Genomic DNA, 57,671 nt, shown 5'->3' on the forward strand with positions numbered 1-57,671 from the left:
ATCGACCTTCTTGATGCAGTCCTGCGCGAGGCGCGCCGCGGGGCCGCCGATCGAGCCGAGGTAGAAGCCGCCGTGCGCGGCGCACGCGTCGGTGACCTGCTGGGAGCGGTTGCCCTTGGCGAGCATCACGAAGGAGCCGCCCGCCGCCTGGAACTGCTGCACGTAGGCGTCCATGCGGCCGGCCGTGGTCGGGCCGAAGGAGCCGGAGGCGTAGCCCTCGGGGGTCTTGGCGGGACCGGCGTAGTAGACGGCGTGGTCGCGCAGGTACTGCGGCATCTCCTCGCCCGCGTCGAGCCGCTCCTTGATCTTGGCGTGCGCGATGTCGCGCGCGACGACGAGCGGGCCGGACAGCGACAGCCGGGTCTTGACCGGGTACTTGGTCAGCTCCGCGCGGATCTCGTCCATCGGCCGGTTGAGGTCGATGCGGACGACGTCCTCGTCGAGGTGCTCGTCGGTGGTCTCCGGCAGGAAGCGCGCCGGGTCGGTCTCCAGCTGCTCCAGGAAGACGCCCTCGGCGGTGATCTTGGCGAGCGCCTGCCGGTCGGCCGAGCAGGACACCGCGATCGCGACCGGGCAGGACGCGCCGTGCCGCGGCAGCCGCACCACACGCACGTCGTGGCAGAAGTACTTGCCGCCGAACTGCGCCCCGATGCCGATCTTCTGCGTCAGCTCGAAGACCTTCTGCTCCAGCTCCTTGTCGCGGAAGCCGTGCCCGGCCGGCGAGCCCTCGGCGGGCAGCTCGTCCAGGTAGTGCGCGGAGGCGTACTTGGCGGTCTTGAGCGCGAACTCCGCGCTGGTGCCGCCCACCACGATCGCCAGGTGGTACGGCGGGCAGGCCGCGGTGCCCAGCGAGCGGATCTTCTGCTCCAGGAAGCGCATCATCGACGCCTCGTTGAGGACGGCCTTGGTCTCCTGGTAGAGGAACGACTTGTTGGCGCTGCCGCCGCCCTTGGCCATGAAGAGGAACTTGTACGCGCCGCCGTCGGTCGCGTACAGCTCGACCTGGGCGGGGAGGTTGGAGCCGGTGTTCTTCTCCTCCCACATCGTCAGCGGCGCCATCTGCGAGTAGCGCAGGTTGAGCTTGGTGTAGGCGTCGTAGATGCCGCGCGAGAGGGCCTCCTCGTCGCCGCCCTCGGTGAGCACGTTCTGGCCGCGCTTGCCCATGACGATCGCCGTGCCGGTGTCCTGGCACATCGGGAGCACGCCGGCCGCCGCGATGTTGGCGTTCTTGAGCAGGTCGAGCGCCACGAAGCGGTCGTTGGGGCTGGCGTCGGGGTCGTCGAGGATGCGGCGCAGCTGGGCGAGGTGGGTGGGGCGCAGGTAGTGCGAGATGTCGTGCATCGCCTCGGCCGCGAGCCGGCGCAGCGCCTCGGGCTCGACCTGGAGGAAGGTGCGCCCGCCCGCCTCGACGGTGCTCACGCCCTCGCTGGTGATGAGGCGGTAAGGAGTGGTGTCCTCGCCGAGAGGGAGCAGGTCCGTGTATTCGAAGTCGGGCATATCGGGCATTCCTCACTCGGCTGCGTCGTCGCTGAAGCGCTTCCAGCATACGAGCGTCCCCGCGGCCCTCCGGCTGTGAGGTCCGGCTCACCCCGAGAGCCGAAGGGCCTTGCGGGGCCCGACCCCTAGGGGTCGGATGGGGGGCGGCTCCGGCTGTTCCCGGGGTGGTCGCGATCTATCGCGTCCTTGTACCGTGGACGCGTGGACGAATCGCAGCTCCAGAAGCCCGGACAGCAGCCGGCGGACGCCGCCGAGACCGCCGCGGCCCCGGCCGCCGCAGCACCCGCCGCGCCCGCACCCGCGGCCCCTGCCGCTCCGGCTCCGGCCGCTCCGGCTCCCGCCGCTTCCGCCCCCGCTCCGGCCGCCCCCGCCCCGGTCGCGACCGCGGCCCCCGGCGCCGGCGGCCTGCGGGCGTCCGACGCCGACCGGGACCGTGTCGCCGACATCCTGCGCGAGGCGCTCGCCGAGGGCCGGCTCGACTCGTCCGAGCACTCCGAGCGGCTGGACCACGTCTACGCCGCCAAGACCATGGGCGAACTGGAGCCGCTCGTCGCCGACCTGCCCGCGGGCGCCGCGTCCCACCCCGCCGCGGCCCCGGCGGCCGCCCCGCGCGGCTACGCCGACGGCGGCGGCGAGAACCCCAACCTGGTCGGCATCCTCGGCGGCGCCGAGCGCAAGGGCCGCTGGCGCGTCGGCAGCAAGATCACCGCGGTCGCCATCCTCGGCGGTGTCGAGATCGACCTGTCCGAGGCGACGTTCACCTCGCCCGAACTCGTCATCCACTGCACCGCCGTGATGGGTGGCGTCACCATCAAGCTGCCGGAGAACGTGACGCTGCGCGGCGGCGGCGTGATCGGCATCATGGGCGGTTCCGACATCAAGGCGTACGAGTCCCCCGATCCCGGCGCGCCCGTCGTGCGGGTGGACGGGGTGGCCTTCTGGGGCGGCGTCGAGGCGAAGGCCAAGCGCGGCAAGAAGGTCAAGGACTGGACGAAGAAGCAGCTCGCCGACTGACGCGGCCCAATCGCCCGGACAGCGCGGGCGGTTGGTGCGTAAGTACGCCAGCGGTGCTGCGTGTTCACGCCAACTCCAGGTCAGCGTGGGTGCCGTGGCCTGCGCACGGGCGAACACGGTGCGCATGAAGTCGCGTACAGCGGGTAGGGGAACGGGACACGCAGCCGCGCTGCCGCTGTCGTACGCCGCGCACGGGGAGCAGTCGGCGGGCGGCAGGCGTGGCACACCACGAGCCGTCGTCAGGAGTATCCCGTGCTTCAACCGATCGAGCCCGTCACGGAACCGACCACTCCACCAGGTCACCCGCGTGACCTTGGCGGGCCCTGGCACTCCGACGCGGCCTGCCGCAGCGACGAGGCCGGCCTGTTCTTCGCGCCCTCCAAGGAGCCGACCGCCGCCCGGCTGGCCAGGGAAGAGGCCGCGAAACGGGTCTGCGCCCGCTGCCCGGTCATGCTGGAGTGCCGCGAGCACGCCCTCGTCCAGCCCGAGCCGTACGGGGTGTGGGGCGGCATGACCGCGGCCGAGCGCCGGGTCGTCCTCGCCCGCAGACGCCGCCGTGAGGTCGAACTCCAGCGCCCGGCACCGCAGATAGCCGTGGCGGGCTGAACGCCGCGGCGCACGTCCTGCCCGGACGGCCGCGGGGCCGAAGCGGCCGGGTCCGGGCAGGAGGTGCGTGCGGCGGGCGTACGGCGCACGGACGCGCACGCGGGCCTGCGGGACAGGCTCAGCGCGCCCGGTCGAAGTCGATCGTGCTGTACGCGCGCAGCTTGGACAGCTGGTGCACGGAGTCGATCTGCCGGATCGTGCCGGACTTCGACCGCATCACCAGCGAGGACGTCGTCGCCGTCTCGCGCCGGTAGCGGACCCCGTTCAGCAGCTCGCCGTCCGTCACGCCGGTCGCCACGAAGAAGACGTTCTCGCCGCTCACCAGGTCCGTCGTCGTGAGCACCCGGTCCAGGTCGTGCCCGGCGTCCAGCGCCCGGCGCCGCTCCGCGTCGTCCTTGGGCCACAGCCTGCCCTGGATCGTGCCGCCCAGACACTTCACGGCGCAGGCCGCGATGATGCCCTCGGGGGTGCCGCCGATGCCCAGCAGTATGTCGACGCCGGTCCCTTCCCGGACGGCCATGATCGCGCCCGCCACGTCGCCGTCGGCGATGAACTTGATGCGGGCGCCGGTCTCGCGGATCTCCTTGACCAGGTCGTCGTGCCGCGGCCGGTCCAGCACCACCACCGTGACGTTCTCCACCGCGCTGCCCTTGGCCTTCGCCACCCGGCGGATGTTCACCGACGGCGGCGCGGTGATGTCGACGAACTCCGCCGCCTCCGGTCCGACGACCAGCTTGTCCATGTAGAAGACCGCCGACGGGTCGAACATGGTGCCGCGATCGGCCACCGCGAGCACCGCCACCGCGTTCGGCATGCCCTTGGCCGTCAGCGTCGTGCCGTCGACCGGGTCCACGGCGACGTCGCACTCCGCGCCGGTGCCGTCGCCGACCCGCTCGCCGTTGTAGAGCATCGGCGCCTCGTCCTTCTCGCCTTCGCCGATCACCACCACGCCGTTCATCGACACGGTGTGCACCAGGGTCCGCATGGCTCTGACGGCCGCGCCGTCCGCGCCGTTCTTGTCGCCGCGCCCGACCCACCGTCCGGCGGCCATCGCGGCGGCCTCGGTGACCCGGACGAGCTCCAGGGCCAGGTTGCGGTCGGGTGCCTCGGGTGCCACTTCCAAGGCGGGGGGCAGATTCTGTCCGTTGTGCTCGGTCATCGCAGCGCACCTTCCTGTACGAGGACGGCCGGTAGTTGAGGGTGCCGCCAACCTACCTGCTGCCCGCGAATCTGAGCAGGGCACGCGTCACATGAGCGGGTACGTGCCGTGGCCGTCCGGACGCCCTGCGCGCAGTGTGCGCCGCGCGGCCCACCCGGCGGTCCGGACGCGCCGGGGCATGGGGGACGATAGGGGCGTGGCAGCAGACAAGCGTGGCAACAAGACGGTGAAGGACCTCCTCCTGTCCCTGGCGGTCCTCGCCGTCGTCGTCGCCGTGATCTACCTCTTCATCCCGCACGACTCCAAGGCGTCGCCGGCCAAGTCGCTCAAGGTCGACTACACCGCCTCGCTGGAGCAGGCCCGGCGCTGGGCCCCCTATCCGGTGGCGGCCCCGGAGGGCCTCGGCAAGGAGTGGACGCCCACCGCGGACACCTTCGACGCCACCGACCCGCACAAGGTGACCTGGCACCTCGGGTTCGTCAGCACCGACAAGGAGTACGTCGGCGTCGACCAGAGCAACGCCACGCCCTCCGCCTTCATCGCCGAGGTCACGCTCGACGGCAAGCGGCAGGGCAGCGGCACCGTCAGCGCAGGCGGCGTGCAGTGGGAGCAGTGGAAGAGCAAGCGCTACACCGCGCTGGTGCACCAGGAGCAGGGCCACACCACGGTCGTGCTCGGCACCGGCCCGCTGTCCCAGATCACGTCGGTGGCCGCCCTCGTCAAGGAGAGCGGCGGCGCGCAGGCGCAGTAGGCACCGGGAACGACGAAGCGCCGCCCGCGCGGGGGAACGCGGGCGGCGCTTCGGTGCGGGGCCCGTACGGATACGGGGCCCCGCGGCACGTCGGACGGTGCGGTGCGTCGGACGGTGCGGTACGTCAGACGGTGGTGACGACCTGGTCGTACTCCAGGCGCGGGTTGCGCGGGAACCAGGCGTCCTCGCCCGGCTTGCCGATGTTGACCACGGCCAGCACCGTGTGCTCGCCGTCGGCGAAGAACTCCTTGTTGATGCCCTCGGCGTCGAAGCCGGTCATCGGGCCGGCCGCCAGGCCCGCCGCGCGCACGCCGATGATGAAGTAGCCCACCTGGAGCGACGCGTTCAGCGCGGCCGAGGCCTCGCGCACCGGGCGCTCGCTGAAGAAGACGTCCTTGGCCTGCGGGAAGTGCGGCAGGACGGTCGGCAGCTCCTCGTGGAACTCGTTGTCCGCGGCCAGGATCGCCACCAGCGGGGCGGTGGAGGTCTTCGGCTGGTTGCCCTCGGCCATGTGGCTCACCAGGCGCGCGCGGGCCTCGGTGGAGCGGACCAGGACGACACGCAGCGGCTGCTGGTTGAAGGCCGTCGGGGCGTACTTGACCAGGTCGTAGATGGCCTGGACCTGCTCGTCGGTCACCGGTTCGTCGGTGAAGGTGTTGGCGGTGCGGGCCTCACGGAAGAGCAGGTCCTGGGCGGCGGAGTCGAGTGCGAGCGTCATGGTTTACCTCTTGGGGGGAGAGTCGTTCTGAGCAGTCGGTACGCGGTGTCCCTGGGCGGGACACCGGATCCAACATGTGTGAACACTCAACCATTCCGCGTTCAACTGTGACGCCGGTCACGTCCCCCGCGGGTGTGACCAGGCCTTTTGCGGCTCAGCGGGCCCCCGAGCCGGCTGCGGCTCATCCCTCGCCGGACTCCGGGTCCTCCCCGCCGTCCCCGGCACCCCCGGCACCCCCGGCGTCCTCCGCCGCCTCGGCCGCGAGCGCCGCGTCCAGCCGCTCGCGGGCCCCCTCCAGCCAGCGCCGGCACACCCGCGCCAGCTCCTCGCCGCGCTCCCACAGGGCGAGCGACTCCTCCAGCGTGGCGCCGCCCGCCTCCAGCCGGCGTACGACGTCGATCAGCTCGTCCCGGGCCTGCTCGTAGCCCAGCGCGGCGGTGGTGGTGTCCTGGTCAGCTCCCATGCGCCCAGCCTAGGGGCGCCCACGGACAGCCCCGCCCCGCCCGGGGCCCGCGGCCCCGCCGTCCGGCCCCGCCTCAGCCGGCCGCCGCGTCCCCTGCCCCGTCCGGGCCCGTCACCCGTACCGCGAACTCGCCCTCCGCGACCCGCGCCCGCAGCGCGTCGCCCGCCGCGACCTCCGCCGGGTCACGGACCGCCGCGCCGTCCGGGCGCTGGAGCACCGCGTAGCCGCGGCGCAGCGTCGCGGCGGGGGAGAGGGCGACGACCCGGGCCAGGGTGTGCGAGAGGTCGGCGTCCGCGCGGTCCAGCGCGTGCCGCAGCGAGCGGCGGGCCCGCTCCAGCCGGTCGGCCACCTCGTCCGCCCGCTCGTCGATCATCCGCTCGGGCCGCGCCATCACCGGCCGGCTCAGCGCCGCCGCGAGCCCGCGCTCCTCGCGGTCCAGCAGCCCGCGCATCACCCGCAGCGCCCGGTCGCTCACCAGCCGCACCCGGGCCAGCTCCTCGCGCACGTCGGGCACGACCCGCTTGGCGGCGTCCGTCGGCGTCGAGGCCCGCACGTCCGCGACCAGGTCCAGCAGCGGGGAGTCCGGCTCGTGCCCGATCGCCGAAACGACGGGCGTGGCGCACTCCGCGACCGCGCGCACCAGCTGCTCGTCGGAGAAGGGCAGCAGGTCCTCGACGCTGCCGCCGCCGCGCGCCACGACGATGACGTCCACCTCCGGATGCGCGTCCAGCTCCCGTACCGCGGCGATGACGCGCGGCACCGCGGTGGCGCCCTGCACCGGCACGTTGCGCACCTCGAAGCGGACCGCGGGCCAGCGCAGCCGCGCGTTCTCCCGTACGTCCCGCTCGGCGGCCGAGGCGCGGCCGGTGACCAGGCCGACGAGCTGCGGCAGGAAGGGCAGCGGGCGCTTGCGGTCGGCGGCGAAGAGCCCCTCGCCGGCCAGCTGCCGCTTGAGCCGCTCCAGCCGCGCCAGCAGCTCGCCCACGCCCACCGGGCGGATCTCCACCGCGCGCAGCGACAGCGTGCCGCGCGGCCCGTACCACTCCGGCTTGGCGTGCAGCACGACCCGCGCGCCCTCCCCGACCACGTCCGCGACCTGGTCGAAGACGGCGCGGAAGCACGTCACGGTGAGGGAGATGTCGTGCGAGGGGTCGCGCAGCGTCAGGAAGACCACGCCCGCGCCCGGACGGCGGCTGAGCTGGGTGATCTGCCCCTCGACCCATACCGCGCCGAGCCGGTCGATCCACCCGCCGATCAGCCGGGACACCTCGCCGACCGGGATCGGCGCTTCCGCCGAGGTGCTGAGAGCCATTCCCCGACCTTAGCGCCGCCCTCCGACACCCCGGCCCCGGTCCGGGGCGCGCGGACGGCGGCCCGCCGGCGCGCGGGAGCACGTGGGTCGGCCCGCGAAACCCCGAGCGCCCACGTGTCCGCCAAGAGCACCCCCGTACGATGGTCGGCATGACGACCGAAGCCAGCCGCCGCGTCCTGCTCGCCGCCCCCCGCGGGTACTGCGCGGGCGTCGACCGGGCCGTGATCACCGTCGAGAAGGCGCTCGAGCAGTACGGCGCCCCCGTCTACGTGCGCAAGCAGATCGTGCACAACAAGTACGTCGTGCAGACCCTGGAGAAGAAGGGCGCGATCTTCGTCGACGAGACGGAGGAGGTGCCGGAGGGCTCCATCGTCATCTTCTCCGCGCACGGCGTCGCGCCCGTCGTCCACGAGGAGGCCGGGGCCCGCCGCCTCGCCACCATCGACGCGACCTGCCCGCTGGTGACCAAGGTCCACCGCGAGGCCGTCCGCTACGCCGACTCCGACTACGACATCCTCCTCATCGGCCACGAGGGCCACGAGGAGGTCATCGGCACGATGGGCGAGGCGCCTGAGCGCACCCACCTCGTCGACGGCCCGGCCGACGTCGCGGGGCTCACCGTCCGCGACGAGAACAAGGTCGTGTGGCTGTCCCAGACCACGCTCTCCGTCGACGAGACGATGGAGACGGTCGACGCGCTCAAGGACCGTTTCCCCAACCTGCTCTCGCCGCCCAGCGACGACATCTGCTACGCCACGCAGAACCGGCAGGTCGCGATCAAGCAGATCGCGGCGGACGCCGACCTCGTGATCGTCGTCGGCTCGCGCAACTCCTCGAACTCCATCCGGCTCGTCGAGGTCTCGCTGCAGGCCGGCGCGGACGCCGCCTACCTGGTGGACTTCGCCGACGAGATCGACGAGGCCTGGCTGGAGGGCGTCGGCACGATCGGCGTCACGTCCGGCGCGTCGGTGCCCGAGATCCTCGTCGACGGGGTGCTGGAGTGGCTGGCCGCGCGCGGCTACGGCGACGTGGAGGTCGTCACCTCGACCGAGGAACACATCCAGTTCTCACTGCCCAAGGAACTGCGGCGGGATCTGCGTGCGGAGGCCACCGCCGGGGAAGCCTCGTAAGGACTGCGGCTGTTTTCCGCCGCGTCCGCTGTTCGCTTGCTGCTGTTCCGCTGTTCCGCCTCCCGCGGGGGGAGCCACGAGAGGTGAGGTCCGCGGCCCGCCTCTAGCCTGGAGGTCATGAACGTGTTCGGTGTGGACATCGGCGGTACGGGCATCAAGGGCGCCCCGGTCGACCTCGACAAGGGCGACCTGGCCGACGCGCGGTACAAGGTGCTCACCCCGCACCCGGCCACGCCCGACGCCGTGATCGACGGCGTGGCCGACGTCGTGCGGCACTTCGGCTGGTCCGGCGCGCTCGGCGTGACCTTCCCCGGCGTGGTGGTGGACGGCGTGACGCGCACCGCCGCCAACGTCGACAAGGGCTGGATCGGCGTCGACGCGCGCGCGGCGATCAGCGACAAGCTCGGCCTGCCGGTCGTCGTCATGAACGACGCGGACGCGGCCGGCGTCGCCGAGATGACCTTCGGCGCCGGGCGCGGCCGCGGCGGCACGGTCATCGTCCTCACGCTGGGCACGGGCATCGGCAGCGCCGTCTTCGTCGACGGCCGCCTCGTCCCCAACACCGAGCTGGGCCACCTGGAGCTGCACGGCCACGACGCGGAGTCGCGCGCCTCGGTCAAGGCGCGCGAGGACGAGGACCTGAGCTGGGAGCACTGGGGCCACCGGCTGCGCAAGTACCTCGCGCACGTCGAGATGCTCTTCTCGCCGGATCTGTTCGTGCTGGGCGGCGGGGTGAGCCGCAAGGCCGAGAAGTTCCTGCCCTACCTGCACGGGCACGGGCTCACCGCGGAGATCGTTCCCGCGGAGCTGCAGAACAACGCCGGGATCGTCGGCGCCGCGATGGCAGCCGCAAAGCTCTGACGGCGACGATCACGGCCGCGGCGACGGTCCCGGTGTAGAGCCAGCCCGTCATCAGGGCCAGCCCCGTGAAGAGCCCGAGCAGGTGGCCGACGAAGCTGCCGTCACCGCTGTCGGCGGTCAGCGCGATCCCGACGGCGAAGGCGATCGGCGCCGACACCGGGGCGGCCACCAGGTCGTACGGCCGTACGTACATCGCCGCGGTCATGCTCACCAGGACGAAGACGACCCCGAAGAAGACACCGGGCCCGTCGAAGAGCAGGGCGTCCAGGCCGCCCGCGAGGACGGTCACGAGGGTGGTGAGCACGCCCGTGCCCAGGCCCGTCAGGCGCGGGCGGGGGCGGCGCAGGGCGCGCAGCCGGCGCAGGAGGGCGGCGGCTGCGGCCGCGCCGCCGCCCTTGCCGGGTCTGCGCGGTCTGCCGTCCCCTCCGCCGCCCTTGCCGCCTCCCGCCTTGCCGCCCTTTCCGCCGCCCGCGGGGCGTGCGGGAGCGGGCCGCGGGGCGACGGGCACGTTGGCACCGCCGCCGGGCCCGCCCGTGCGCGCGCTGTGTTGATCCACCTACTCAGCGTATTTGTATCCCGTCCGGAAATCCGGCAGCGTACGACGACATTCCCCCGCCTGGGCGCCGGTGTTCGAAGCGGGGGCGGGCCGCCCGGCCCGCGCCCCGTAGACTGGCGTGGCGCCCGTCCAGGGGGCGCGCGGCCCGTCACGGGGCCGCCGCGGAAGCAACGGGAAGTCGCCAGTGTCGCTCACCATCGGAATCGTCGGCCTGCCGAACGTCGGCAAGTCGACGCTCTTCAACGCCCTCACCAAGAACGACGTGCTCGCGGCCAACTACCCGTTCGCGACGATCGAGCCCAACGTCGGTGTCGTCGGCGTCCCCGACCCGCGCCTGACCACGCTCGCCGAGGTCTTTGGCTCCGCCCGCGTCCTGCCCGCCACGGTCGACTTCGTCGACATCGCCGGCATCGTCCGCGGCGCCTCCGAGGGCGAGGGCCTGGGCAACAAGTTCCTGGCGAACATCCGCGAGTCCGACGCGATCTGCCAGGTCATCCGGGCCTTCAAGGACGAGAACGTCGTCCACGTCGACGGCAAGGTCTCGCCCAAGGACGACATCGAGACGATCAACACCGAGCTGATCCTCGCCGACCTCCAGACCATCGAGAAGGTCCTCCCGCGGCTCCAGAAGGAGTCCCGCATCAAGAAGGACGTCGCCCCGAAGGTCGCCGCCGTCGAAGAGGCCCAGGCCATCCTGGAACGCGGCGACACCCTCTTCTCCCAGGGCATCCTCCAGGGCACCGAGCGCGCCGCCCTCCTGCACGACCTGCACCTGCTCACCACCAAGCCCTTCCTCTACGTCTTCAACGTCGACGAGGACGAGCTGACCGACGACGCCTTCAAGGCCGAGCAGCGCGCCCTGGTCGCCCCCGCCGAGGCGATCTTCCTCAACGCCAAGCTCGAAGCGGACCTCGCCGAGCTCGACGAGGCCGACGCCCTCGAACTCCTCGAATCCGTCGGCGCCACCGAACCCGGCCTCGCCACCCTCGCCCGCGTCGGCTTCGAGACCCTCGGCCTCCAGACCTACCTCACCGCCGGCCCCAAGGAATCCCGCGCCTGGACCATCAAGCGCGGCGCCACGGCCCCCGAAGCCGCCGGCGTCATCCACACGGACTTCCAGAAGGGCTTCATCAAGGCCGAGGTCATCTCCTTCGACGACCTCACCGAAGCCGGCTCCGTCACCGAAGCCCGCGCCAAGGGCAAGGCCCGCATGGAGGGCAAGGACTACGTCATGCAGGACGGGGACGTGGTGGAGTTCCGCTTCAACGTTTAAATCCTTCGAACAAGAACCCCTCCGCTCTGCATTTATGCAGGTCAGAAGGGTTCTTGCTGTTCGAAAGTGGTTGCGTTCCGCTAGAACGTTGATGGGTGGGTTCGGCGACCGCGGCTATCTGTTTGTGCAGGTCAGAGCGGTGTGACCGTGTAGTTGAACGCGGTCGGCCTTTGCGGTTGCTGGATCTGTGCTGGATGGGAACGATCTTGAGTGAGGATTCAGGGCAACCTCATTCATGGAACCTGCCCGGGACTGGCCTGGGGCCGGGCGGCGATCCGGTGTCGCTGTGGGCAGGCGACCATGGCTTCGAAGGCACCCAGGCTGGGAGTCCTGGCACGACCGCGGTCCCGTGGTCGTCCGCCTTGCCGACCCCACTGGTCCTGGCAGCACGGCCTTCACCGACCCGTTCGCCGCATCCCACTCACCGCCCTGCACCTCCCGGACAGCAAGCGACCGCCCATAGTGAATTGCCGATACGCATTACCCCTCCGGAATCCCAGTGGCGGACCACTCGTCAGCGAAGTGCTCCATCTGCTTCAGGACCAGGTTGACGGCCTCCGGGCGCTGGTCCGGCGGGTACTTGTGGCGGGCCAGGAGGCGCTTGATGGCACTGCGGAGGCCGGCGCGGACAGGCTCGCGGGCGATCCAGTCCGGCTTGAGCTTCTTCTGGACCTCGGCGACGAGATCGCGGGCGATGGCGGCCGGGACCTCGTCGCCCATGAGCTGCTGCGCTGTGCCGTGGTCGGCGACCGCGTCGTAGAAGGCGAGCTCGCGCCAGTTCAGCGGCGGGTCGAACTTCTCACCGCGTCGGGCGTCGTCGACGACCTCCTTGGCCATTTCGACGAGCTTGGCGATGAGCTCGGCGCTGGTGTACTGCTGCCGCATGTAACGGGTCATGAGGTCCTGCAGTCGCTCGGAGAACGCCGTGCGGCGGACGATGTTGTGCCGCGTGACCTCGCGCATCTTCTGCTCGACCAGGCGCCGCAGCGCTTCCACCGCCAGGTGCGGGGTCTCGCTGTTTTGCAGCTTGGTGACGAGGGCGTCGCTGAGGTGCGTCAGGTCCGCGACCTCCAAGCCGGCCTCGGCGAACAGGTCGGTTATGCCGCCGGTTTCGACGACGGAGGACGTGAGCTGGGCGAGGTACAGCTCGATCTCACGGCTCTGCCCGACGGGCAGGCCGCGGGCCTCGCGGTCCATCGCGTCGAGCAGCCGGTGCCACCCGGTGCCGCCGGACGATCGGACGACCCGTCAGGCGGATGATTGGGGCCGTCCGCACCGTCCCCTGAGCACCACGAACCTGACGGGAGGTCCACCGACGGACTCCTTGATCGTCGACGTCAGTTGCGTCACCGAGCAGGGGTTGCGTCTGTACGAGGTCCTCGGCGCGGACCGTTGCTCCTACCAGGACCTGCGAGATGGAGCGACCCGGCTCCTCGAGATTGACCACACTCTGCCGAACTCGGCAACCGGTCTCTACCTCGTCCTATGCGGACCGACGACCGAGGACTGGGCCGCCGACACCATCCGGGAAGCCGGGACGGCGCTCGGCGGGTGACGCGCCCTCGTCCGAGGCGGACGTTTTGAACGAATGCCAGCACATGAACTGTGGACCGCCCTCGCTGTGCGATCCGCAGTAACCTTCGGTCACTCTCGCACCGTTGCTCTAAAGATGGACCCCGCTCGTAGACACGGCGGGCCGACAGAAGAGGCACGCATGAAGATTTCGCAGATCCTGGACAAGATCGATTCCGGGGACATCGCCCTTCCGGAGTTCCAGCGGGGCTATGTCTGGACCCGGGACCAGGTACGCGCGTTCTTCCAGTCGCTGTACCGCGGCTACCCGATCGGTGGGTTTCTCACCTGGAGCACCAAGGCCGACAGCGCAAGCACCCGCGGGAGCGGCCCGGAGAAGGACGGCAGCGTGCAGCTGCTGCTCGACGGACAGCAGCGGGTGACCACACTCTACGGTGTCACCCAGGGCCGCTCGCCTCGCTTCTTCGAGGGTAACCAGGCCGCGCTCAACGGGCTGCACTTCCACCTGGAGACCGAGACCTTCGAGTTCTACGCCCCCGCCAAGATGAAGGATAATCCTCTCTGGGTCGACGTCACTGCCCTCTTCAAGGGAGGACTCGGCGCGCTTCTGCCCTCGATCACCGCGCTTGCCGGCAGCGACGGGTCCCTGGTGGCGGCCTACATCGAGCGCCTGAACCGGATCACCCAGATTACCGACCGCAATATCCACATCGAGGAGGTCACCGGCAAGGACATGACCATTGATGTCGTCGTGGAGATCTTCAACCGCGTCAACTCCGGCGGTACCAAGCTATCCAAGGGTGACCTGGCCCTCGCAGCCATTTGCGCGTCATGGCCCGACGCGCGCCCGACCATGAACACAGCCTTGAAGAACTGGTCCGACGCCGGCTTCACCTTCAAGCTGGACTGGCTACTCCGCAACGTCAACGCCGTCCTGACCGGAGAGGCCCAGTTCTCGAAACTGGGCGACATCGAGGTTGCGGAATTCCAGACCGGCCTGAAACAGACCATCGAGTCCGTCAGTTACATGCTCAACGCCCTCGGCGGCCGCCTCGGTCTCGACCACGGACGGGTGCTGAACGGCAGGGCCGCCTTCCCCGTCATGAGCCGTCTGCTGCACCACCACTCCGGCAAGTTCCCCGACGCCATGACCCGCGACCGGCTCTTCTACTGGTTCATTCACAGCTTCCTCTGGGGTCGGCACACCGGCGCCACAGAGACCGCCCTCAACCAGGACCTCGAGGCAGTCGACGCCGGAGGCGTCGACCGGCTCATCGAGACGCTGAGGCAAGCACGCGGCGGCCGACTGGAGGTCCGCCCCGACGACTTCCAGGCATCCAGCATGGGATCCCGCTTCTACCCGCTGCTCTACATGCTGTCCCGCGTCCACGGTGCACAGGACCTGGACAGCGGCGTCCCCCTCAAGGCCGGCATGCTCGGAAAGCTCAGCTCCCTCCAAGTGCATCACGTCTTCCCCAAGGCCCTTCTCTACAAGCACGGTTACAGCAGGGCCGAGGTCAACGCCGTCGCCAATTTCTGCTTCATCACCCAGGACACGAACCTGCAGATCAGCGCCAAGCGGCCCGAGGACTACCTCCCGGAGGTTGCCCAGAAGATTCCGGGCGCCCTCGAATCGCAGTGGGTACCCACCGATCCGGAGCTGTGGCACATCGACGCCTACCCCGCGTTCCTCGCCGCCCGGCGCGAACTCCTCGCCGAGGCCGCGAACAGCTTCCTCAGTACACTGCTCGAAGGGCCGTCGCCCGTCGGCCTGGCCGCGCCCGCCGACGCGTCGATCCTCAGGCCGGCCGCCGCTCCTGACCCGGCCACTACCACCGACGAGGACATGCCGGGCCTGGCCCAACTCCTGGAGGACCTGCATCAGCAGGGCTTCGCCGAACCGGAATTGGACAGCGAGGTGACCAACCTCGTACCCGGGAGCCCCGTACTCGTGGCCACAGCCTTCTGGCCCCAGGGCCTCCAGGAGGAGGTGGGCGACCCTGTCGTCCTGGTCCTGGAGACCACCCCGGACGAGCAGGCCGCCTTGGAGGCGAGCGACTACCGCGTCTTCCACAGCATGGACGCCTTGCGGCGCTACGTAGGCAACATCCACACCGACCAGGTGGCGTGACGGCCTCACGATCACCGAAGAAGAGGGACCGGGCGGCTCCGTCTCCCAAAGTACTTCGTGAGGCCGGCGCCGGCGACGCGCTGGCAGTCGCGTGAGGCCTCCTGGACGCCGAGGGAGGAGTGACGATCGCCTGAGCCCCACGTGAAGAACATGTCGGTGACAGCTTCAGGCGAGTGTTGGCCAATCTCCTGGTCCGCCCGATCTGCCGGGCCGCGGTAGAACGTCCGCTGTCATGTCCTTCCACATACGTAAAACCAAAAATCCCGTGCTGCACGACGCGGGTTACGCCAGCCGCTACGTTCGTGTCCGCAGAAAGGTTCGGCTGTGGGTAGCACTCCGGCGGCGCGCCGGCGCCCGCACCGCTATCGTCTGCGGGGAGGCGAGGGGGAGTGATGGGCGACGAGTACACCACAGTCGTGCCTGTGTGGGCTCTGTCGACGGCGGACGGCACGCACGTGCCTGCGGCGACCGGTGGGGACGCGCTCACTCCTGAGCGCCTGGTGGAGCTGCGGTCGGCCCTCGCGGCGTTCTCCCAGGCCCCTCTGGTCACCCTGGAGGCCCATCCGCTGACGGTACGTCACAGCCGTGGCTCCGGGTTGCTGCTGGGCGCGGTAAGTCCGCTGGCCCAGGAGCTGTCCCGTCTGGTCGCCGGGCACTCCCGCGACATTCCGGCCGTTGCCGCGGTTGCCGGGTCCGGTGAGGTGCTCTACCGGATGGTCGTGCCCGCGAAGGTGGCGACGCAGGTCGGCAAGGGACTCGTGAAGCCGATGGTGCCCAAGGCGGTGCCGCACGGCGTCTACGGTGAACTGGTTGACCAAAGCAGCAAGTTGATTGCCGCCAAGGCGGCGTTCGTCCCCGTCGGAACAGCGGGGACCGCAGGCGCGGCGGGCGCGGCGGCGGGGACCGCCGCAGCCGGGACGGCGCTCACCGTCGCCGCACCGCTGATCCTCATGGCGGTGGCCCTCGGCGCGAGCGCGTACGCAGACCACCAGCGCCAAGCCGCGATCCAGCGCATCACAGAGCTGCTGGAGGATCTCCGCGACGAGAGGCTGGAGCAGGAGCGGAGCGAGCTGGACGGGTGCCGGGACGCGATCGACAAGGCCACGGGGGTACTCCTCGACCAGGGGAAGATTGGTGCGTCGCTTGGCCTCGACTCTGCGGCTCACGCGATCAGCACGGCGACCGAGAGGGCGGGCCGCCGCATCGGGAAGTGGGAGGCCGCATTCGCCGCGTTCGGTGACGGACGGGTCGACGTCGCCGACCTAGAGGCGGCGTTCGACGGCGTTACCACCGAGGGGGGCCGCTTCCGCGCCCACCTCGAACTCGCCGCGCTAGCCATCGCGCTCAAGCGGCGGGTGAACGTCCTCCAGGCTGTGGAGGCCGGGCAGGACGACCCCGGCAATCCCTTCGAGAACTTCGTGCGCAGCCTGAACACCGACCAGCGGCGCGTCGACGAGCTCGAAGCCCGGATCGCGGGCGTGCTCCTGCGGCTGTCGTCGCTGGAGCTGGGCCCCCCGAAGCGTTTGACCGGCAAAGTCATGACGCGGGGGCAGGTGGACGCCCTGCTGGAGGCGTCCTACCGGATCAGGTCCTTGGCGCGGGGCGTCACCACCGCGGCTCCGGCCGCGGACGTCGTCATCGACATCGAGAGGCACGCCGACGGCGGCCTCCTGGTGCTTCCGGCCCGCGCGGCCTAGTGACCGGCGACCGGCGACCGGCGACCGCTCAGGACACCAAGGCCGTCGGTCCCGTCGCAAAATACGTCCCTGGTCGTGCCCATCCCGTCGGCCATGCTGGCAGTCGCGGACATCACCGACCGTGTTAACAAGCTGTGGATCGCCGGCGAACTCGTCAGGGCCACAGTATGTTCGGGGCGGACACCGATCACGGCTCCGGTGTCCACGACGTTCAGCCTGTGGCGGCGGTGTGCCGGTGTGGAGCCGGATGGACGGCGGCCCAGAACGCTGGATCCGCGCTGGATAGGCATTCCGATGGGCCTGTTGTTGCTGGTGACAGGGAAGCGGCCAACATTCCGCTTTAACGTCTGACGTCATGTCAATGTCTGTGCCCGGCACGTCTGTTGCCGGGTCGGGCGCAGCTGTGTGTCCGTAGTGAGTCCTCGGTCCCGCATGCGGTGACAGCGTTCGGCCGGGCGGCGCGGTCGGTGATCTCGGCCTCGACCTCCTCGGGGGTGAGAGCTTCGTTGTCGGTCTCGAAGTGGGTGACGACATCCCGCAGCTTGTCCGTGGCGACCCTCTTCTTGAGAGTCTCGGTGGCATAGGCGAAGAAGCCGCCGGGCGCCCGGGGATTGTGTAATGACTTCCCCGGCTTTCGGTACACCCGCGGGGATTCGCGACGCCTGTCGAGGCGCGGTGGGAGGATGCGGGGAGGGCCGGAGAGGGGCGGGGAGCGTGGGGCGCGGGGAGCGGAACACCGTCGCGGGGGGAATGCGACTGCTTGAGGCGGCTCAGGCAGTGGTCGGTGACCACGGAAGGGCAGTGGAGGCGGTACGGGCGGCGCTGAAGCCGATGCACGATGCGGCGGTGAAGCGGGAACTGGACACCATCCCCGTCGCGCGGCTGCAGGACGTCACCGAAGGACGGCTGCGGCTGGGGGGCGTAGAGAAGAGCGGGCTGCGCACCCTGGGCAGTGTTCTCGAAGCGGGCCCTTACCGCTTGCGGCAGATTCCCGGTGTCGGGCAGCGCACCGTCGACCAGATGCTCGCCGCCGCCCGCCGGCTTGCCGAGGCTGTGCACGAGACCGTGGCCGTCCATATCGACGTGGACCGGCCGGAGCCGCGCACCACCGCGCTCGTCATGGCCCTGCACGTCCTGGTGGAGGCCGGCCCGGACGCCCGGAGGGCGGTCGACAAGGCCACCGTCCTGGCGGAACGGCTCGGCCCGTTGCTGGCCGACGCGAGGCCCGCCGCGGGAAAGGTCAGGATGCTGCTGGCCGGCCGGGAGAAGAAGGCTCGCGCGTGGGCGGCGGTCGCCGAGATCCGGTCGCTGGTGGACGAGGCGGATCGGGCCGGTCTGCCCGAGTCGATCGCCCAGGCGTCGGTGGACCTGCTTCGGGGGCCCTCGTCCGACGTCGCGGCCTGGGTGGACTTCGAACTCCACTCCGCGGAGTACTACAGCCTGCTCGCCGAGATCTCCGGGCGGCAACCGGACGCGGCTGCCGCGGAAGGTTTCCTGCCGGACGAGATCGCGGAGCGGGTAAGGACCCAGGACCTCGACGACACGCACCGGCGGGTCTCCCTGCGCGGTTACCAGGCGTTCGGCGCACGGTTCGCACTTGCACAGCGCAAGGTGATACTCGGCGACGAAATGGGCCTCGGGAAGACCATCCAGGCGATCGCCGTCCTCGCCCACCTGGCTGCCGAGGGACAGACTCACTTCATGGTCGTCTGCCCGGCGAGCGTCCTCGTGAACTGGACTCGGGAGATCGAGGACCGAAGCGCCCTGCGCGTCGTATTGCTGCACGGTCCCGACCGGCATTACGCGTTCGCCGACTGGAAGGGGCGGGGCGGGGTGGGGGTGACCACGTTCGACGCCCTGCGCGGATTTCCGGCGCCGGGCGGCGGCGAGGTCGGGCTCCTCGTCGTCGACGAAGCGCACTCCGTGAAGAACCCGAAGACCAAGCGGTCTCAGTCGGTCGCCCTGTGGACGGAGCGTTGTGAGCGCAACCTCTTCATGACCGGAACCCCGATGGAGAACCGGGTCGTGGAGTTCCGCAACTTGGTCCAGATGCTCGATGGCGATGTCGCGGACTCCCTCGGTGAACGGGACGCGTTGGCCGGATCGGTCGCCTTCCGCAAGGCCGTGGCCCCGGTCTACCTGCGGCGCAACCAGGAGGACGTGCTGACGGAACTCCCGAGTCTTCAACAGACCGACGAGTGGGAGGAGCTGAGCGCGTCGGACGAGGAGGAGTACCGCGAAGCCGTGCGCACGGGCAACTTCATGGCCATGCGCAGGGCCGCGTACATGCGCCCTGAGAAGTCGGCCAAGCTGGCACGGCTCCGGGAGATAGTCCAGGAGGCCGGCGAGAACGGGCAGAAGACAGTGGTCTTCTCCAACTTCAAGGACGTGTTGGGCGTGGTGAAGGAGGCCCTTGCGGCCGGAACCGCCGGCGTCACTCCGGTGTTCGGTCCGCTGGCCGGCGGAGTCCCGGCCCGGCGTCGCCAGGAGATCGTCGACGACTTCGCCGGTGTCCAGGGCCCGGCTGTACTCCTGGGGCAGATCCACGCAGCGGGCGTCGGCCTCAACCTGCAGGCCGCCTCTGTCGTCGTCATCTGCGAACCCCAGATCAAGCCGACCATCGAACATCAGGCGGTGGCCCGCGCCCATCGTATGGGCCAGGTCAGGCCGGTTCGCGTGCACCGTATCCTCGCCACGGGAGGCGTGGACGAACGCATGGTCACGATGCTGGAGACCAAGACGCGCCTGTTCGATGCCTACGCCCGCCGCAGCGCCGTGGCAGAAGCCACCCCGGACGCGGTCGACGTGTCGGACACCGAGTTGGCACGTCGCATCGTCGAGGAGGAACAGGCACGTCTGGGCATGACGGACGGGAGGCCGACGCCGTCCGACTGAGGGTGCCCTTTCTCACGCTCCCGGGGGAGACGCAGCAGGCGCTCGGGGCCCTTCCGGCTTCGCAGCGGGCGGGGCCTCGTGCGGCGGCTGCCAGGCTGCTGTGCACAGAGCTTCTGTTACGGCGGTTGTGTAGCGGGCGGCGGTGAGCCAGTAGGTGGCGAAGGTGTCGGTGTCGGCGGGGAGGAGGCGGCCGAAGGGGTCGCGGTCGCGTGGGGACGCCGAGGTGCACAAGGTGGTGAGGAGTGCGGCTGCCGTGGGGAGGCCCGCGCGGCGCAGGCGGGTGGTCTCGGGGGTGACGTCGGCGAGCATACCGAGGGCGGCGCGGCCTGCCAGGACCGTCTGTTCGACCCGGCGCTCCAGGAGGTACAGGGGTGAGTGCGCGCCGGGCTCCTCGTGCCGGGGCGGGGCGGGGTGCACGGGGGCGGCCGGGTCCGGGAGGTCGGCGCGGCTCAGGCGGTCGAGGCCGAGGTCGATCGTGCCCTCGCCGGTGGGGTGGGAGCAGGCGAGGAGGGCGAGCCGGGGGTGGGGGGCGGGCAGCAGGCGGCCGATGATCCTCAGCCGTGTGCCCGGCGCCGTGGCCAGCAGTGTCAGGTTGTCGCGGTGGGCCAGCGCGGGGTCGTCGTCGGCGGCGGTGAGCCGGACGGGGATGCCTCCCGCGCCCAGTGCGAGCAGGCAGGTGCTGCCCGGCTCCCGTACGGCGCCGAGGAGTTCGACGTCCAGGAAGAGCAGGTCGCTGCCGCTGCCGTCCGGGTCAGCGTGGTCCGTGTGGTCCGCGTGGTCCGCGTGGCGGGAGGCGGACCGCAGGGCGCGGGCGGCCTGTTCGGGCGGTGGCGTCTGCCACAGGGCGGCGAGCGGCGGTTCCGTCCACGCCGCGCCCCGGGCGGTGACGGCCTTGACGCCCTTGCCCGCGCCGAGTCTGCCGTCCGGGGAGACCGTCGCCCCCGAGACCGCCAGTCCGGCCCGGCCCAGCTCCCGGTGGGTGAGCGCGCTGTCCCCGAGGCGTACGGCCCGGTCGGCCACGCCCAGGGCACGCCCGACGCCGCCGGGCGCCACGTCGTCCACCGTGCAGAGGCGGCCGTCGGTTGCGGCGACCCAGGTGCGGACGCCGCCGTGCCCCGAGTCGGTGACCACGGGTTCGGTGAACAGGCCGTACAGGCGCAGTGAGCCGTCCGGGCGGTACGGGCGGCGCGCGCGGCCCTTGACGGCGGCCAGCTCCGCCCCGGACGCCGTGCCCACCCGGCGTGCGGTGCCCAGCAGTTCGGTCAGGGCGGTGACCAGGTCGGCGGTGCGGTAGGACGGGGTCCCGGCGCGGGCCGCGCGCAGCAGTGTGACGACGGACAGCGCGGCGCCCGCGGCGCGCGGGAGGTGCCGGAGCCGGGCGGTGTGCGCGGCCCGGAGGAGGGCCGACTGGGTGACGGCGCCGGCTCCGCCGACACCTGCCTCCAGCACGGCGGTGCCCGCCGACCACAGGGCGTCCGCCGCGGCACGCTGGGCCGGGTCGGCCACTTCGGGTGGGGAGGCGGGGGCCTGGGCGGGGGCGGGTTCGGGTACGGCCTCCTGTGCCGGTTCGGCCATCGGCGCGGCGCAGGAGGCTGCCGCGCGGTGCACGCACGCCGGGGCGAGGAGGCAGCCGCAGGTGATGGCGTCCGCCGTCGCCACCACACCGCCCGGGGCGTGCAGGCGCAGCTCCGTCTCGTCGTCGAGCGCGATCGTCACCGTGTCCCCGGCGCGGTGCGTCGGGAGGGCGCCGAGCTTGGTGACGGTCGCGTCCAGCCGCTTGCGCAGCCGGGGCGAGAGGTCCTCCACCAATGTGGCGGTGACCTCCGGTGCGACAGGTGGCAACTGGGCGGCGGTCACGCGGTCTTCTCCCCGATCCAGCGGGCCAGTTCGAGTGGGCTGAGCGCCGCCACGGGCATGCCGGCGGCCACGAGCTGCCCGGCGACACCCGTCGAGTAGCGGGGGCGGCCGGCGTCGTCGAGGCTCGCGCACCCGAGGACGTGGCAGCCGGTGTTCACCAGGGCCCGCACTTCGGCCAGCAGTCCGCCGAGCGGCGCGCCCTCCTCGAAGTCGCTGACGACGACGACGAGGGTCCGGGCGGGCACCGCGATCAGGCCGCGGGCGTGCCGCAGCCCGGCGGCGATGTGCGTGCCCCCGCCGACGCTCACCTCCAGCAGGAGGGAGAGGGGATCGTGCACATGGCCGGTGAGGTCGACGACCTCCGTGGAGAAGGCCAGGAAGTGCGTGCTCAGGGTCGGCACACCGGCGAGCACGGAGGCGGTCAGCGCCGACCAGATCGTGGACGCCTCCATGGATCCGGAGACATCGGTGACCAGGATCAGGCGCCAGTCGGCCGACCGGCGGACGCGGCTGCGGAAGACCGGCTTCTCGGGGACCACCTGGACCGTCCCGTCGGCCGTCCGGCGGGCGGTGGCCAGGTTGGCGCGCAGCGTGCGCGGCAGGTCCAGCCGGCCGCCGGGGCGTCGGGTGGGCCGGGCCGACACCGTGCCGGTGAGGGCGGGGCGCAGCCGGGTGGCCAGCTGCCGGGTCAGCTCGTCGACCAGGCGGCGGACCAGGGGCCGCAGCGCCGCGAGGCGGGCTTCGGGGAGGCCGCCGGCGTACTGCAGGATCGTCCGGAGCAGTTCCACGGAGGGGGTGGCGGCCGCCGGGTCGACCTCGGCGAGGACGTCCTGACGGCCTGTCGCCGCCGCTGCGGCGAGCACCTCCTCGCGGATGCCGGGGCCGAACAGCGCGGCCAGTTCCTCGGACCACTCGCGGACGCCGGGGAACGACGGTTCCCGGCCGCCGCGCGGTCCGGAGCCGCCGCCGAAGCCGGGCGGGCCGCTGTGCGACCCCTCGCCGTGGCCCGTGCCGTACAGCTCGTCCAGCGCGGTCGCCAGACGGGCCGCGCCGGACGGCAGCCGGTCGTGGCGGCGGCCGAGCACGAGCCGCCACCGGTCGGCGGGCCCGAGGGTCCGCGCGGCAGCGGGTGCGGCGAGGGGACGCGTGCCGGCGGTGTGGCCGGACGGCGGCGGGAGCCGGTCGTCGTGCGCGGGCGGCGGGACGGGCAGGCCGAGTCCGGTCAGCAGCTCACGGGCCGCGAGGTCGGCGGCCGTCCGGCGGGCCAGCTCCGCCGGATCGTCCCCGCCGAGGGTGCCGACCTGTTCGCCGAGCCGTTCCTCGACGGTGTCCAGCAGCCGGTCCCGGGCCGCCGGGCTCATGGTGTCGAAGCCACCGCGGAGGGCCGGCAGCCGGGCCAGGAACGCGGTGTCGTCCAGTTCGACGACCCGGTCCAGCAACGGGTCCAGGGCGCCGACGCCGACGGTCAGCAGCGGGCCCGCGACCGTCAGGACACCCGTGAGGCGGGCGGTGAGCGCGGCCCGGGAGCCGCTGTCCACGGCTCCGTCCACCCAGGAGGCGACGCGCACCCCGAAGGTGTCGGCGTCCTCGTGGCCCGTGAGCACCCTGACCGCTCCGGCGGCCGCAGCGATCAGCGGGGCGCCGTCGGCGGCCAGCCGGGCGAGGGCGTCGGTGAGCCGGATGCCGCCCACCCGGTCGGCACGCTGGGCCAGTTCGAGCAGCGCTCGGGCGTCCTCGGGCTCCTCGGATCCGGTCAGGCCGTCGACCTGGCGGACCGCGGCCGAGGTCAGGAGCTCGGCCGCGCGCGCGGTGCGGACGGCACGGGCGGAGGCGGGGGCGGAGGCCGGCGCGGTGGCCGAGGCGGTGGCTTCCGGGTCCGGGGCGGTGGCGGTGGCGTCCGGGGCAGAGGGGCCGTCGGGACCGGCCAGGCCCGGCAGGTGGCCGGCGTCGATACGGTCCAGCAGGTCGAGCCCGGCCAGGAGTTCGGGGAGCGTGCCGCTCGCGGGAAGCACGGCCGCCAGTTCGGTCAGCCGCTCGTCGGCCAGGGCGGGGAGCCCGCACGCGGCGGCCTCCGTGAGGCCGCCGATGACCTGGGCGGCCGTCGGGCCGCCGTCCGCGCGCTCGGCCGCGTGCCGCTGCCGCAGCACGCCCTCGGCCGCCTGGGCAGGGGTGACGCCGCGGGCCCCGGCCGCGGTGAGCGTCGCGGCCGTCGCCGGGGTCCACCGCACCTGCCAGCGCGTCGTCAGTCCTTCCGTGCCCGCCGCGCCGGTCACCCCCTGCTCCTGCGCGTACGGGATGCCGCACACCGTCAGCCTGCGCAGCAGCAGGTCGCGGCGCCGGTCCAGGGCGGAGCGCGCCGGGTCGAGCCGCAGGTCGCGCGGTGTTCTCTCGTGCGTGTCCTGCGGGCCCGGGAGGGAGAGCGCCGCGGCCTCGGCCTCGACGGCGGGGCCCAGGCCGCTGCGCGGAGCGTCGCGCGCGGGCCGTCCGGTGCGGGCTCCGACGAGGACGCGTTCGAGGGCCCGCGCGACCGCGCGGCCCGTGCCGTAGGTCTCGCCGCGCCCCAGCACCGTCTGCACGGCTTCCTGGAGTTCGCCGCGGCCCGGGGCGGGGAGGTCGCGCAGGCGGGCCAGGTCACCGGCCACCCGGACGACCTCCCGGCTGTCCGCCGGGCCGTAGGGGTGGCCCTGTTCGCGCAGGTCGGCGCAGATGCGGACCGCGGTGCGGACCAGCGCCTCGTGCAGCGCGGCCGGGTCCCCGGCCGCGTCCAGGACCGTGTGCTGCCACTCCGGATCCCGGATGCCGGCCGGGTAGCCGGAGCGTGAGTCGAGCAACGGGTACGCGTACGGGATCAGGGAGACCGTGCACGCCGCCGGGCCGGCGGTGTCGTCCACGCCGCGCCCGTCGGCGCCAGAAGCGCCCCCGGCGGTCCCGGCGGCCCCGGCGGCCCCGGCGTCCCCGGCGGACGACGGCAGCAGCGCCGGAGCGTGGAAGGCCCCCACCACCACGGCGGGCCGCCGCCCGCCCGCGAGGGCCTCGGCGACATGTCCGCGCATCCAGGACTCGCGCACCAGGTCCGTCCCCTGCACCCCGCCCCGCGCCTCGGCCTCACGGCGCAGCGCCCAGCCGGTGAGCAGGGCGGCGCGGCGCAGCGCCTCGGGTGCCGAGCCGGGTGCGAGTGCCTCGACCAGCCGGTCCCACAGGTCGTCGCCGTCCCGGCCGGTGAGCCGGGACCGCAGCGCGGCGGACAGCCCGTGCCCTTCCTCCGGCAGGGGCGCGGGGTCAGCGCCCGGGGCGGGGGCGTCCGGGGGGACGCCCGCCCACGCCCGGTCGGCCAGCGGCAGATCGCAGGCCACCGCCGGAACCCCGTTCCTCGCCGCCCAGCGCAGGGCGACCAGTTCGGGCGAGAAGTCCGCGAACGGGTAGAAGGCCGGACCCCGTTCGTCCGCCGGGCCAAGTCCCGACCCGTGGGCGGGTACGGCGGCCAGCGCCACCGGGGCCTGCGTCTCCTCGTGGGCGAGCCAGCCCAGCCAGGGCTGGAACTCGGCGGGGAGTTCGACGAGGAGGACGTCGGGGGCCGCCGCGTCCAGCAGCGCCGGGAGGGCGGCCGCCAGCGAGGGCGCGTGGTGGCGTACCCCGATCAGGAACGGCATCCCGGGTCCGGTCGCCGCGAGGGCCGCCACCGCGGCTTCCGGGGCGGCGGGCCCGCCCGCCGGATCCCGCGCCGGCGGAACGGCCGGTGCACCGGCGGCGGATGACACCTCGGTGGCGGCCCGCGGCCCGGGGGTGGTGGACTGGCTCATCCGTCAGTTCTCCAGCACCGCGCGCAGGTCCCACAGGGCACGCCAGGTGGCCGACCCCTGCTCCGCGCGCCTGCGCACCGGCCCGTCCCAGTACCCCAGCAGCCGTGCCGCGTCGGCGGGGTCGTCCTTCCGGACGACGCCGAGCAGATGGCCGGGCAGCAGGGAGAGGACGTCCCGGTCGCCGGGGAAGTAGGCGGCGGCCAGGCCGAGCGCGCCCGCGACGGAGACGGCCTCCGCCGTGCTCATGACCGTGGAGGAGCGTTCGACCTCCCAGCCCTCCGCGGAGCGGCCCTCGCGCAGATCCCGGAAGACGGTGACGAGGACGTCGAGCACCGCGTCGTCCACCTGGTAGGCGGCGCCCGCGCGTTCGACGGCGGCCCGCGACTGGCGCCGGACGAGCGCGGTCTCGGCGTCCACGTCCCCGATGGGCCCCACGGTCTCGAAGTTGAAGCGCCGCTTCAGCGCCGCGGACATCTCCGAGACGCCCTTGTCCCGCAGGTTGGCGGTGGCGATGAGGGTGAACCCGGGGGCCGCGTGCACCTGGGCGCCCTCGCTGCCGGCGAGTTCGGGGACCGCGATCCGCCGCTCGGAGAGCAGCGACACCAGGGCGTCCTGGACCTCCGGCAGGCAGCGGGTGACCTCCTCCACGCGGGCGACGGCCCCCCGGGTCATGGCGGCGAGCACGGGGGAGGGCACCAGGGCCTGCCGGGTGGGGCCCTGGGCGAGCAGCAGCGCGTAGTTCCAGCCGTACTTGAGCTGGTCCTCGGTGGTGCCCGCGGTGCCCTGCACGGTGAGCGCGCTGGTCCCGCAGACGGCGGCCGACAGCAGTTCGGAGAGCATGGACTTGGCGGTGCCGGGTTCGCCCACGAGGAGCAGCCCGCGCTCTCCGGCGAGGGTGACCACACACCGTTCGACCAGGGCGCGCTCGCCGACGAACTTCTGCTCGATCACCAGACGGCGCGGCACCCCGGCCCCGGGCCGGGCGTCCTTCGGCAGGCCCAGGGCCTCGCCCGCGCTGCCCATGACGAAGGTGACCACGGCGCGCGGGGTGAGCAGCCAGCCGGGCGGGCGGGGCCCGGGGTCGTGGGCGGCGAGGAAGGCCAGTTCGGTGGCGTACCGGTCCTCGGGCGGGGTGACCTGGCGGTGCTCCGGGCCGGAGGCCGCGGCCCGGTCCGGGCCGCCGCCCGGGACGGCGCTGTCGGTGAGGGGCGTGGTGTCGGTCGTCATCGGCGGCGGCCCTTCCGGGGTGTGCGGGTGTTCAGCTCTTCGAAGGCGGGGGCGTCGCCGCCGCGGACCCGTGCCCAGGCGGCTGCGAAGAGCGCGGGGACGGGCAGGTCGGGCAGGATCCGGGCGGACCCGGCCACGGGGTGGAGGCGTTCCTTCCAGGTCTCCAGCGGCAGCCCGGGGGCGCCGCGTTCGAGCCAGCCGCAGGGGAGGAACAGGGTGCGGCCGGCGCGGGAGCGCTTCGCCTCCACGACGAGGCCGGACGCGGCGAGTTCCGCTCGGGCCTTCTTGACCCGGACCGGCTTCCACTCGGTCCAGCGCACGCAGTTGCGGTCCGTCGGGTCGGGCAGGGCGAGCAGCATCAGGTAGAGGGCGGCGGCGTCCGCGCTCAGGCCGAGGGCGTCGACGGCCTCGGCCAGCAGGTCCGGCACCGTACGGGCCGGGTCCTGGGCGGGGTGGTGCGGGGAGCCGTCCGGGGCGCCGGCCGTGGCCAGCGCGTCGATGCCGTCGCCCAGCAGGGTGCGCAGGGCGAGCAGGTCGCCGGTGTAGTGCGGGCCGACCGTGCCCTCGACGAGGCCGAACGCCGGGTCGTCGGGGCCCGCCAGTCCGGCCGGACGTATCAGCAGCTTCTCGTTGCTGCCGTGGCCGGGCGCGAGGAGCAGCGCCGCACCGGCCCGGACCAGGCCGTCGGCGTCGGCGCCGCCGGTCTCGGGGAGGCCGTGGGCGGCGCGGACGGCACGGCCGACCGACTCCCCCGACCCGGTCCACTCCAGGCCCAGATCCAGCAGCAGGTCCGGGTCGGCGAGGCGGCCACGCAGGGCCGCGAGGCCGACCGGCAGCTCCGCCCGCAGGGGGTGCCGGTACGGCAGCGTGTAGGCGAGGGTGCGCAGGGCGGTCAGGGCCGAGGACAGCGCACCGTGGGCGTCCACCAGGCGCAGGCCCGTACGGCCGGTGCCGTCCTGGACGGCGGTGCCGTGGGCGAGCCAGGTCCGGGAGCGCGCGTTGAGGATCAGGTCGACGGCGCCCGGGGCGGAGCCCGACAGGTCGAGGTCCAGTTCCTCGGGGACGCGGACGAGGCGGGCCAGGCGCTGCTGCCAGACCTCGGCGGCGGCCCGGACGTCGGGGCCCGTGGACCACAGCTCGGCCGGGTCGGCGGGCAGCAGTGCCCGGAGCAGGGCGTGCCGGTCGTTGCGGGGCAGGGCGTTCAGCCGGGCCTGGGCCGCCACGAAGGCACGCGGCTTCAGCCCGAGCAGCGCGAGCGCCTCGGCGCCGGGCTCCTCGACGGCCGCCGACAGCAGGGCGGCGGACTGGAGGGGGCCGATCGAGGTGGCCGTGTGGAACGCCTCGGCGGCCTCCGGACGCCAGGGTGCCGGGCCCTGCTCCCGTACCAGGGAGGTGAGCCGGGTGAGCCGGTCGGGGGCGATGCCCTTCCGGTGGAGGTGCTCGTGTTCCAGGGCGAAGCCCGGAACGGGGCCGAAGGCGCCGGTCGGGTCGTGGTCCAGGGCGAGCCAATGTGCCGCGTCGTACCGGGAGTTCCAGCCGCGGTCGGCGATGACCACGACGGTACGGGCGCCCCTGCGCAGCACCTGGCCGAGGCGGGGTACGGCCTTGTGGCGTCCCGGCCCGGAAGCCCCCGCGCTGAACGGCTCGACGAGCTCCACCTGCCGGACCGTGCCCGCGGGGTCGGCGAGCGGGCCCGCGGCGAGGGCTTCCAGCAGTACGAGGAGGCCGGCGCGGTGCTCGGGGGAGGTGGTCGCGGACGCCGCCCGGTAGGCCAGTTCGGGCAGCGTGTCGAGGAGGGAGGTCCAGGACAGGGCGTCGCCGGGCACGGTGTGCTCGTCCCGCTGCCAGCCGTCGGCAAGGGTGAACGGGGCCTCGGACGGCGTGGGCGGGCCGAACGCCGGTTCGCCGCCGAGGACATGGTTGACGGCGAGGATCTGCCGGACCACGGTCCACCGGCCCTCGGATCCCCACCAGTTGCCGTGCATGCGCTCGGAGCCCCAGGCGGAGGCGTTCCGCAGGGTCGTGTCGTCGCCGTGCTCGGGCTCGTGGTCGAAGAACATGCCCTTGGTGTGCGCGGTGTTCCGGGGAGTGGCCGGTTGCGCGGGCTTGGGCGGTTCCAGATACCGCGCCGCCTCGGCAGCCCGGTCCACCGCGTTGCGGACGAGCGCGGTGACGCCCGCGAGGAGCCGTGCGTCGGACACCTCGGGCAGCACCCGGGCGACGGCCTCCTGGCTCAGCTCCTGTGACGAGGGCCCGGTGTAGTCCTTTACGGCCCGGAACGCTTTGAGGTGCTGGGCGACCGCGGCGGCGACCTCCTTGAACAGTTCCCCCGCCCGGGAGTCCGTCAGCGCCCGCAGGGCGGAGGATCCCCGCTCGTCCCTCGGGCGCAGGGCGTGCCAGTAGGCGACCGGAGGCACATAGGGCGTGCCCGCCGCGTCCTTCCCGCCGGAGGGGCCGGGGAGGACGGACCACAGGCCGCCACCGGTGCCGTCGGTGTCCGCCGGGCGCGCTTCGATGCGGCCGTGGTGCAAGGTGATGACCGGCCGTGATCCGCCGGGCAGGGTGAGGGCGCCGAGCGGCACCGCGGAGCCGCCGCCGGGCAGCGGGTCCGGCAGGGTGACCGTGTGGCCGTCGGGGGTGCCGACGGAGATCCGGTGCCCGTCGGCAGGGGCTGCCGTGCCCGGCTCGGCGACCGTGCGGCGGACCCAGCGGCCGAGGACCGCGCCGTCCGTGCCGAACGGGGTGGTCTCCAGGCCGGGTTGCAGGGGCAGTACCTGGCAGTCCTCGGTGAGCAGCCGGGTGCCGTCCCGCACCGCAGAGCGCAGGAAGGCGGGCAGGGACGCGCGGCCGTGCGTGCCGCTGACCGGGTCGTACTCCAGCCACACCGCTTGCGTGCCCTGGTGGCCTTCCCGCCAGTGACCGGTGCCGTCGGAGATGACGGCGCGCTGGGGCGGCAGGGAGGTGTCGCCCGCGTGCAGGGCCTTGCCGCCGGTGGCGCGGCCGCCGGCGGGCAGCGGCAGGCAGACCTCGTCCGAGGCGCCGGAGCCGCCCCACCGGGAGATCTGCTCGCCGCCGACGGTGAACACCTCGGCGGGGCGGTGCGACCAGTAGCCGCGCTGCGTGCCTTCCTCCCACCAGATCACCAGCAACTCGCCGTCGACGTAACGGAAGGCGAGCGGCCGCCAGGGGTCGACGGCGGGGGGCACCCGCAGGGTGTGCTGCAGCAGAACGCCTTCCGGGCCGACGACGACGGCCCGTTCGGAAGTGTTCAGGATCAGGGCGGGCCAGGCGCCGGTGACACCGACACCCTCCGACCTGTTGTGCCGCCGACGCGCGGCGGCGGCCTCGGCGGCCAGTTCGGCGTAGGTCTCGTCGAGGGCGGGCCAGCCCAGTTCGTCGAGGACCCCGGTACGCAGGGTGGCGGCGAGCAGCGGCACGACATCGTGGCTCTTGAGGAGCCGTACGGCCTCGGGGGCGACGTCCGCGGCCACGGCGCGGAACCCCGCGATCTTGTGGAGAGCGGTGTACAGCTCGGGGAGCCCGCGCGCGGCCGCGTACTCCTCGGCGCAGGCGGTCAGCCACTCCCGCAGGATGCCGGAGAGCACCGGGTGCGCCGCCAGCTTCGCCGGCACGCCGTCGCCCGGCTGCTGGTGACGCTCGCCGAGGCTGCCGATGTTCTGCCGCAGAAGGGCGCGGAAGAGGGGCTGTCCGGCGACGGCGGCGAGATCCCGCGCGCCCGGTGCGGTGTCGGTGAGCCACGGGCCGACCTGGACGGCGGACCACGCGCGGCTCATCGCCTCGTCGTCCGGCTCGGCGACGGGGACGCCGCAGGCCAGGACGAGGTCGAGAAGGTCCAGGTCGGCGTTGCGCTGCCAGCGGCCCTGGAACAGCTCGACGGGGTGTCCGTCGGCGCGCAGCCGGTCGGCCATCCGGGCGGCCAGGTCGAGGGTCTGCGGGCTGCGGCCCGGGGTGACCCGGTGGCGCCGGCGGTGTGCCTCCCAGCGGGCGATCCAGTCCGCCGGGGAGACGGACGGGGCGCGGGGAACGCCGTCGGTGGTGTCCGGGAGAGCGGTCAGCAGGTCCTCGGCGCCGGACTCGGCCAGGAACGCCAGCCACGCCGGTTCGCCGTCCGCGTCCCGGCCGCTCTCGCTGAACGTCTCCGGGAAGAAGCCGAGGAGCCGGACCCGTACGGCCGCGTCCCGCCGGGTGAGGGCGAGGAGCGCGGAGCGGTAGGCCGCCCAGAACGAGGCGGGGGCGCGGACGACCCCCGGGGAACCGATCAGATCGGCCACCAGCTCGTGTTCGGCGGCCTCGCGGTCCAGCCCCGCCGCCTTGACCAGCGCGCGCACGTCCTGCGGCAGCGCCGCGTACGGCGGCATGCCCGCCGCGCAGCGCTCCACCAGCAGACGGCGGAACTGCGCCCAGGCGTCCGCCGGTGCCAGCCGGGCCGCCAGGTCCCGCACGTACTGCCGCAGCGCCTTGACCGTCAGCGCGCCGGCGAACGCGAACTCCAGGAAGACGGCCCGCTGCCGGTCCTCGTCCACGACCAGCCCGTGCACCCGCTCGGCCTCGCGGGCCTTGCCGAAGAAGGAGGCGGCGTAGGCGGTGTTCTCGGCCTGGAGGAAGAGACGCGCCACCTGCTCGTAGTAGGTGGGGAGGAAGTGGGGCACGGCCCGGCCCAGCCGGGTGCCGAGCGCGTCGAAGCCCTCCTTGGCCGCTCCGGCACGGGTCCTGGCCTGCCGTCCCAGCCGCTCGATGTCCTTGACCAGGGCCAGGGCGTGGTGCCCGTTGGCCGGGTCGTTGACCAGCGCCCAGGCCGGGAAGCCCAGCGTCTCGCGGCGCACCTGGCCCACGACGGGGGCCTCGGACGTCCGGGCCAGCCCGAGGAACTCCAGGGCCAGATCCTCGGCCTCGCCGAGAGTGCCGGGCACGAGCCGGACCACGGGGCGGTCGCCCAGGGCGGTGTGCGCGTACGTGCGGGCGGTCAGCGCGTCGGCGTCGTCCCGGTCGGTGGCGCCGGCCGGGAGGATCGCGCCCACGTCCAGCAGGGCCGCCGCGCGCGCCGCCGCCGTGGTCGCAGGGGTGTTCGTCGTCGTGGTCTCCGTCGTCGTGGTGCTCATGCCGCCCGCTCCTCGTCCGCCACGTCGCGGCCGGCGTAGAGCGCCGCCGCCATGCGCATGCCCTCGGACCACGCGACGGGGCCGACCTCGGCGGCCGTCAGCGCGCGCCCCGCGGGGTCGGTCCAGCCCAGGGGGCCCGTCTCGGTGCCGTACGCGTCGTACCCGTCGTGCTCGCCGATCCAGATGCGCGCCTCGGCGGTGGCGCCGTCCTCGACGACCGGGCAGACCGCGTATCCGCCGCGCGACCGGTACCCGAGCTGGGTCACCCGGCCGTGCAGGAAGCGCAGCTCCTTGAAGACGCCGCCGGCGTAGGTGGTCACGGAGGTGGTGTCCGGGGCGAGGCCCGGCGGGCGGCGCCACACCTCGCGGAACAACTGCTCCACGTTCTGCCGCACCTCCAGCTCGACCGCGAACTCCCGCAGTTCGTCGAGGTCGTCGAGCAGGACGGGGTGGGGCACGCTGACGACGTCCGGGGTGATGCGGACCGTGTCCCCGTCCAGATCGACGAGGCCGAGACCGCGGTCGGGATCGACATCGCGCAGGAACCCGGCGACTCCGCCGTCCGCGCCGGTGACGACCACGTCCCGCAGGGCCGCCTGCCACGCCGGGTCGGGCCAGACCCGGGCGAGCACGGCCGTGGGGACGGGCAGCGAACGCACCATCCACTGCTCGACGTCGGCCAGGCACCGGCGTTCGTGCCGCTCCAGCCACTCGGTCAACTGCCGGAGCCCGACGACCGCCGGGTCGTCCTTCAAACCGGCCGGAACCGACTTCAGCCGCCGGCCCTTCCCGTTGCGGCAGACCACTCTGCCCGCCTCCAAGGCGACTTCGTAGCCGCCCGCCGGAACCCACCCCATGCGCTGCTCTCCCGTTGTTCCGGACGGCCGCCGAACCGGCGGCACGCCGATGAAACCCGCCGACGGCAACGCACCGTGACGAGTGGGAGAGACTCTAGGCGCCGCCTGTGACAACGGGCCCTGGCTGCCACGGGACGTGTCGAACGTCAGGACGCGCTGGAAGGCGCCCCCTCCGCGCCTTCCAGCGCGTTGTCGACGGCTGGGTGCTCGGGTCGCCGGTGAGGGCGGGGGTTCGAGGTGGCAGCCGTGGGCATTCGGGGCTTCGGCCCGTGCGCGGGAGTGTGTGTGGGGCCCGTGTCGTCGGGCCCGTCGGGGGGATGATTCGCGTGGTGATCACCGCAAGTCTGCGGTGTGCCGCTGTCCCTCGGCTGACGGGTCGCTGCCGGTAGGGGGCCGGTACCCTGGTCTGTCGCCCGACGGCGAGGAAGGCGCGGGGGAGGGGGGAGGGGAGATGGCGGACGAGCCGGTGGTGTCGTTCGGTGTGCAGGTGCGCGGGTACCGGCGGCGGGCCGGGCTCAGTCAGCGGGAGCTGGCCGAGCGGGCGGGGCTCGGCGTGACCACGGTGCGGGACCTGGAGCAGGGCCGTACCCGGCAGCCCCAGCCGCCCTCGGTGCGGGCGTTGGCCGCGGCGCTCGGGCTCGACGGGCCGGAGGCGGCCGCGCTGCGCCGTGCGGCCGTGCCGGAGGAGCCGGTGCGGGAGGACGCGGCGGCCGCCGGGCAGCGGGGCGGGGTGCGGGTCGGCCTGCTCGGGCCGCTGGCGCTGTGGCGCGGACCGGCGGAGGTCGCGCTGGGACGGGGCGGGCGTCGTCTGGTCCTGGCCCGGCTGGCGTTGAGCGCCAACGCCACGGTGCCGGTGCACGAACTCGTCGATCTGCTGTGGGGTGACGACCCGCCCGCCGACAGCCACCAGCTCCTCCAGACCTATGTGTCGCGGTTGCGCGCGGCCCTCGACCCGCCCGGGTCGGAGCGGTCGACCGGCGTCGTGGTGCGGCTGGCGCCCGGGGGCTACCAGGTGGCGCTGTCCGAGCAGCAGCTGGACGTGGCCGAGTTCCGCGGGCTGGTCGGTGCGGCGCGGCGGGCCGACGCGGGGGACGCGCTGGTGCTGCTGGAGCGGGCGCTCGGGCTGTGGCGGGGCGTTCCGCTGGCCGATGTGCCGGAGATGTGCGCGCACCCGCTGGCCGTCGCGCTGGCGGACGAGCAGGTGGCGGTCGCGCTGCGGTACGCCGATCTCGCGGCGCGGTCGGGCGGGTACGGGCGCGCGCTGCCCCGGCTGCGGGCGCTGGCCGCGGCCCATCCGCTGCACGAGCCGCTGCACGCCCGGCTGATCACGGCGCTGGCCGGTGCGGGGCTGCAGGCCGACGCGCTGACGGCGTACGACAGCATCCGGCGGCGGCTGGCCGACGACCTCGGCATCGATCCCGGCGCGGAACTGGCGGCGGCGCACGGGAAGGTGCTGCGGCAGGAGATCACCGCCGTCGGCGCCCACCCGGCCGACGGCCGCGCGGAGCCGGAGCCGGAGCCGCCGGGCCCGTCACCGTATCCCGCTCCCCGGCAACTGCCCGCCCCGCCGAGGCTGTTGACGGGCCGGATGGGGGAGCTGGCCGACCTGGGGAATCTGCACGACGCGTCCGCGGTGGTCATCACCGCGATCGACGGAATGGCGGGCGTGGGCAAGACCGCGCTGGCCGTACAGGCGGCGCACCGGATGGCCCACCGCTATCCGGACGGGCAGCTGTTCATCGACCTGCACGGCTACACCGACGGGGTGGCGCCGGTCGAGCCGGGGGAGGCGCTGGGCCGGATGCTGCGCTCGCTCGGGGTTCCGGGCGAGCGGATCCCGGCCGGTGCCGACCAGCGGGCCGGGCTCTACCGCAGCCTGCTGGCCGACCAGCGTGTGCTGGTGGTGCTGGACAACGCCGCCACCGAGTCCCAGGTGACACCGCTGCTGCCCGGCGCGTCCGGCTGCCTGGTGCTGATCACCAGCCGCCGCCGGCTGTCCGGTCTCGACCACGCGCAGACCCTGTCGCTGGACGTGCTGCCGCCCTCCGACGCCGTCGCGCTGCTGCACCAGGCCGCCGGTGAGCACCGGCTGACCGGCCAACGACCCGATCTGATCGACGAGTTGGCCGAGCTCTGCGGCCGGCTGCCGCTGGCGATCTGGATCGCCGCCGCCCGCCTGCGGTCGCACCCCACGTGGGATCTGGAGCACCTGGTGGCGCGGCTGCGCGACCGGCGGCACCGGCTCGGCGAGCTGACGGCCGGGCAGCGGAGCGTCACCGCCACCCTCGACCTGTCCTACCAGGACCTCAGCACGGACCTGCGGCGCACCTACCGGCGGCTGGGCCTGCACCTCGGCCCGGACGTCGACCGGTACGCGGCGGCCGCGCTGCTGGACGCCGGTGTGCGGGAGACCGGCCGGATGCTGGAGCAACTGCTGGAGGCGCATCTGCTCCAGGAGCCCGTCCCGGGCCGCTACCGCTTCCACGACCTGACCCGCGCGCACGCGGTCCGCACCGCGACCGAGGACGAGACCGCGGCCGACGCGCGCGCGGCGCTGGACAGGCTGCTCGACTACTACCGGCACACCGCGGCGACGGCGATGGACGCCGCCCATCCGTACGAGCGCGGACGGCGTCCGCAGGTCCCCGCGGCGCACACCCCCTGCCCCGTCCTGCCCGACCAGGCGGCGGCACTGCGCTGGCTGGACGACGAATGGCACATCCTGCTGGCCGCCGCGCGGTACGCGGTCGAGCACGACCGGCCGGAATACCTGCTGCACCTGGCCACCATCGTGTCCCAGCACCTCTACACCCGCGACCGGTTCCACGACGCCGAGACACTCCACGAGCAGGCGTTGGCCACCGCCCGCGCCACCGGCCACCGCGCGGCCGAACTGGGCGCTCTCGCGGGCCTCGGCCAGATCCACTGGAAGCTGGGCCGCTACGACCGGTCCACCGAACGCCACCAGCAGGCCCTGCGGCTGGCCCGCGTCACCGGCGACCGGAGCAGCGAGCCGAACGCGCTGGTCGGCCTCGGTCTCGTCCACCTCGCGAAGGGCCGTTACGACCGGGCCACGGACCACTACGAACAGGCCCTGGGACTCGCCCGCGAGACCGGCAACCGCACCGCCGAACTGGACGCGCTGGCTGGGCTCGGCCACATCCGACGGCTGCTGGGCCGGTACGACCGGTCCACCGACTGCTACGAGCAGGCCCTGCTGCTGGCCCGCTCCACCGCGCACATCGGCGGCGAGCTGAACGCACTGGTCGGCCTAGGCCACGTCGATCTCGCGCGGGGCCGGTACGACGAGGCCGCCGACCGCTACGAGCACGCTCTCGAACTCGCCCGCACCACCGGGCACATCAGCCACGAACTGATCTCGCTGGCCGGTCTCGGGCACATCCGCTGCAAGCAGGGCTGGTACGGGCAGGCCGCCGACCTCTACCAGAGGGTGTACGACATCGCCCACGAAAGCGGCGCCCGCAACTGGCAGTTCGAGGCGTGGCAGGGCCTGGGGCGGCTCCAGCACGCCACCGGTCACCCGGACGTCGCCCGCGCCCACCACGAGCGGGCCCTCGCGCTCGCCACCGAACTGGACCACCCCGAGGACCAGGCCCGCGCCCACGACGGCCTCGCCCACGCCCACCGGGCCCTGCACGAGCACGACCAGGCCCGTACCCACTGGCGGCGCGCGCTGGACATCCTGACCCGCATCGGCGTCGACCGGACCGACGGCGAGACCACCCCCGCCTCCATCCGCGCCCACCTGGCCGACTGCGACGCCGCGTCGGGCGGTCGCCCGTAGCCGCGGGCGGGGGCCGGACCCGGCCCGCCCACGCCGGTCACCAGCTGTCGCCGCCCCCTCCGCCGAAGCGGTCGCCAGACGTGCCGCCGCGGGAGCCGCGGGAGGAGCCGCGCCGGGCGCCCGGGACGGTCCAGCGGCCGTCACCCGCGCGCCGCGGCCCGCGAGGAACGCGTACGTGACGAGGTCCGGGGGCGTACGGAAGCGGTCGGACGCGCGGTCCAGCGCGCGCCACGCCCAGCGGCCGAGGCCCACGGTGAGGACCGGCGCCACGGCCGTCAGGAGCAGCAGGCCGAGCCCGTCCACCTGCCACCACCCGGGCGCGGGCACGTAGCGCGGCGCCGGGACGGTGACCGCGCCGTGCGGGAGCGCGATGTGCACGGTCATGCCCTGGTGGGCGGCGAGCGCGGCGGTGAACGTCACGGAGGAAGTCGGACCGGTCGCGTTCGCGGTCCGCCGGCACGGGGCGCCGCCGGTGGTGCAGTCGGCGGAGGCCGGGGCGGTCGGTGCGGTGACGGTGACGGTGGCCTCGGCGGTGGGGACGGACCAGCCGGTGCCGAAGTCGTACGTGATGGCCTCGTGGACGTGGAGCAGGCCGTCGCGCCGGACGGTCAGCACCACGTGGTTGCCGCGCACCTGCTCGGCCGGGGGCGCGGTCGGGGCCGCCTGCGCCACGGGCCGGGCGAGGGCGAGGAGTACGAGGGCGAGCAGCGCGCCGGCCGCGCCGTCTCCCGAGGGGGACGTGACGGGCGCCGGGCGCGGTTCCGGCCCGGCCTCCCACGGCGCGATTGTTGCCCGTACATGAAATCTGCCGCTGCAACGTTGTCCGCGCCGGTGCCGGGAGAGACGATCGCAGGGCCCTGGCCTGCGATTTCCGGCGGCCTCCGATGGTCCGTCGGCGGCCCGGGGCGATCGGACGACCCCTCACGGAGCGGTGGACATGACCTCGGACAAGGCGGAGCACGGCGGGCGTACGACACGGAGGGCGGTGCTCGTCGGCGGCGCCGCCGTCGCCGGGGCGACCGTGCTCGGGACCGCACCGGCGCGGGCGCAGGGCGGCGGGCTCGGGGGCTCGCTGTACTCGGTGGTCGAGGGGTACAGCCGCTGGGTGCACCGGACCGGGACACCGGACCAGTCGGCCGCACTGGTGTGGCTGGAGCGGCGGCTGCGGGCCCTCGGGGCCGTCACCGGGCGGTGGGAGTACAGCTACCCGCACTACACGTGGAAGGCCGAGGTCCGCGTCGGGCGCGAGCGGGTGCCGGCGCTGCCGCTGTACTACGAGGGCACCGGCCGGGTGCGCGGCCGCGCCGACTTCGTACGGCCGGTGACGACGAGCAAGGACGGCAGCGACCCGGCGGTGCTCGCCGCGCTCGCCGAGGCCGCGCGGGGCGGGGCCACGGTCGCGGTGCTGCCGACCACGAGCACCACCGCCACCTACGCGCCCTACGACGGGCTGGTCGGCTACAACAGCGACCCCGACGCGCCGAAGACCGGCATCCCCACGCTGCTCGTCCCCGGCGACACGGCCGACCGCGTCTCGCGGTACGGCGCCGACGTCGACTTCTCGGCGCGGACCGTGCGCGCCCGGACGTACTGCCTGACCGGCTGGTTCGGCACCCGCCGCCCGGTCAAGGACCCGATCGTCGTCACCACCCCGCTGACGGGCTGGTTCACCTGCGCCGCCGAACGCGGGACGGGAGTCGCGCTCGCACTGGCCCTGGCCGCCGAACTCTCCCGCGAGCACCCGGTGTTCTTCCTCGGCAACACCGGCCACGAGCTGAACAACTACGGTGCCCGCGCCTACCTGGCCCAGGAGTTCGACCTCGCGCCGCGCGCCGTCTTCCACCTGGGTTCGGCGCTCGCGGCGGCGGCGAAGGGCCCCGACGGGCGCTTCGCGCTGGCGCCCCGCGGCGCCGCGAGCAACCCGGCCTTCGACGCGGTGCCCGGCCTCGCCGCCGACCTGGCCGCTGCCCGCTTCAACCAGGCCGCCAAGTTCCCCGGCGAGGGCGCGGTGTGGAACGCGGCCCTGGGTCCTGCCGTACCGCTGCTGTCCGTCGCGGGGAACTTCCGGCAGTTCCACACGCCCGACGACGTCCCGTGGGTGACGACCTCCCCGGACGTCCTGGCGCAGGCGTACACCGCGCTGCGCGCCGCGGCGGGCGACCTGCTCGCCGCGACCTGACACGCCGGTGCGGGCCCGCCACGGGGGGCGGGCCCGCACCGGGCAGCGGGCGGTCAGTGCTTCCCGCCGCGCCGGGAGCGGAGGAAGAGGACGGGGATCGCCGCCGTCAGCAGGACGAGGGCGGTGTTGGCCGCGACGGCCACCGTCACCCCGTGGTGGAGGGCGGCGGGGCCGGCCACGGCGGGGGTGGTGGCGGTGACGACGGTGGACATCAGCGGGGTGCCGAGGGTGATGCCGACCTGCTGGCTCATCGACGCCAGGCCCGTCGCCAGGCCCTGGGCTGAGTCGGGGAGGCCGGAGGTGGCGGTGAGCATGAAGGCGACGATGACCAGCATGTTGCCGACGCCGCCGAAGAAGGTCGCCGGGAGCAGCAGGGCCAGCGCCGGGCCCGTCGTACCGCCGAGCAGCAGCAGGGACGCGGTGAAGACGGCCTGGACGAGGGCGCCCACGGTCACGGCGGTCACCGTCGAGGTCGCCGCGACGACCCGCGGGGCGAGCAGCCCGCCGACGACCGTGCCGAGGCCCAGCACACCGAAGGACGCGCCCGCGGCGAGCGGGGAGAAGCCCAGGGTCTTCTGCAGGTAGAGGGTCAGCAGGTAGACCAGCGACGTCTCGGTGACGAAGGCCAGCAGGCCGATCACGTTGCCCCACGCCACCGACCGCAGCCGCAGCACCGCCAGCGGCACCAGCGGCTCCGCGACCCGCCGCTCCACCAGCACGAACGCCGCCAGCAGCAGCGCGCCCACGGCGAAGGCGACGAGCGCGGGGGCCGACGTCCAGCCGTGCGCGCCCGCGTGGGTCAGGGCGTAGACGAGGGAGAGCAGCGCGCCGGTGACCGTCAGGGCGCCGGGAAGGTCGAGCCGGGGGCGTACCGCCGGGCGGGACTCGCTGATCACGGCCGGGGCGACCGCGACGACCGCGAGCGCGACGGGCACGTTGACGAAGAAGGCCCAGCGCCACGAGAGCAGGTCGGTCAGGACCCCGCCGAGGATCGCGCCCGCGGTGAAACCGGCCGACATCAGCGCCCCGTTGACGCCCAGCGCCTTGCGCCGCAGCGGGCCCTCGGGGAAGGACGTGGTCAGCAGCGCCAGGCCCGCCGGGGTCGCGGCGGCCGTCGCCAGGCCCTGCGCGACGCGCGCCGCCAGCAGCACCGCGGGCGAGGTCGCGAGTCCGCCGGCCAGCGAGGCGAGGCCCAGCAGCGCGACGGAGCCGACGAAGATCCGCTTGCGGCCCACGAGGTCGCCGATGCGCCCGAAGAAGAGGGTGAAACCGGCGGCGGCGAGCGCGAACGCGGTCGCGATCCACTGGAGGTCCGGCAGCGCGAAGCCGAGGCCCTCGCCGATGTCGGGCAGCGCGACGTTGAGGATCGAGAAGTCGACGGCGAGCGTGAACTGCGCGGTCAGCAGCACCGCGAGGACGAGCTTGAGCCGCCGGGTGAGGCGGTCGGGCGGCGGACCGGAGGGCTCGGCGGCCCGTGGGGAGGGGGTGGCCGGGGCGGCGGGGGTGGTGGGAGCGGACATCGCGGGGAGTCCCTTCGCGGGGCGGGGTGAACGCGGGCCGGGGCGTGCGGGGGTACGCCGGTGTACCGCCCGGAAGCGCTTAACGGGTCTGTCGTTCCGTTACGTCTCAGACGGTAGCACCGGGCGGCCCGTAAGGGAACTCCAGTTCCGATACGCTGGAGGTAGCCGCCCTGACCCGCAGACGGGCGGCCGCACACCGTACGAAGGAGGGCTCCATGTCCGGCACCCCCGACACCGGCACCCCCGCCGCGGACCCGGGCACGTCACCCGGGACGGAGCAGGGCCCCGACCCCGCCGATCCCGCTGACCCCGCCGCGCCCGGCACGCTGCGGCCCGGCGGCCGTACCGCCCGGGTCCGTACCGCCGTGCTGCGCGCCGCGGGGGACGTCCTCGCCGCGGGCGGCTTCGAGGCGCTCGACCTCGGCGAGGTCGCCCGCCGCGCCGAGGTCGGCAAGACGACCGTCTACCGGCGCTGGGGCACCCCCGGCGCCCTCGCCGCCGACCTGCTCGGCGACATGGCCGAGCAGTCCTCGCCGCGCAGCGACACCGGCACCCTGGAGGGCGACCTGCTCGCCAACGCCCGGCTCGTCGTCAGCACGCTCGCCGACCCGCGCCAGGGCCCCCTCTTCCGCGCCCTCATCGCCGCCTCGCTCTGCAACGAGCAGGCCGCCGACGCGCTGCACCGCTTCTACGCCGTGCGCATCGAGGAATGGGCCGGGTGCGTGCGCGACGCCGCCGGGCGCGGCGAGGTGCCGGACGGCACCGACCCGCACGCCGTCGTCGCCGCGGTGTCCGCGCCGCTCTACTACGCCCTGCTCAACTCCGGTCGCGCGCCCACGGACAGCGACGCCGGGCACGCCGCCCGCGCCGCCGCGACCGCCGCCCGTGCCGGGGTGTGGGCCTGAGGCCGGAGCGGCGCCCGGGGCACGCCGGCAGGCCCGTGACGGGTGCGGCCGGAGGTACCGGGAGCGGCGTCTTCACCATTCCGCCACCAGGTCCGGCGGGGGGCGGCGGCTAGTATGACCCGCGCCGCGGGGCGGGGCACATGTGGCGTGCGCACATCTGGCTGTCGCGGGGCGCAAGGCGCAACCTGGTGTCGACGAAAGGTGCGACATGGCCGAATCGGACCCGGCGGTACCCGAGCCGCAGTCGCAGACACCTCCGCGGACCCTCGCCGCGAAGATCGACGCCCTCTTCCGCGCCGTCCGCCGCCCCAACCGCGAGCAGTACAGCCACGAGGAGGTCGCCAAGGCCTGCCGCGAGGCCACCGGCGAGAGCTTCTCGGCCACCTACCTGTGGCAGCTGCGCACCGGACGCCGGGACAACCCGACCAAGCGTCATCTGGAGGTCCTGGCGCAGTTCTTCCAGGTTCCGGTTGCCTATTTTTTCGACGACGCCCAAGGCGCCGCCATCGCCAAGGAGTTGGAGCTGCTGACAGCCCTGCGGGACGCCGGTGTGCGCAACATCGCGCTGCGGGCGGTCAACCTCTCGCCCGAAGCGGTGGGTACGATCAGTGACATTATCGACGTACTCGCCCGTCGGGAGCAGGGGAGCGATCCGCCGAGCACTCCGGGCTGACCCGCCCGGGACGGCCCGGGGACAAACGGGGAGAATCGGGAAGTGGGGTGCCTCCAGGTGGCGCGTGACCGGAGCCAGCGGAGCTTATGGCAGCGGTGCCGGCGCCTCGTGGCGGCCCTGAGGCTGCCCGATCCGTTCGACATCGCGGACTTCGTCGACACCCTCGCCGACTGCCGTGGACGCCCCATCGCCCTCGTCCCCGTCACCGGCCGCCCCAACCTCCCCTGCGGGCTGCTGCTCACCACCGCGGACGCCGACTACATCCTCTACGCCGCCGACACCTCGCCGCTGCACCAGCAGCACATCCTGCTGCACGAGGCCGCCCACCTGCTGTGCGGCCACCAGGACGACAGTGCGGGCGCCACCCTGGACGCCGCCGCCCGCACCCTCATGCCGGGCCTGTCACCCGCGCTCGTCGAACGCGTCCTCGGCCGCACGATCTACACCGAACCGCAGGAACGCGAGGCCGAGATCGTCGCCTCGCTCATCCTCTCCCGGGTCTCGCACTGGTCCCCGCCGCCCTTCGCCGCGCGGGCCCGCAGCCTGGAGGCGCTCTTCGACCGCCGCGAACGGCCCGGGGATCCGCCCGCACCCGGCGCCGGCGGCGCGCCCCGGGGTACCGGTGACGCGTCGCCGGGCACCGGCAACCCGCCGCGGGACGGCGGCAGATGACCGCCGTCACCGACATCACCGCGTACGCCGCCGCCGCCGTCTTCCTGGTCTTCGCCGTCTACCGCTTCTCCGCGGCCGGCGGGGACGCGACCCAGCGCTACATCTACGCCTTCTCGCTGTGCGTCGGCAGCTCCCTCGCCCTCAACGCCCCCAGCAGCATCGACGTGCTGGGCCGGCTGCTCGCGGCGCGCGCACCCGTCGTCGCGCTCGTGCACGGGCTCAAGATGGGCGCGTTCACCTGCATCGCCCTCATCGCGCTCACGCTGCGCAACTCCACGGAGGACCGCGGGCCCGTCTACCGGCACATCGCCGCGGGCGTCGTCGTCCAGGCCGCCTCCGCGTGGATGTTCGCCGCGTCGTTCGTGACCGTCAGCCCGGACGCGGTGACCGTCGGGGACGGCCGCAGGCTGCTCTTCGCCGGATACGAGCTGCTGTTCGCCGTGTACGGCATCGGGTGCCTCGCGATGCTCGTCGGCGCGCTCACCGGGCACATCCGGCGCGAGGCCAACGGGGTGCTGCGCACCGGCCTGCTCCTCATGGCCCTCTCCGCCGCGATGGGCATCGTCTGGACCGGCTGGTCCGCGCACGACATCACGCAGGTGCTGCGCACCGGGCACCAGGGCGTCGGGGAGGACCTGCCCTCCACCTCGCTCTCGGTCGCCGTCGCCGTCCTCGCCGCGGGGGGTGCCTCCGCCACCCGCTGGCCCGTCCTGCTCGGGGGGCCGCTGCGGTGGTGGCGGGCGCAGCGCTCCTACCGTGCGCTGGAGCCGCTCTGGGCCGCGCTGTGCGCGGAGCTTCCGGAGATCGCTCTGGCGGGCTCGGGCCCGTCCGCCGCTTCCGCCTCCGGCGGTGCCGGTGCCGGGCGGCGGCGCAGGCCGCCTGTGCGGCGGGCGACGTTCGCGCTCTACCGCCGGGTGATCGAGATCCGGGACGGGCACCTTGCGTTGCGGCCGTACTTCGAGAGTGACGAGAACGCGGTGGCGTACGGGGCGGAGGACGGGGGGCCCGCGCGGGCCGCTGCGCGGGAGGCGGCCGCGATCGCCGCGGCGCTGGCGAACCGCCGGGCGGGGCGGCGGCCCGGTGCGGACGCGTCCCTCCCCACCTGGCCGGTGGCGGGCACGCTGGACGCGGAGACGGCATGGCTCCTGGAGGTCACCCACGCGTTCGTGGCTCCCCCGGGGTGAGGTGATCCCTCCGGGGCGGGAGGTGCCCCCACGCGCCCCTGGTGTTGCCCGGCGGGGCATCGCGCTTTCCCTCCGGGGGGTGGGGTCGGGGGCCGCCACGGGGCACCTCCTCGGAATGCGCCTTCGCCCTCCTATCGAGTTGGTGAGCCCCTCCCAGCGCATTCCTGCGGGGGCACCCCGCACCGTCCCCCTCCGGCCGGACTGGCGGCTGCCTGCCGGTGGGGGGTGATCAGTACGGGGCGAGAGCACCCGCTTTTCAGGGGCGCGTGGGGGTACCTCCCAGGCGAAGCTCTGGGGGAGAACGGAGCGACAAGCCACGACGGCGGGACGATCGCGAACACCACCGCAACAGGCACCCCGGGGCGTGGGCCCCGGTCGGGAGAGGGGCGGGTCAGAGGGGGAATTCCGCCGCGGAGGCGAAGGCCGCGCGGTCGGGGTGGCCGGTTTTGCGGAGGAGGCTCGCGACGTGTTTTTCGACGGTGCGCGGCGAGATGTGCAGCCGCCCCGCGATGTCCTTGTTGCCGATGCGCGCGGCGAGCAGGCGGGCGACCTCGAATTCGCGCACCGTCACCCCGTGGCGGCGCAGGGCCGCGGGGACGCCTTCGATGCCGGTGCGCCGCTGCCGCACCTGCGCGCCCATGCCGCGCAGCAGTCCGCGGCAGGCGGCGGCGACGGCGGGGATGCCGGTGGCGTGGAAGTGTTCCTCGGCGTCGCGGAGCCAGGTGACGGGGTCGCCCCAGCCGTCGTGGTGGGCGGCGGGGGCGACGAGGCGGAGGGCGAGGTGGCGGGCGGGCGGGTAGGGGGTGGCGGCGTCGAGGGCGGCGCGGGCGGCGGTGTCGGCTTCGGTGGTGCGGCCTTCGCGGCCGAGGAGGACGGCGTGGGCGAGGCCGGCGAAGGGGCGGTGCCAGCGGTCGCCGGTGGTGTCGGGCTGGGTGCAGTGCTGGAGGCCGACGCGTCCGGCGAGGGCGCCGAGGAGGAGGACGAGGCCGTGGCGGCCGATGTCGACGGCGGCGGGGTTCTCCGCGTCGTACGCGATGGCCTGGGCCAGTTCGCGTTCGGCGGTGTCGCGATCTTCTTCGAGCAGGGAGCAGTGGGCGCGGGCGAGGCCGTAGGACATGGCGCGGACGCCGGGGGCCTCGGCCATGAGGGGGGCGAGGCGGTCGAGCGCTTCGGTCATGGCGGCGCGGTGGCCCTGGTGGGCGTGCCGGACGGCGTCGGCGAGGTGCAGCAGGGGGAGGGCGCGGCCGAGGCGGTCGCGGGTGGCGGCGGGGAGCGCGGCGGTGATGCGGTCGCCCGCGGCGGTGAGGTCGCCGCGCCGGATCTCGTCGAGGGCGAGGGCGAATCCGGCCTCGTACGCGGGGGGCAGGACGCCGACGTGCAGGGCTTCGCGGCGTGCGGTCTCGACGGCGGCCCAGTCGCCGTGGTGGCGGGCGGCGTCGAGGGCGAGGGCGAGTTCGGCGGTGACGCGTTCGGCGGGGAGCCGGTGCTGGCGGGCCAGCGCGCACGCGGTGAGCAGGTGTCCGGTGGCGGCGGGGTCGCCCGCGTGGGCGGTGAGCCGGCCGAGCTGGACGAGGGCGCGGCATTCGGCCTCGGGCACCCCGGCGGTGCGGGCGGCTTCCAGGGCGCGGCGGGCGGCGTGTTCGGCGGTGCGCAGCCGGTCGGGTGCGAGGCGGTGGGGTTCGACGCGGGCGGCGGCGGCTTCGACGGCGGCGGCGTCGCGGGCGGCGGGGCTTTCGCCCAGCAGCCGCCGGGCGAGGTCGAGTTGGTGCAGGGCTTCGGCGGGGTGCCCGGCGAGGGCGGCCAGTTCGGCGAGGGCGGCGTAGAGGGCGGCCCGCCGTCCGGGCGGGACCTGGCCGTCCAGCGCGGTGATTCCGGCGGTGAGTTCGGGCAGCAGGTCGAAGCGGGCGGCGCATCCGGCGGCGTAGAGGAGCAGTTCGAGGACGGTGGCCCGTAAGGAGGTGGGTGTCCCGGCGCTCGTGGGGCGGTGTGCGGCGGCGAGCAGGGTGACGGCCCGTTCCACCGTGCCTTCGGCGAGGGCCCGGCGGCCGGCCTCGCAGGACAGCCGTGCGGCCTCGGTGGTGTCCCCGGCGTAGGCGCACAGCTCGGCGGCGCGGGCGCACCATTCGCCGGGCAGGCCCGGGTGCAGTTCGGCGAGGACGGCGGCGGCCTGCCGGGCGCAGCCGGTGCGTTCGGCGGGGGCGAGCGCGTCGCGTACGGCGCGGGCGGCGAGGGGGTGCCGGAAGGTGTACCAGTCCGGTTGCTCCGGATCGGGTTCCAGCAGGTAGGAGGAGGTCGCCGCGCGTAGCACGGCGGCGACGTCGTGGCCGCGCCGGTCGGCGGTGCGGCGCAGGACCGGCAGGGGGAAGCGGCGGCCGAACAGCGCGGCCAGGCCCAGGACTTCGCGGCCTCCGGCGGGCAGCCGGTCGATCCGGCGGGCCACGCTGCGGGCGACGGCGGGCGGTACCGCGCCGGTACATCGGCCACGGGCGGCGGGGGCGACGGCCTCGCGGGTCAGCTCCCGGATGAGGAAGGGGTTGCCGGAGCCCGCGGCCAGTACGCGGTCGAGCAGCGCGGCCTCCACCTCCGCGGGCGCGACGCCGGACTCCGCGGCGACCAGTTGCCGTACGTCCGGGGTGCGCAGCGGCGCGAGGTCGATGCCGACGGCGGTGCCGCGCTGGCAGGCGCGCGCGGCCAGGTCGGCGGCGGGCCCGGCGAGCAGTCCGGTGGTGAGGAGGACGGCGACGGGCTGGTCCGCGAGGTTGTCGAGGAGGTATTCGACGACGGCGAGGGTGCGCAGGTCGGCGTCGTGCAGGTCGTCCAGGACGACCAGGCATCCGCGCCGCCGCCCGGCCTCGGCGAGCACCCGTAGGAGCGCTTCCCCGACGAGCAACGGCCCGCCGGGACCGTCGAGTTCGACCGGTCCGGCGGCGTCGGGGGCCGTCCCCGGCGGGTCGGCCGCGTCCGGCCCGTTCGCCCCGTCCGGGCGGACCCTCGGCACCGCGCCCGGGACCGCGCCGGGGACCCCGCGCGGTCCCGCGCCCGGGACCGGGTCCCACTGCGGGCCGGGTTCCTCCGGTGGGCGGACGGGCACCCCGAGGGACGGCAGCAGCGCGGCCAGCACCCCGGCGTACGGGCCCAGGGCGGCCGGGCCGGGGAGGGGGGTGGTGCGGGTCAGGGAGAGCAGGGCCTCGATCAGCGGGCGGTAGGGGACCGCGGGGGAGACCGTGCTGACGCCGCCGCGGGCGGTGGCCAGGCCCGCGGCGGTCGCGGCGGCGAGGGCCTCGGCGGCGAGCCGGGTCTTCCCGGCGCCCGGTTCGCCCGTCACGGCGAGGGCGCCGCCCTGTCCGGCCCGCGCGGCCGCGAGGACGGCGGCGACGCGCTCCATCTCCGCTTGCCGGCCGACGAGTTCGGCGGACCGCAGCGCCGCGGTGTGCGGCGGTAACGGCCTCACGGGCGGCCCATGACGCGGTGGCTGCTGCTGGCGTACGGCGTGTTCATCGGCTCTCCCGGGACGCGGCTGGCGCGGCGGGCAGTGCGTCCGCGCGGCGGGCGTGCGCTCGGGGCGGCGGGCAGGACTGCACGGCCGGCAGGCTGGCAGGACAGGCGGTACGGGCAGTACGGGCGGAGCAGGTGCGTCCCCCGCCGGCGCGGCCGTACGGCGGCGCGGGGCGGTGCGCGCCGCCCGGGGGCGGGTGGTGCGGCCGGACCGGTCACACGCGGCCGGGCCGGTCGTACGCGGCGTATCCGGGCGGGGCCGTGGCGGCTGCCGGCCCGCGCAGTTCATGAGCTGAGGTGAATGACGCGGGGGTCGTCATCCGCCTCAGCTCGCGCACCACCATGACGCATCGTGCCGGGAGCGTCAACCACGCCGGGTGCTCCGCGCGCCCTTTCGGCCGCCCTGCCCGACCCCCGAACTGGGGGATCGTGCAAGCGAATTATGGGGGCCGGCTACGGATGTGCGGGTGTTCGCGGGCGCGGTTGGCTGGATCCGCCGTTCGGCACATGCGCGTCCCACCATCCCGAGCGCGCCCCGCGCTCCCGACCCCACACCGGGGAGGTGACACGGATGAGCGTCCTCCGGCTGCAGAGCCTGGAGCCGACCGTGGCCAACAACGCGGTCGCCATCCTCAGCACCACCAGCAGCGGCAGCAACTGCTGCAAGAACCAGAACCGCTGAGCAGTCCCGCCCGGCCGCCGGCCGCGGTGTGTCCGCGGCGGTGGGGCCGCTCGGGAGACACCGGGAATCACCGGAAACCATAAGGAGACAACGCCATGAGCATCCTCAACCTGCAGAAGCTCGAGCCCGTCGCCGTCGAGAGCGCGGTCGCGATCCTCAGCACCACCAGCTCCGGCAGCGGCTGCTGCACCACCGCCCCGAAGAAGCCGTCCCTCTGACGGTTCTCCGGTCGGTACCGGAAGGCGGCCCCATGAGCATTCTCAAGCTCCAGGAGCTGCGGCCGGTCGGGCAGGAGAGCCTGCTGCCGGTCGTCAGCCACACGAGCAGCTGGCTGAACTGCTGCATCGACCCGCCGGACGACGACTCCTGAACCGCGGTCGTACGCACGGCGCGTGTCACCGCCGGGCGGGTGACCCCACCCGCCCGGCCACCCCGCCACCCATCCCTCGCACGGAAAGGACGACTCCATGAGCATCCTCAAGCTCCAGACGATGGCGCCCATCGCCACCGAGAGCGCGGTCGCGATCCTCAGCACGACCAGCTCCAGCAGCGACTGCTGCAAGTCGACCAAGCCCGTCGTCAGCTGACCTGCCGCTTCAGGCACCGGACAGCCCCGCACACGATCCGCGGAAGGAGTTGACCAGATGAGCATCCTCAACCTGCAGACGATGACGCCGATCGCCACCGAGAGCGCGGTCGCGATCATCAGCAGCACCAGCTCCAGCAGCGACTGCTGCAAGAAGCAGCAGAAGCCGCCGACCGCCTGACGGTCGCGCCGTGCGGGGGCGCGCCGCCCCCGCACGGCATCCGCGCGCCCGCGCCCGTACGCGCTCCGCGCGTACCCGCCGCACCCGACCCGCGCCCGCACCCGGACGCCGCCGCGCCGCGGCCGCCCGGACGACCACACCAAGAGGCAGACATGCGCGACGAACGATGGGTCAACCGCTTCCTCTTCGCCTGGAACGACACGCTGTTCTTCGACCCGCTCGACGTCTACTACGAGCCCCGCGAGGACAACTTCATCGCGTCGGTCGACCCCGAGGTGCGGGCCGGATTCCGGCGCAGCGGCATCTGGTGGATGTACCGCCACGACGAGCAGCTGCCGGCGCAGGGCTGGAAGATCCACGTGTCGGCGAGCCTGCGGTCGGTGCGCCGGGTGGCGGCGGACGTGATCGGCTATCTCGCCGGGCGCGGGATCGACTTCAAGGTCGCCCTGGACATGAACATCTTCGAGATGCTCAACTCCAAGGCCATGTCACGCGGCAGCGCGGGCAAGCTCATCACCGTCTACCCGGCCGACGAGGACGTCTTCCGCGGCTGCCTGGCCGATCTCGCGGAGCTGCTGGAGGGCGTGGAGGGCGCGTACATCCTCTCCGACATGCGCTACAAGGACAGCAGGGCGCTCTACTTCCGCTACGGCCAGTTCCTGTCCACGCACTCCGTGGACGTGATGGGGCGGCCGGTCCCGCACATCATCGGCCCGGACGGTCCCGTGCCCGACGAGCGGCAGATCGGCTATGCCCAACCGCCGTGGCAGCCCTGGCCGTTCACCGACTGGAAGGCGGGCGACTACGGCGCCGACGAGGAGGACGACGGGCTGCTCGGCGGGCGCTTCCGGGTCACCGAGGCCATCCAGTTCTCCAACACCGGCGGCGTCTACAAGGCCCAGGACACCGCGCGCGACGACCGGATCGTGGTCGTCAAGGAGGCCCGCCCGCACACCAACATCAACCCGCGGCGCGAGCACGACGCCCTCGACATCAGCGCCCGCGAGTGGACCTTCCTCACCCGGCTCGGCGACCTGGACTCCTTTCCGACCCCGATCACCACCTTCCGGCACTGGGAACACCACTTCATCGCCGAGGAGTTCATCGAGGGCAAGGACATCCGCTCGGTGCTGCTGGAGCGCAACCCGCTGGCCCGGCCCGGCCGTTCGACCGAGCGGTCCAGGGAGTTCCTGGGCATCTACCTGTCGGTCTTCCGCGGGCTCACCCGGGCGGTGCGCGACGCGCACAGCCGGCAGGTGATCCTGGGCGACCTCAGCGCCGCGAACCTGCTCGTCGACACCGACACCTTCACCGTCACCGTGATCGACATGGAGTCCTGCCGGCTGGCCGAGGCCGCCGAGGCGGAGGCCCATCTCGCCGAACCCGTCGAGCTGTTCACGCCCGGATTCAGCCACTCGCGGCGGCGCTTCAACGCCTCGCAGTACGCCGACGACCTCTACGGGCTCGCGACGACCATGGCGTACTTCATCTTCCCGATCGCCGCGATGTCCTTCCTGCGCGAGGACGTGCTCGGCCTCTACCGGCTCTTCACCGAGCGGCTGGGCTGGCCCGCGAGCATCCACGAGCTGCTCATGGGCATCGCCGACGGGCGGGTCACGCTCGACGAGGTGCTGGAATTCCTCGACCACGAGGACGAGTTGATCGCCTCCGTGGTGGACGCGCCGCCGCCGGTGCTGGACGAGAGCACGCTCGGCCTCGCCGCGACCGAGGCGGGCGTCGCGGCCTTCGTCACCGCCGTCGCCGACCAGGAGCGCGACACGCTCTTCCCCGTCGACCCGTTCGCCCACATCACCAACCCGCTCAGCCTCGGCGTCGGCGCGAGCGGCGTGCTGCGCGCGCTGAAGGCCTCCGGGATCCCCGTCCGCCCGGAGTGGACGCAGTGGCTGGAGCGGCAGATCGCCGCGATCGACATCACCGAATACGCCGACGGCCTCATGAACGGCCTGGCCGGCATCGCCTGGGCCGCCGACGAACTCGGCCTGCACGCCCCCGCCCGGCGGCTGCTCGCGACCGCCAACGAGCGCGGCCTCGCGGTCGACGACCACACCTTCTACTACGGCCTCGCCGGGCTCGGCATGACCAACCTGGCCTTCTACTTCGCCCACGGGGACGCCCGCGACCTGGAGGCCGCCCTCGCGTGCGCCCGGCGGCTCACCGACCTCGCCCACCACGAGGGCGAACACGCCTACTGGCTCAACGACTTCTCCCCGGACAAGCCCTTCACCGGCCTCGGCTTCGGACAGGCCGGCGTCGCCCTCTTCCTGCTGCGCATGACCCAGGCCACCGGCGACCCGCAGTACGCGGACCTCGGACGGCGCGCACTGGCCTGGGAGATGGCGCACACCGAGCCCCTGGAGGACGGGCTCGTGATGTTCCGCCACGAGGGCACGATGGAGCCGTACGTCGAGGTCGGCTCGGCGGGTGTGCTCCAGGTGCTGCTGCGCTACGGCTGGACCGACGACGCCCGCGAGATCGCCCGCGCCATCGACGCCTGCCAGTCCGTGCTGCCCGGCTACGCGTTCGGCCTGACCGGTGTCGCCGACGCGATGCTGGACGCCGCCGAGCGCACCGGCGACCCCGCCTACCGCCAACTCGCTCTGCGGCAGATCGACTTCGTCCGGCAGATCTTCGTCTTCGAACCCGCCGAGAAGTTCGGGCTGCCCCGCGAGGAGGGGGCGCCGCTGCTCGCGGTCGCCGGCGAGGGGCTGTTGCGCAGCTCGTGCGACTACCTGACGGGCGCCGCCGGGGTGCTGCGCGTCCTGCACCGCTTCACCCACGGCGGCGGCGTCGACTTCCTGCTCGACGAACTGGAGCCCCGGCAGGACACGGCGCAGGCCCCGCGGCAGACGGCGGGCGAGGTGGCACCGTGACCGAGCTGTGGCGCACGCTGGTCGGCCACCGTGCCCGCTTCGCGACGATCCTCGCCCTGGAGGCTCTGGTCAGCGGCGTCGAGGCGCTCGTGCACCCGCTGCTGCTCAAGGCACTCTTCGACCAGGCCATCCTCGCCGGGCACTTCGCGAAGTTCATCACGCTCGGCCTGTTCTACCTGCTGCTGGGCCTGACGCTGAACATCGGCGGCTACTGGATCTCCCGCTGGCGCAAACGCTGCGAGAACACCTTCGTGCTCCAGCTGGAGATGGAACTGCTGGACCGCACCCTCGACCAGGACGGGCGGCGGCTGTCCGAGGCCGGCAACGCCTCGTACGTCAGCCGTGTGCACAGCGACGTCAAGGACGGTGTGCTGCCCGCGATCGACGTGTGCGTGCGGATCGCCAAACAGGCCCTCGCCTCACTGGTGTTCATCGGGGTGCTGCTCTACCTGTCGTGGCAGGCCAGCCTCATCCTGCTGGTGATCGTGCCGCCGCTGGTGCTGGTCAGCAACCGCATCGCCAAGCGCATCGAGGACAACACCGACCCGGAGCGGGAGGGCGAGGCCCGCTACATCAACACCCTCACCCGCACCCTGGAGGCCTTCCACGCGCTGCGCGGCATGCGCACCCTGCGCCCCGGCACCCGCACCGCCAACCGCCGCGCGCTGGACGGCTACCTGGACATCACCTTCGTCAACTACCGCCTCACCCAGAAGCAGAACACGCTCAGCGACCTGGTGATGAACCTGTCCGACACCGCCTCGATGGTCGTCGGCGCGTACTTCGTCTTCGCCGGGCGCATGACCTTCGGTAGCTTCCTCGCCTTCGTCAACTCCCTGTGGCGCGCGGTCACCGGCATCTTCGACCTCATCAACATGATCCCGCAGGTCCGGCGCAACACCGCCGTCCTCAAACGCATCGACGCCCTGCGCTCGTCCGCCCCCGCGCCTTACCACGACGAGGGCCCCATGGTCCTCGTGCACGGCGCCCGCGTCCGCTACGGGCCCGGCAAGGGCGAGGAGAACGGGAGCGGGAGCGAGAGCGAGGGCACGACCGTCGCGATCGAGGACTTCGAGCTGCGGCCCGGCGAACACGTGCTGCTGCGCGGCCCCAACGGCTGCGGCAAGACCACCTTGCTGCACATCATCTCCGGCACCCTCGCCCCCGACTCCGGCGTCGTCACCCTGCCCCCGCGCGTCGCGAGCCTCACCGCGCCCGTCAACCTCCCGCCGCTGCCGGTGCGCGAGCTGGTCCCGGACCCGGAGCTGCGCGCGGCCCTGCAGCTCACCGCGCTCGCCGACCAGCTGCCCACCGACCTGTCGTCCGGCCAGCGGCAGCGCACCGGTGTGGCCACGCTGCTCGGCGAGGACGCCGACGTCTACCTCGTCGACGAGCCCTTCGCCAACCTCGACCGGGACGGCCGTGACCTCGTCCTCACCGCGATCGAGGCCCGCACGAACGGCCGCGGCCTGCTCGTCGTCCACCACGGCGACGACGACCTCGACACCCGCTTCGACCGCGTCGTCACCCTCTCCGCGGCCACCGCCCGCCCCTGACCGGGGGCCCCGCCGCCCCGCCCGCGCCGCGCACCCTCACCGTGCCCGGGGCACGCGGGCGAGGGCGGCGGCCCCGGTACCCCACGGGGCGCCTATTCGGCCCTGGGCACGCGGGCCAGTGCCGCGCGGATGAGGGCGGGGAGGTCGGGGACGTCCACCCCGAGGGCGTTCAGCCACGCGACGACCTGCGGGAGCGGGGCGCCGAGGGTGTGGCTGAGCTTGCTCAGCCGGTACAGGTAGCCGACGCCGGGCGGGTACTCGCCGCCGGCGTCCATCCGCACGGTCTCGTCCAGCAGCACCTTCGCCCGGCGCGCGTCGAGCCCGGGTGGCAGCTCGGTGGGGCCGCAGGCCAGGCCGTACGACGCCAGCCGCTCGGCCACGTCCGGTACCTCGACGTGCAGTTCCTGCGCGGCGGTGAGCATGCGGTGGAAGGCGACGGTGTCACCGGCCCGCACGGTGTCCCAGGCGATGCCGCACGAGGGGTCGAGCAGCTGCCGGTCCAGCAGGCCGGGTGCGGGTGGCGGCCGCAGCGGGACGGCGTACCCGAACCGCTCCAGCCGGGCCACGACGTCGGACAGCGGCATCTGCCGCACCGACGCGAAGCGCAGGACCGGCCCGTACGCCGCGGGTTCGGAGGGCGGCCCCAGCGGCACCTTTCCCCGCAGCAGCGCGAGGTCGTCCGGGCCCGCGTCCGCGGGGAGGGCGGGCGGCGGGGCGAGGCCGGCCCCGGTGAGGGCGTCCTGGGCGTCTGCGACCGTGACGCCGAGCGTGTCGGCGGCGGCCAGCAGATGCCCCGCCTCCAGCGGCGCGTCGTCGTCGAGCCAGGGGGCGACGCCGTCCAGGTTCCGGCTGAGCAGATGGGTGAGCAGCCTGTCGGGCCGCTCGGGCAGGCCTCTCGGGCGGGCGGTGAAACCGCTGCCGGCGAGCTGGGCGCAGACCTCGGAGACCGGCGTGTCCAGACGCCATGACGCGTAGGCGATGTGCCCGAGCGGCACGGGCCGCCGCCCTGCCCCGGTCGACCGGTCCGCGTACAGCGCGCGGTGGACGAAGACCTGCTGCGCCTGGCCGGTGGGCCGGTCCGGCATCCAGTCCACGGGGTGGTGCCCGAGCGCGCGCAGTTCGGCCGCGGCGTCCGCTTCGCTCGTGCCGCGTGCCCGCGCGTAGGAGGACAGATGCCCGGGGTGGACCGTCTGGCCTTCCGGCATCGCGCCGATCTTGGTGGCGCGTGCCAGGTCATCGGGGTCCCGGTGCAGCTCCGTGAGCCAGTCGCCGTAGCGCCAGCTCGCCTCACCGAAGCTCTTGAACGGATCCGTCAGCAGCTTGTGGTCGGACGGCAGCGCGGGAAGCACCGCCCGCACGTCGGCCAGTTCGGGGCAGTAGGCGGCGAGCGCGGCGAAGGCGGGCTGGGGGCGGTGGGCGAGCAGCCGCCACAGGAAGTGCGGGTCCGGCACCGGGCCCTGGACGGAGATGCGGCCGGTGTGCGGGCGTCGCTCCAGCTCCTCCGGCCGGGGAAGGCCGCTGACGTCGCTGAGCAGCCCGGTGTCGGACGGCAGGAAGCCGCCTGCCGCGAGGTCGAACGTCCATCCCCCGTGATCCAGCGTCCTGCCGTGCTCGGCCAGGCCGGTGGTGAGCAGGTCGGCCAGCGCGGGGTTCTCCCAGGCCACCGTGCACAGCCACGTGAAGGTGCCGGCGGGGAGTTCGCCCTCCGCCAGCGCCGAGACCGCCGACCGCAGCAGCGCCGCGGCCGGCTCGGAGATGCTCTCCAGCACCTCCGTGCGGTCGGCCGAGAGACGTTCGGGGGCGTAGGGCCCCGCCAGGTCCAGCACCACTCCCCGGACCTTCTCCATGGTGCCGGCCAGGACACCCGGGCGGCCGCCGGGATCGACCACCAGACCGTCGACGAGCAGCGCCCCGCCCTCACGGCACCACAGCACATGCGTGCCCGCGGGCGCGCCGGTCCACTCGGCCAGCACTTCGCGCGCGTTGAGAGCGGGCCCGCGGCTGCGGGTGAACTGCGTCACCGAGTGCCGGGCCCACAGGGCGCGCGTGTCCTGCAGCCGCCCCGGCTCCCAGCGCACCTCGCCCGCGGTGTCCCGGGCGGTCGTCGCGAACTCCGCGATGCCGAGCACGCGGACCAGCGCCACCACGCACGACCACCCGCTGCCTTGCGAGAACTCCCCCTCGCGCAGATACAGCCGCACCGCCGTGCCCGGCTCGCTGCCGCGTTCCGCGAGTTCCCTGATGCGGAAGAGGTGGCCCGGTCCGAAGATCGAGACCTCCAGGAGGGGGCCCAGCGCGCCGGTGCGGCTCATACGGCAGGTGGTCACGCGGATCTCGTCGGCGAGCATGAAGTAGCTCAGGACGCCGATGCCGAAGCGGCTGTTGGGGTGGAAGCCGATGCCGTGCTCGCGCCAGGCGGCGAACTCCTGCCGGAAGTCGGCCTGTTCGGGGAAGCGGGCGCCCGCGTTCGCGAAGACGCCGCGCAGTTCGGCCTCGCCCATGCCCACGCCGTTGTCGTGGCACTCGACGTATTCGCGGCCGTCCTCGTCGAGGCCCTGAGTGATCGTGATCGCGCCCTCGTACGGGTACGAGGCGGGGGTGGTCGCGTCGAGGTAGCGGCTGCGGGCGCGGCGGAAGCGGCAGGCGTCCAGGGCGTTCTGGTACAGCTCGCGGACGGCGAGCCCCGGGTCCTTGTAGAGCTGGACGCCCATGAGCAGGCTGCGGATGCGGCGCTCGTCGAGCCGGAAGCGGGCCCAGCCGCTGAACACGCCCCGGGCGGGGGCGAGTCCGTCCGCCGACAGGCGCGCGGGGAGCGCGGGCACGGGAAAGGTGACGCGCTCGCGGACGGTGCGGGCGACCGCGAGCAGCAGCTCGTCCGCACGCGTGACGTACGCGCGCAGGCCCTCGATGACGGCCTCGTGGTGGCAGGCGGCGCGGAAGACGGGCAGCGCGGCCGTGCCGCCCCACTCCGCGTCCGCGAGGGTCGCGCGCAGCTCGCCGAGGTCCACCGGGTGCGGGATGCCGAGGTGCTCGACGACGATCTCCGGCAGTGCGGTGGGCTCGGTGGCGGCCGTGTAGGCCAGCGCGAGCAGCAGGCACAGCCGTTGCTCGCGGACCTGCTGCGGCCCCGGGCCGCGGACCCGCTCGTCGGCCTGGAGGCGGCCGAGGTGGTCGGGGTTGCACACGTCGGGGCCGCGCCGCAGGCCGTGCACGAGCAGGCTGACGCGCTCGGGCGTGAGCGTGCCGCCGAGCACGGCCGCGGCCTCGCCGCCGGGAAGGGCCTCGGTGAGGAGGCGGCCGACCGCTTCGGGCGCCGCGAAGCGGCCGGAGTGCAGCAGCCAGCGGTGGAAGAGCCACCAGCCGATCCCGCCCTCGGCTGCCGGGCGCCGCTGCGCCCGCGCGACCAGTACGGCGTAGCCTTCGGCGAAGGCCTCGAACGACCTTCGCCGTGCGTCGGGTTCGGTGGCGCGGTGCAGCGACTGCGGTGCGACCGGGGCGAGTTCGGCGGCCAGGTCCAGGGCGTGCGCCTGGTAGAGGAAGGGCGCGAGCCCGAACAGCGCGGCCTCCACCGGGTAGAGGTCGAGCCCGCCGCCGCCCGCGGGCGGTTCGCCGAGCAGCCACTCCACGCGGGCGAGGAAGCGTACGGCCAGGTCCGGGTCGTACCACGGGTCGGGGCCGCGGGAGGCGCAGGCCCGGTCGCGTACGGCGGCCAGCCGGGCGGCGACGGCGGCGCTGTGCAGCCGGACCAGCCCGGCGGGGTCGCGCTCGGCGGCGACGTGCCCCCACACGGCGGAGTGGAAGACGGCGTGCGCCCAGTCCACGTCCGCCAGTTCGGCGGGCAGGAGGGCGCCCGAGGGGCCGCCGCCGTGGAAGTGCATCGAATCCGCCTGGTACACCGGGCCGTTGACGGTGCTGCCGCGCACCGTGTTGCGGGTGTCCCGCTGCTCCATCGCCCGTCCTCCCCACGCCCCCGGGCCCGTCCGGACAGCCCGTCAACGGCACCGTAGGACACCGCGCGCCCCGCCGGGCGGGGAACGCGCCGCCTCGTGCCGCCGCGGGGGCACCCGCCTACGCGGGGCGCGCCGCCCGGCACGCCGCCGCGTAGGCCCGGGTCAGGGGGGCCGTCGACGTGCGGGGCCAGGCCAGGGCGAAGCGGCTGGGGGTCAGGCCGTGGACGGGACGCGTGGTGACGCCGCCGAGGGTGATCAGCGGGGCGTTGCCCGCCGCGACCAGCACCACGCCGAGGCCCGCGACCAGCGCCTCGTACGTCTCCTCGGTGCTGGCGACCTCCGCGCCGATCCGCACGTTCCGGCCGTCCCGCTCGTCCGTGGCGAGCCAGTAGTCGCGCAGCGGGCCCGCGGCCTGCGGGATGGCGAGGAAGGGCTCGTCCAGCAGGTCCGCGAAGGCGACGGGGCCGGCGCCGGCCGCGAGGCGGTGGGTGTCGGGGAAGGCGACCAGCCGCGGTTCCTCGGCGACCACCAGGGTGTCGTAGCGGTGCTGGTCGGGCAGCGGCAGCCACACGTACGCAACGTCGCTGCTGCCGTCGGCGAGCCCGGCGGTGGGGTCCTGCCAGCCGACCTGGCGCAGCCGCAGTTCCGCCTCGGGGTGGGCGGCGGTGAAGCGCGAGCGGACCGCGGGCAGCAGGCCGCCGCGCCCGGGGCTGGTGCTCATGCCGACCACGAGGGTCGCCCGCTGCGCGGCCTTGGCCTCGTCCACGGCGGCCCGCGCGGCGTCCCACTGCTCCAACAGCCCCCGCGCGTACGGCAGCAGGGCCGCACCGACCGGGGTGAGGGCGACGCCCTGCCGGTCGCGGGCGAAGAGCTGCGCGCCCAACTGCCGCTCCAGCGCCCGTATCTGCTTGCTCAGCGCGGGCTGCGAGACGAAC

General features: G+C 73.9%; 40 protein-coding genes (2 of these 40 only partly in view). 24 read left to right on the forward strand and 16 right to left on the reverse strand.

What is annotated here, in order from left to right; all coding sequences use genetic code 11:
• Window positions 1-1,497, reverse strand: the 5' portion of a protein-coding gene (locus ACWERV_RS15450; protein ID WP_398182437.1) for a fumarate hydratase. 159 nt of this gene lie to the left of the window's left edge; only the first 1,497 of its 1,656 coding nucleotides appear in the window; its start codon is at window positions 1,495-1,497; its stop codon lies beyond the left edge, outside the window.
• A gap of 405 nt (window positions 1,498-1,902) precedes the next feature.
• Here ACWERV_RS15450 and ACWERV_RS15455 point away from each other — a divergent pair, with 405 nt between their 5' ends.
• Window positions 1,903-2,511, forward strand: coding sequence for a DUF1707 SHOCT-like domain-containing protein (locus ACWERV_RS15455; RefSeq protein ID WP_452933155.1), 609 nt, complete (start codon window positions 1,903-1,905; stop codon window positions 2,509-2,511).
• A 252-nt stretch (window positions 2,512-2,763) separates the two neighbouring features.
• Window positions 2,764-3,117 carry a WhiB family transcriptional regulator gene (locus tag ACWERV_RS15460; RefSeq protein ID WP_398182443.1) on the forward strand — a complete coding sequence of 118 codons (354 nt, stop codon included), beginning with the start codon at window positions 2,764-2,766 and terminating at the stop codon, window positions 3,115-3,117.
• Between the two features lie 118 nt (window positions 3,118-3,235).
• Here ACWERV_RS15460 and glpX read toward each other — a convergent pair whose 3' ends face one another.
• Window positions 3,236-4,276 (reverse strand): class II fructose-bisphosphatase, encoded by a 1,041-nt coding sequence (glpX, locus tag ACWERV_RS15465; RefSeq protein WP_398182446.1) that lies wholly within the window; start codon window positions 4,274-4,276, stop codon window positions 3,236-3,238.
• Between the two features lie 196 nt (window positions 4,277-4,472).
• On the opposite strand from glpX, the gene ACWERV_RS15470 reads away from it, so the two are divergent.
• Window positions 4,473-5,027: a DUF4245 domain-containing protein gene (locus ACWERV_RS15470; protein ID WP_452933062.1), complete on the forward strand. Its 555-nt coding sequence runs from the start codon at window positions 4,473-4,475 to the stop codon at window positions 5,025-5,027.
• Between the two features lie 124 nt (window positions 5,028-5,151).
• Here the strand turns inward: ACWERV_RS15470 and ACWERV_RS15475 are convergent, their stop codons facing one another.
• The 3 genes from ACWERV_RS15475 to xseA all read right to left on the reverse strand — a co-directional run bounded on the left by ACWERV_RS15475 (window position 5,152) and on the right by xseA (window position 7,520).
• Complete coding sequence (locus ACWERV_RS15475; protein WP_452933064.1) at window positions 5,152-5,745, reverse strand: malonic semialdehyde reductase; 594 nt, start codon at window positions 5,743-5,745, stop codon at window positions 5,152-5,154.
• A 181-nt stretch (window positions 5,746-5,926) separates the two neighbouring features.
• Window positions 5,927-6,208, reverse strand: a complete 282-nt coding sequence (locus ACWERV_RS15480) for an exodeoxyribonuclease VII small subunit (RefSeq protein ID WP_452933066.1) — start codon at window positions 6,206-6,208, stop codon at window positions 5,927-5,929.
• Between the two features lie 73 nt (window positions 6,209-6,281).
• A complete protein-coding gene (gene xseA, locus ACWERV_RS15485; protein WP_452933068.1) occupies window positions 6,282-7,520 on the reverse strand; it encodes an exodeoxyribonuclease VII large subunit in 1,239 nt (412 codons plus the stop codon).
• Window positions 7,521-7,669: 149 nt separating this feature from the next.
• Between xseA and ACWERV_RS15490 the strand changes: the two genes are divergently transcribed.
• Both ACWERV_RS15490 and ppgK read left to right on the forward strand, forming a co-directional pair.
• The gene (locus tag ACWERV_RS15490) at window positions 7,670-8,650 is read left to right on the forward strand and encodes a 4-hydroxy-3-methylbut-2-enyl diphosphate reductase (RefSeq protein WP_452933070.1); all 981 of its coding nucleotides are present in this window, start codon (window positions 7,670-7,672) and stop codon (window positions 8,648-8,650) included.
• 117 nt (window positions 8,651-8,767) lie between these two features.
• Window positions 8,768-9,511, forward strand: a complete 744-nt coding sequence (ppgK, locus tag ACWERV_RS15495) for a polyphosphate--glucose phosphotransferase (protein WP_452933072.1) — start codon at window positions 8,768-8,770, stop codon at window positions 9,509-9,511.
• Here ppgK and ACWERV_RS15500 read toward each other — a convergent pair.
• Window positions 9,432-10,067, reverse strand: coding sequence for a DUF6542 domain-containing protein (locus tag ACWERV_RS15500; RefSeq protein ID WP_452933073.1), 636 nt, complete (start codon window positions 10,065-10,067; stop codon window positions 9,432-9,434). The genes ppgK and ACWERV_RS15500 overlap by 80 nt on opposite strands.
• Before the next feature lie 184 nt (window positions 10,068-10,251).
• On the opposite strand from ACWERV_RS15500, the gene ychF reads away from it, so the two are divergent.
• On the forward strand, window positions 10,252-11,340 hold the full coding sequence (gene ychF, locus ACWERV_RS15505; protein ID WP_398182469.1) for a redox-regulated ATPase YchF: 1,089 nt from the start codon (window positions 10,252-10,254) through the stop codon (window positions 11,338-11,340).
• Window positions 11,341-11,820: 480 nt separating this feature from the next.
• Here ychF and ACWERV_RS15510 read toward each other — a convergent pair whose 3' ends face one another.
• A complete protein-coding gene (locus tag ACWERV_RS15510) occupies window positions 11,821-12,537 on the reverse strand; it encodes a DUF3387 domain-containing protein (protein ID WP_452933075.1) in 717 nt (238 codons plus the stop codon).
• Between the two features lie 127 nt (window positions 12,538-12,664).
• On the opposite strand from ACWERV_RS15510, the gene ACWERV_RS15515 reads away from it, so the two are divergent.
• From ACWERV_RS15515 to ACWERV_RS15535, 5 genes are all read left to right on the forward strand, one after another.
• Window positions 12,665-12,895: a hypothetical protein gene (locus ACWERV_RS15515; protein ID WP_452933077.1), complete on the forward strand. Its 231-nt coding sequence runs from the start codon at window positions 12,665-12,667 to the stop codon at window positions 12,893-12,895.
• Between the two features lie 159 nt (window positions 12,896-13,054).
• Window positions 13,055-15,004 carry a GmrSD restriction endonuclease domain-containing protein gene (locus ACWERV_RS15520; protein WP_452933079.1) on the forward strand — a complete coding sequence of 650 codons (1,950 nt, stop codon included), beginning with the start codon at window positions 13,055-13,057 and terminating at the stop codon, window positions 15,002-15,004.
• A 392-nt stretch (window positions 15,005-15,396) separates the two neighbouring features.
• Complete coding sequence (locus ACWERV_RS15525; protein ID WP_452933081.1) at window positions 15,397-16,701, forward strand: hypothetical protein; 1,305 nt, start codon at window positions 15,397-15,399, stop codon at window positions 16,699-16,701.
• Window positions 16,702-16,776: 75 nt separating this feature from the next.
• Window positions 16,777-17,052, forward strand: coding sequence for a hypothetical protein (locus tag ACWERV_RS15530; protein WP_452933083.1), 276 nt, complete (start codon window positions 16,777-16,779; stop codon window positions 17,050-17,052).
• A 399-nt stretch (window positions 17,053-17,451) separates the two neighbouring features.
• Window positions 17,452-19,596 carry a DEAD/DEAH box helicase gene (locus ACWERV_RS15535; RefSeq protein ID WP_452933085.1) on the forward strand — a complete coding sequence of 715 codons (2,145 nt, stop codon included), beginning with the start codon at window positions 17,452-17,454 and terminating at the stop codon, window positions 19,594-19,596.
• 12 nt (window positions 19,597-19,608) lie between these two features.
• Here ACWERV_RS15535 and ACWERV_RS15540 read toward each other — a convergent pair whose 3' ends face one another.
• The 5 genes from ACWERV_RS15540 to ACWERV_RS15560 are packed head-to-tail and all read right to left on the reverse strand — an operon-like array spanning window position 19,609 to window position 32,457.
• The gene (locus tag ACWERV_RS15540) at window positions 19,609-21,453 is read right to left on the reverse strand and encodes a hypothetical protein (protein WP_452933087.1); all 1,845 of its coding nucleotides are present in this window, start codon (window positions 21,451-21,453) and stop codon (window positions 19,609-19,611) included.
• The gene (locus ACWERV_RS15545; RefSeq protein WP_452933089.1) at window positions 21,450-25,253 is read right to left on the reverse strand and encodes a vWA domain-containing protein; all 3,804 of its coding nucleotides are present in this window, start codon (window positions 25,251-25,253) and stop codon (window positions 21,450-21,452) included. The genes ACWERV_RS15540 and ACWERV_RS15545 overlap by 4 nt, the downstream gene beginning before the upstream one ends.
• 3 nt (window positions 25,254-25,256) lie before the next feature.
• Window positions 25,257-26,480 carry an ATP-binding protein gene (locus ACWERV_RS15550; RefSeq protein ID WP_452933091.1) on the reverse strand — a complete coding sequence of 408 codons (1,224 nt, stop codon included), beginning with the start codon at window positions 26,478-26,480 and terminating at the stop codon, window positions 25,257-25,259.
• Window positions 26,477-31,600, reverse strand: a complete 5,124-nt coding sequence (locus ACWERV_RS15555) for a hypothetical protein (RefSeq protein ID WP_452933093.1) — start codon at window positions 31,598-31,600, stop codon at window positions 26,477-26,479. Before ACWERV_RS15555 ends, ACWERV_RS15550 begins: the two co-directional genes overlap by 4 nt.
• Complete coding sequence (locus ACWERV_RS15560) at window positions 31,597-32,457, reverse strand: DUF4132 domain-containing protein (protein WP_452933095.1); 861 nt, start codon at window positions 32,455-32,457, stop codon at window positions 31,597-31,599. The genes ACWERV_RS15555 and ACWERV_RS15560 overlap by 4 nt, the downstream gene beginning before the upstream one ends.
• Before the next feature lie 451 nt (window positions 32,458-32,908).
• Between ACWERV_RS15560 and ACWERV_RS15565 the strand changes: the two genes are divergently transcribed.
• Both ACWERV_RS15565 and ACWERV_RS15570 read left to right on the forward strand, forming a co-directional pair.
• Window positions 32,909-36,262, forward strand: a complete 3,354-nt coding sequence (locus ACWERV_RS15565; protein WP_452933097.1) for a tetratricopeptide repeat protein — start codon at window positions 32,909-32,911, stop codon at window positions 36,260-36,262.
• Window positions 36,263-37,199: 937 nt separating this feature from the next.
• Entirely contained in the window at window positions 37,200-38,441 is a 1,242-nt protein-coding gene (locus ACWERV_RS15570; RefSeq protein WP_452933099.1) for a hypothetical protein, read from the forward strand.
• Window positions 38,442-38,494: 53 nt separating this feature from the next.
• On the opposite strand, the gene ACWERV_RS15575 is transcribed toward ACWERV_RS15570, so the two are convergent.
• Complete coding sequence (locus ACWERV_RS15575) at window positions 38,495-39,961, reverse strand: MFS transporter (protein WP_452933101.1); 1,467 nt, start codon at window positions 39,959-39,961, stop codon at window positions 38,495-38,497.
• A gap of 215 nt (window positions 39,962-40,176) precedes the next feature.
• On the opposite strand from ACWERV_RS15575, the gene ACWERV_RS15580 reads away from it, so the two are divergent.
• From ACWERV_RS15580 to ACWERV_RS15595, 4 genes are all read left to right on the forward strand, one after another.
• Window positions 40,177-40,866, forward strand: coding sequence for a TetR/AcrR family transcriptional regulator (locus tag ACWERV_RS15580; RefSeq protein WP_452933103.1), 690 nt, complete (start codon window positions 40,177-40,179; stop codon window positions 40,864-40,866).
• Window positions 40,867-41,074: 208 nt separating this feature from the next.
• Window positions 41,075-41,539, forward strand: coding sequence for an XRE family transcriptional regulator (locus ACWERV_RS15585; protein ID WP_452933105.1), 465 nt, complete (start codon window positions 41,075-41,077; stop codon window positions 41,537-41,539).
• A gap of 108 nt (window positions 41,540-41,647) precedes the next feature.
• Complete coding sequence (locus tag ACWERV_RS15590) at window positions 41,648-42,211, forward strand: ParH-like protein (protein WP_452933107.1); 564 nt, start codon at window positions 41,648-41,650, stop codon at window positions 42,209-42,211.
• Window positions 42,208-43,395 carry an MAB_1171c family putative transporter gene (locus ACWERV_RS15595; protein ID WP_452933109.1) on the forward strand — a complete coding sequence of 396 codons (1,188 nt, stop codon included), beginning with the start codon at window positions 42,208-42,210 and terminating at the stop codon, window positions 43,393-43,395. The genes ACWERV_RS15590 and ACWERV_RS15595 overlap by 4 nt, the downstream gene beginning before the upstream one ends.
• A gap of 391 nt (window positions 43,396-43,786) precedes the next feature.
• Here ACWERV_RS15595 and ACWERV_RS15600 read toward each other — a convergent pair whose 3' ends face one another.
• A complete protein-coding gene (locus tag ACWERV_RS15600; protein ID WP_452933110.1) occupies window positions 43,787-46,846 on the reverse strand; it encodes a helix-turn-helix transcriptional regulator in 3,060 nt (1,019 codons plus the stop codon).
• Between the two features lie 615 nt (window positions 46,847-47,461).
• On the opposite strand from ACWERV_RS15600, the gene ACWERV_RS15605 reads away from it, so the two are divergent.
• The 7 genes from ACWERV_RS15605 to ACWERV_RS15635 all read left to right on the forward strand — a co-directional run bounded on the left by ACWERV_RS15605 (window position 47,462) and on the right by ACWERV_RS15635 (window position 52,786).
• Window positions 47,462-47,572 (forward strand): class III lanthipeptide, encoded by a 111-nt coding sequence (locus ACWERV_RS15605; RefSeq protein ID WP_398182572.1) that lies wholly within the window; start codon window positions 47,462-47,464, stop codon window positions 47,570-47,572.
• A 95-nt stretch (window positions 47,573-47,667) separates the two neighbouring features.
• A complete protein-coding gene (locus ACWERV_RS15610; RefSeq protein ID WP_398182575.1) occupies window positions 47,668-47,790 on the forward strand; it encodes a class III lanthipeptide in 123 nt (40 codons plus the stop codon).
• A 32-nt stretch (window positions 47,791-47,822) separates the two neighbouring features.
• Window positions 47,823-47,942, forward strand: coding sequence for a class III lanthipeptide (locus tag ACWERV_RS15615; protein WP_452933112.1), 120 nt, complete (start codon window positions 47,823-47,825; stop codon window positions 47,940-47,942).
• A 97-nt stretch (window positions 47,943-48,039) separates the two neighbouring features.
• Complete coding sequence (locus ACWERV_RS15620; RefSeq protein WP_398182581.1) at window positions 48,040-48,159, forward strand: class III lanthipeptide; 120 nt, start codon at window positions 48,040-48,042, stop codon at window positions 48,157-48,159.
• Window positions 48,160-48,216: 57 nt separating this feature from the next.
• Window positions 48,217-48,339: a class III lanthipeptide gene (locus ACWERV_RS15625; RefSeq protein WP_452933114.1), complete on the forward strand. Its 123-nt coding sequence runs from the start codon at window positions 48,217-48,219 to the stop codon at window positions 48,337-48,339.
• Between the two features lie 152 nt (window positions 48,340-48,491).
• Entirely contained in the window at window positions 48,492-51,230 is a 2,739-nt protein-coding gene (lanKC, locus tag ACWERV_RS15630) for a class III lanthionine synthetase LanKC (RefSeq protein ID WP_452933116.1), read from the forward strand.
• Window positions 51,227-52,786 (forward strand): ATP-binding cassette domain-containing protein, encoded by a 1,560-nt coding sequence (locus ACWERV_RS15635; protein WP_452933118.1) that lies wholly within the window; start codon window positions 51,227-51,229, stop codon window positions 52,784-52,786. The genes lanKC and ACWERV_RS15635 overlap by 4 nt, the downstream gene beginning before the upstream one ends.
• 92 nt (window positions 52,787-52,878) lie before the next feature.
• Here ACWERV_RS15635 and ACWERV_RS15640 read toward each other — a convergent pair whose 3' ends face one another.
• Both ACWERV_RS15640 and ACWERV_RS15645 read right to left on the reverse strand, forming a co-directional pair.
• Entirely contained in the window at window positions 52,879-56,736 is a 3,858-nt protein-coding gene (locus ACWERV_RS15640) for an HD domain-containing protein (RefSeq protein ID WP_452933121.1), read from the reverse strand.
• A gap of 118 nt (window positions 56,737-56,854) precedes the next feature.
• On the reverse strand, window positions 56,855-57,671 hold the 3' portion of the coding sequence (locus ACWERV_RS15645) for a LysR substrate-binding domain-containing protein (protein ID WP_452933122.1). 86 nt of this gene lie beyond the right edge of the window; the window shows 817 of its 903 coding nt (coding positions 87-903); the start codon falls outside the window, past its right edge — the gene reads right to left on this strand; its stop codon occupies window positions 56,855-56,857.

The sequence above is a fragment of the Streptomyces sp. NPDC004031 genome, from assembly GCF_053604375.1.

Excerpts from the sequence above, each read along its gene's own strand:
- ACWERV_RS15555 (WP_452933093.1), bottom strand. The coding sequence starts at position 31,600 with ATGAGCACCACGACGACGGAGACCACGACGACGAACACCCCTGCGACC.
- glpX (WP_398182446.1), bottom strand. The coding sequence starts at position 4,276 with ATGACCGAGCACAACGGACAGAATCTGCCCCCCGCCTTGGAAGTGGCA.
- ACWERV_RS15545 (WP_452933089.1), bottom strand. The coding sequence starts at position 25,253 with ATGAGCCAGTCCACCACCCCCGGGCCGCGGGCCGCCACCGAGGTGTCA.
- ACWERV_RS15565 (WP_452933097.1), top strand. The coding sequence starts at position 32,909 with ATGGCGGACGAGCCGGTGGTGTCGTTCGGTGTGCAGGTGCGCGGGTAC.
- ACWERV_RS15610 (WP_398182575.1), top strand. The coding sequence starts at position 47,668 with ATGAGCATCCTCAACCTGCAGAAGCTCGAGCCCGTCGCCGTCGAGAGC.
- ACWERV_RS15620 (WP_398182581.1), top strand. The coding sequence starts at position 48,040 with ATGAGCATCCTCAAGCTCCAGACGATGGCGCCCATCGCCACCGAGAGC.
- ACWERV_RS15595 (WP_452933109.1), top strand. The coding sequence starts at position 42,208 with ATGACCGCCGTCACCGACATCACCGCGTACGCCGCCGCCGCCGTCTTC.
- lanKC (WP_452933116.1), top strand. The coding sequence starts at position 48,492 with ATGCGCGACGAACGATGGGTCAACCGCTTCCTCTTCGCCTGGAACGAC.
- ACWERV_RS15560 (WP_452933095.1), bottom strand. The coding sequence starts at position 32,457 with ATGGGGTGGGTTCCGGCGGGCGGCTACGAAGTCGCCTTGGAGGCGGGC.
- xseA (WP_452933068.1), bottom strand. The coding sequence starts at position 7,520 with ATGGCTCTCAGCACCTCGGCGGAAGCGCCGATCCCGGTCGGCGAGGTG.
- ACWERV_RS15535 (WP_452933085.1), top strand. The coding sequence starts at position 17,452 with ATGCGACTGCTTGAGGCGGCTCAGGCAGTGGTCGGTGACCACGGAAGG.
- ACWERV_RS15575 (WP_452933101.1), bottom strand. The coding sequence starts at position 39,961 with ATGTCCGCTCCCACCACCCCCGCCGCCCCGGCCACCCCCTCCCCACGG.
- ACWERV_RS15510 (WP_452933075.1), bottom strand. The coding sequence starts at position 12,537 with ATGGACCGCGAGGCCCGCGGCCTGCCCGTCGGGCAGAGCCGTGAGATC.
- ppgK (WP_452933072.1), top strand. The coding sequence starts at position 8,768 with ATGAACGTGTTCGGTGTGGACATCGGCGGTACGGGCATCAAGGGCGCC.
- ACWERV_RS15480 (WP_452933066.1), bottom strand. The coding sequence starts at position 6,208 with ATGGGAGCTGACCAGGACACCACCACCGCCGCGCTGGGCTACGAGCAG.
- ACWERV_RS15605 (WP_398182572.1), top strand. The coding sequence starts at position 47,462 with ATGAGCGTCCTCCGGCTGCAGAGCCTGGAGCCGACCGTGGCCAACAAC.
- ACWERV_RS15585 (WP_452933105.1), top strand. The coding sequence starts at position 41,075 with ATGGCCGAATCGGACCCGGCGGTACCCGAGCCGCAGTCGCAGACACCT.
- ACWERV_RS15640 (WP_452933121.1), bottom strand. The coding sequence starts at position 56,736 with ATGGAGCAGCGGGACACCCGCAACACGGTGCGCGGCAGCACCGTCAAC.
- ACWERV_RS15580 (WP_452933103.1), top strand. The coding sequence starts at position 40,177 with ATGTCCGGCACCCCCGACACCGGCACCCCCGCCGCGGACCCGGGCACG.
- ACWERV_RS15615 (WP_452933112.1), top strand. The coding sequence starts at position 47,823 with ATGAGCATTCTCAAGCTCCAGGAGCTGCGGCCGGTCGGGCAGGAGAGC.
- ACWERV_RS15475 (WP_452933064.1), bottom strand. The coding sequence starts at position 5,745 with ATGACGCTCGCACTCGACTCCGCCGCCCAGGACCTGCTCTTCCGTGAG.
- ACWERV_RS15570 (WP_452933099.1), top strand. The coding sequence starts at position 37,200 with ATGACCTCGGACAAGGCGGAGCACGGCGGGCGTACGACACGGAGGGCG.
- ACWERV_RS15520 (WP_452933079.1), top strand. The coding sequence starts at position 13,055 with ATGAAGATTTCGCAGATCCTGGACAAGATCGATTCCGGGGACATCGCC.
- ACWERV_RS15625 (WP_452933114.1), top strand. The coding sequence starts at position 48,217 with ATGAGCATCCTCAACCTGCAGACGATGACGCCGATCGCCACCGAGAGC.
- ACWERV_RS15490 (WP_452933070.1), top strand. The coding sequence starts at position 7,670 with ATGACGACCGAAGCCAGCCGCCGCGTCCTGCTCGCCGCCCCCCGCGGG.
- ACWERV_RS15550 (WP_452933091.1), bottom strand. The coding sequence starts at position 26,480 with ATGACGACCGACACCACGCCCCTCACCGACAGCGCCGTCCCGGGCGGC.
- ACWERV_RS15525 (WP_452933081.1), top strand. The coding sequence starts at position 15,397 with ATGGGCGACGAGTACACCACAGTCGTGCCTGTGTGGGCTCTGTCGACG.